The organism is Streptosporangium sp. NPDC002524, assembly GCF_040295985.1.
GTDB lineage: Bacteria > Actinomycetota > Actinomycetes > Streptosporangiales > Streptosporangiaceae > Streptosporangium.
In genome coordinates this window covers 1-56,033 of the sequence record NZ_JBEOWK010000020.1, presented here as the reverse complement: position 1 = coordinate 56,033, position 56,033 = coordinate 1, and the positions used below count along the sequence as shown (strand labels likewise).

Sequence of the window (56,033 nt, the reverse complement as noted above, 5' to 3'; positions counted from 1 at the left end):
CGGAGGAGCGCGGCCTCTACCAGAAGATGCGGGTCTTCGAGCAGGTCGAATACTTCGGCAGGCTCAGCGGCCTGACCACGGCCGGGGCGAAGAAGGCCACCGGCGAGCTGCTCGAACGGCTCTCGCTCACCGAGCGCGCGAACGACGCGGTGGACGCGCTCTCCCTGGGCAACCAGCAGCGCGTGCAGCTCGCGGTGGCGCTGGTGCACGATCCCGAGGCGCTCATCCTGGACGAGCCCTTCTCCGGGCTCGACCCGCTCGCCGTCGACGCGCTGGCCGCGGTGCTCGCCGAGCGGTGCGCCGCGGGCGTGCCGGTGCTCTTCTCCAGCCATCAGCTGGACCTCGTCGAGCGGCTCTGCGACTCGGTCGGCATCATCTCCGCGGGCCGCGTGGTGGCCAGCGGCACGGTCGAGGAGCTGCGCGACCGGGAGGGACGCGGCCTGCTCAGGGTCGTCGTCAGGGACGCCTCCCCCGGCTGGGCCGCCTCCCTGCCGGGAGAGGTCACCGAGAAGGGCGACGAGGTCCTCGTCGCGGGCGTCGACGGCGACGGCCAGGAGATCCTGCAGCTCGCGGTCAAGGCCGGAAGGGTCGAGCACTTCGGCTGGCAGCGCCCCACACTCACCGAGATCTTCAGGGAGGCCGTCGCGTGAACGGGTTGTGGCTGGTCGCGCGACGGGAGATCGTCACGCGCGGCCGTACGAAGGCGTTCGTCATCGGGCTCGTGGTCAGCGCGATCCTGGTCGCGGCCCTGGCGTTCCTGCCCAAGCTCTTCTCCGGGCCCGACTCCTACACCGTGGGACTCACCGGCGCGCAGTCGCAGGCGCTGGGACCGGCGCTGAGCGCCGCGGCGAAGGACGTGAGGCTCACCGTCAGGGAGTTCCCCGACGAGGCCTCCGCGAGCGGCGCGGTCACCGCGGGCGACGTGGACGCCGCCGTGGTGGACGGCCGCAGGGTCCTCGCCGACGGCGAGGTGGGCGGTGAGCTCGGCCTGCTGCTGGAGACCGCGAACCAGAGCGCCCAGACCCAGCGGCAGCTGTCCGAGGCGGGCCTCGACCCGGCCAAGGTGGCCGCCGCCATGCGGGTCGCCCCGCTGGAGCAGGTCTCGGTCGGCGCCGACGCCCGCTACGCGGGCGTGCGGGTGGGCATCGCGTCCCTGCTCGTCATGGTGCTGTTCTTCCTGCTCATCTACTCCTCCATGTACGTCGCCATGGGCGTGGTCGAGGAGAAGGGCAGCCGGATCGTGGAGATCCTGCTCACCTCGGTCCGTCCCTGGCAGCTGCTCGGCGGCAAGATCGCGGGACTGGGCGCGCTCGCGCTGGCCAACATGGTCGTGATCATCGTCGCCGGTCTCGGCGCGGCGGCGGCGACCGGCCTCGCGGCCGACCTGCCCCCGGGGATGACGGGGATCGTGGTGAGCGCCCTGTTCTGGTTCATCCTCGGATACGCCTTCTTCGCCGCGATGGCGGCGGCGCTCGGGTCGCTGGTGTCCAGGCAGGAGGACGCGAACAGCGTCCTGACCCCGATGACGATGCTCATGATGATCACCTATCTGGTCGCCTACTTCGCGGCGGTCCAGCCGAACAGCCCGGTGGCCAGGATCCTGTCGCTGGTGCCGCCGTTCTCCTCGATGGTCATGCCGGTCAGGATGGCCGGGGGCGAGGTGCTCCTGTGGGAGATCGCCGTGGCGGCCGTCCTGATGCTGCTGGCGACGGCGGGCACCCTCATGCTCGGCGCGCGCATCTACAGCCGCGCGGTCCTGCGCACCGGCGCCCGCGTCAAGCTCTCCGAGGCGATGCGCTGACTTCTCGGCGTGGCTCCCCGGGCTTGTACGGCCCGGGGAGCTACGTCTCCTCTCACCGGGCCACCGCTGGAGCGTCCGGACGGATCGCGGGGATCCGGGCCCCGTCCGGCCGATAGGGTTCGGTCATGCGTCTGGTCATAGCGCGGTGCAGCGTGGATTACGTCGGGAAGCTCACCGCCCATCTCCCGATGGCGCCCCGGCTCATCCTCATCAAGGCCGACAGCAGCGTCTCCATCCACGCCGACGACCGGGCCTTCAAGCCGCTCAACTGGATGAACCCGCCGTGCAAGCTCCGCGAGGAGGAGGGCACCTGGACGGTGACCCACGGCAAGACCGGTGAGAAGCTCGTCCTCACCATGGAGGAGATCATCCACGACACCAGCCACGAGCTGGGCGTGGACCCGGGCCTGATCAAGGACGGGGTCGAGGCCCACCTGCAGGAGCTGCTCGCCGAGCACATCACCACCCTGGGCGCGGGCTGGACGCTCGTCCGCCGCGAGTACATGACGGCCATCGGCCCCGTCGACATCCTCTGCCGCGACCACACGGGCGCGTCCGTCGCCGTGGAGCTCAAGCGCCGCGGGAACATCGACGCCGTGGAGCAGCTCACCCGCTACCTGGAACTGATGAACCGCGACCCCCTGCTCGCCCCGGTCGCCGGAATCCTCGCCGCCCAGAGCATCGCCCCCCAGGCCAAGACCCTGGCCGAGGACCGCGGCATCCGCTGCGTCACCCTCGACTACGACGAGCTGCGCGGCATCGAACGCAACGACACCCTCTTCTGACAGCCCGGACCTCGTCGGCCCCGGATACCGCCGGGGCTCACTGGTCCGACGACTGCCGTTACGGCGTGCCGAACTCTCCGTCCAGCACCCCGCCCAGGAACGCCGACCACTCCGCGGGCGTGAAGACCAGGGCGGGGCCGCTCGGGTTCTTGCTGTCGCGGACGGCGATGACACCGGGCAGGTTCCGTGCCACCTCGACGCAGGCACCACCCTGGCCGTTGCTGCGCGCGCTCTTGCGCCACTCGGCGCCCGACAGGTCTACAGGCTGATCGTTGACGGACATCCCCGCGTCCCTTCTCCCCGGCGATCACCGCTCAAGCTCGGCCGCGACTTTCGCCAGGAGCGTCCTTGACGCCTCTACCGGCAGTGCGGCCGCGCGCAAAATGGTCGAGCATCAGCGTATCCCGCTTGACTCCCGAAGTCTTTCACGATCAGGTAATCCGCTCATGGGGCCAATGATTCACTGGCGAGGACAGCAGAAAATGTCATCTCGTTGGTATCCCACTTGAAACCATACGGTTCGCCCGGCGCAGTCGGTATAGATGCCCCAGCGACTGGATATCGCCTCTACGAGGAAGAGACCTCGCCCTCCCTCTGCGAACATGTCCGTGCTGACTTGCGGGACGGATTCGCTGCCCTCGTCCGCGACATCGGCGTGTATGAAGTCATAGCCGTCGACGAGAGCGAGGGTGACTCTGCCGCCGTTGCGGGAATCGGAGTGGATCACGGCATTGGTGACGAGTTCCGAAACAAGCAAGGTCACATTTTCCAGGGCCGGATGACCGGCACCGAGCCTTTGCCTGACATACTCACGCGCTCGGGCCACAGACTTCGGGGAGCCGATCAAGTCGGTGACACCCAGCAGCGTTCCCTTGGTCTCGCGATCCGAGTCGCAGGTGTGACGTCTATCGCCCCCGTACTGCTCTTCTCTCGCATCCGGATTTCGCATGGGGAAACCGTATGACTGCGCGACGCCACACGACTAGATCGACTTTGTGCCACTCTGCGGAGATCGGAAAGCGAACTGACACATCTCGTGTCACTACTCAGTAGTCCAGCTGAACGAAATCTGCTAGATCGCGCATGTCGCCGGTAAGGGTGCGTCTACGGGCAAAAATACCCTTGAGGATGTCTTTCGCGTAGCCCTGGTTGACGATCCACTCTGGAGAGTCCTGTTTGATCCGGCGCAGGACGTCGAATGCCTCAACGTACTGACGTGACCGGCGATGAGCATCCGCCACATCAAGGAGATGACGATTGCGGTTGTTGGAGGTAGGAGCGAGGTCGTTGATGGAGATGGCCTGCGACATGCGCAGGACAAGGTCGGGGCGATCTTCCACCATGGCGTTCTCCGCCCGCTTCATCGCCACGGTGATCGGGCCGAAGGTACGCAGGAAGTCGCCCCCCGGAGAGATGTCACGGCTCATCGCGACGGCGGCCGTACGCGCGAGACGGATCGCGTCCTCCGCCTCCCCAGGCCTGTTGTCCCGTACGGCAGCCGCCGACGAGCGCAGAAGTAACCATCCCCAGGCCGACAGGTCTTGAGGTGTCGCACGTGAGATGCGGGGCTCGACATCGTCCGCCCACTTGATCGCCAGCTGCCGGGCCTGCTCAAGTCGTCCTTGTCGCAGGAGCAGCCAGCACCGTGTACTGACGATCGCCGCCGCTTCCAGCAGGTCGTCCGCGTCGTCGAGACCACGCAGCAAGGCAAGCTCCGCCGCTTCGAACTGCCGGGTTTGAGTGAGGAGCCAGCCCGTGAGGTGAAGCAGGCGGGCACGCACGAACCGTTGTGACCGATCGGCGCCCACGAGCGTGTCGGTGTCCGCCAGCAGCCTGGGAAGGCTCGTGGCCAACTCCGCGTACTTGTCGCTCTTCCACAACGGCATCGAAGCGTCCAACGCTGTACGGACACCCTCCACGGTCGGCGGTTCTTCGGACTGATCGCCAAGACCGTGCAACGCGCGACGGACCGTTCCCCAACGGTCGGCGGTCTCCGCGTCCGCCTGGTCACCGATACCGTCGACGATGATCATGGTGGTGGGCACGCGAAGCGCTGCGGCTATCTTGCGGGCAGTCTCCAACCTCACGTCCGAGCGGGACCCCTGCTCAAGCTTCCGGATAAGGGAGGCGGACACTCCAGAGACCGAGGCGAGCTCCGCTTGGCTCATGCCACGCCGCTTCCGGAGGTTGACGACCCGCTCGCCCATCGTGGCCATGTGACTCATGCTAAGCCGGAACGAATATCCCTGGCAGTGGGTGTACGACCCTGAGCTTGTCCCCCGTACGTCCGGTGGCGGGAGATCCGTCCCGAGGTCGTGCGCCGAGGAATGACGAAACCCCGTGTCCTTCGTTCGGTGGACACGGGGTTCCATCGAACGTTGGTGCCGCGCGGACCCCGTGAACGCGACGCTTGAGGCATGGACACAGCGGTGAGAGTGAGAGGCCTGACCAAGCGCTACGGCGAGGTCCAGGCCGTCGGGGGGATCGATCTCGACATCCACGCGGGCGAGGTGTACGCGATCCTGGGCCCGAACGGGGCCGGGAAGTCCACCACGGTGGAGATCATGGAGGGGCACCGGACCAGGGACGCCGGGGAGGTCAGCGTCCTGGGTGTCGACCCCGGCAGGCCCACCCGCGCGTGGCGTTCGCGGATCGGCATCGTGCTGCAGACGGCCAACGACGTGGCCGAGGCGACCGTACGGGAGACCGTGCGGCACTTCGCGGGTTACTACCCGGGCAGCAAGGACCCGGACGAGGTGATCGAGCAGGTCGGCCTCACGGAGAAGGCGGACCAGCGCATCCGCAAGCTCTCGGGCGGCCAGCGGCGCCGGGTGGACGTCGCGCTGGGGGTGATCGGCGACCCGGAGCTGCTCTTCCTGGACGAGCCGACCACCGGGTTCGACCCGGAGGCCCGCAGGCAGTTCTGGGAGCTGATCGCGGGCCTGGCCCGTGGCGGCACCACGATCGTGCTCACCACCCACTACCTGGACGAGGCCGAGGCGCTGGCCGACCGGGTGGCCGTGGTCGCCGGGGGGCGGATCGTGGCCGAGGGCGAGCCCAAGACCCTGGGCGGCAGGGCCGCCGCCAAGGCCCTGGTGAGCTGGTCCGACGAGGGTGGGCACCACTCCCTGGAGACGGACACGCCGACCAGGACGGTCCTGGAGCTGACCGCCCGCTTCGACGGCGAGGTCCCCGAGCTGGCCGTGACCCGTCCCACCCTGGAGGACGTCTACCTCCGCCTCATCGAGACCCCCGCCTGACCGTCTCCCGTACGAGCTTCAAAAATCCCCCGAGGTGACCAATCAGATGAGCCAGACCCTTGCCCGACCTTCCGCCCCGGCCCTCCGGGCCGGGCAACCTTCCGTGACACGACTGGGGCTGTCACGGACGGTCATCGAGAACAGGATGTTCTTCCGCGAGCGGGAAGCGGTGATCTTCACCTTCGCCCTCCCGATCATCATGCTGGTGCTCTTCGGCTCGATCTTCTCCGGTGAGATGGAGGGGACCGGCCTCACCGTCTCCCAGCTCTACGTGGCAGGGCTGATCGGGACCGCCACGATGACGGGGTTTCAGAACCTCGGCATCAACGTCGCGATGGACCGCGACGACGGCACCCTCAAACGGCTGGCGGGCACCCCGCTGCCCCGTACCTCCTATTTCATCGGCAAGGCCCTCAACACCCTGTCCGTCTCCTTCTTCCAGGTCGTCATCCTGCTGGCCATCGGGGTCACGCTGTTCGGCCTGGAACTGCCGTCGGAGGCGTCCAGGTGGGTGACCTTCACCTGGGTGTTCGTGCTCGGCGTGGTCGGCTCGTCCCTGCTCGGGGTCGCGATCAGCAGCCTGCCCAGGTCGGCCAGGAGCGCCAGCGCGGTGATCGCGATGCCGTTCGTGGTGCTGCAGTTCATCTCCGGGGTGTTCATCCCCATCGGGCAGCTGCCCGCCTGGCTGGTGAACGTCGCCTCGGTCTTCCCGCTCAAGTGGATGTGCCAGGGCTTCCGGTCGGTCTTCCTGGGTGACGCCGGAGTCACACTTGAGGTCGCGAAATCGTACGAACTCGACCGAGTCGCCCTGGTTCTGGGAGCCTGGGCGGTCGGAGGACTGGTGCTGTGCCTGATGACGTTCCGCTGGAAGAGCCGCCGCGACGGATGAGCCCCGCCGACCACGCCGAGCCCCCCGCCCGGGGGGCCGGTGCCCACGCCTGGGAGTCGCTGTGGGGCTGGGAGGTGCTCCTGGTCATCGCGATTCTCCTGCCCAGCTGGACCGCGCTCGGCATGGACATACCCGTACGCGAGAAGGTGATCGTGGCGGGCTGCCTGCTCGCGATCCTGCCGCTCTACGTCCTGCTGGGCCGTCCGGCGATCGTCGCCGAGGACCGGACGCGCAGGGCGGTCTACATCGCCCTGCTGATCACACTGTTCACCGTCCCCGGGCTCATCGCGCCGTACGCGACGTTCGCGCTGTTCGGGCTCTGCCCGCAGTGCTTCATCGTCTTCCCCGCCAGGCGGGCGATGGTCGCCGTGGTCGCGCTCAACCTCCCCCCGATGATCCGCTACCTGTTCCTGGTCGGGGATCCGGACCTGTTCAACTTCGTGATGGTCACCACCATCGTCATCTTCTTCTCCGCCATCTTCGGTGTCTGGATCGAACGGATCACCCAGCAGAGCGAGGAGCGGGCCGCGCTCATCGAGGAGCTGGAGAGCAGCCGGGCCAAGGTGTCCAGGCTCTCGGCCGAACGCGGGGCGCTGGCCGAGCGCGAGCGGCTCGCCGGGGAGATCCACGACACCCTGGCGCAGGGCTTCACCAGCATCATCATGCTGATCCAGGCGGCCGAGGCGCAGCCGGACCCGTCCCGCCACCTGGCACTGGCCATCCAGACGGCGCGGGAGAACCTGACCGAGGCCCGCCTGCTGGTCACCACGCTGAGCCCGGCGCCGCTGGACGGCTCGACCCTGGACGAGGCGCTGCGGCGGCTGACGAACCGGCTCGGCGAGGAGACGGGCCTGGCCGGCGGGTTCGAGGTGCGCGGGGAGTCCCGGCCGCTGAGCGCGCCGGTCGAGGTGGTGCTCGTCCGCGCCGCCCAGGAGGGCCTGGCCAACGTACGCAAGCACGCGGCCGCGACATCGGTCGCGGTCTCGATCGCCTACCGGGACGGCTCCGTGCGGCTGGAGGTACGCGACGACGGGCGCGGTTTCGAACCGCTCGGCGGCGAGGGGTACGGCCTGCGGGGCATGCGCGCCCGCGTGGAACAGGTCGGCGGGACCCTCACGGTGGCGGGACTCCCCGGCGGGGGGACCGCCCTCGATGTGATCGTCCCCACCGACCGGGCCGCCCTCACCACCGACGCCCCCGGCGACCAGACCGGCCGGCCCGACCAAAACCAGACCAGCCAGACCAGCCAGACCGACCGAATCGACCAGACCGACCGAATCGACCGGACCGACCAAAACCAGACCGGCCGAACAAACCAGACCGACCAGAGCAGCCGAACAAGCCAGCCCGGCCAGCCCGCTCAGAGGGTGTGACACATGCTTCGCGTGATGATCGTCGACGATCACCCGGTGGTCCGGGAGGGCCTTCGAGGCATGCTGGAGGCCGACCCCGGGATCACGGTGGTGGGCGAGGCGGCGTCCGGGGACGAGGCCGTGGTGCGCGCGGGCGAGCTCGCGCCGGACGTGATCCTGATGGACCTGCGCATGCCGGACGGGGACGGGGTGAGCGCCACCTCGCGCATCCTCACCGTCCGGCCGGAGAGCCGGGTGGTCGTGCTGACCACCTACGAGACCGACGCCGACATCGTACGGGCGGTCGAGGCCGGCGCGGCGGGCTACCTGCTGAAGGACACCTCCAGGGCCGATCTGATGGCCGCGATCCGCTCGGCGGCGCGCGGGGAGACCGTGCTGTCGCCGTCGGTGGCGACCAGGCTGGTCACCCGGATGCGCGCTCCGGTGGCCGAGACGCTGTCGCCGCGCGAGACGGAGGTGCTCTCCCTGGTGGCGAGGGGGCTGACCAACGCGGAGATCGGCAGGACCCTGTTCATCAGCGAGACCACGGTGAAGACCCACCTGCTGCGCGTCTTCGGCAAGCTCGGCGTCTCCGACCGCACCGCCGCGGTGACCACGGCCCTGGACCGGGGCCTGCTCACCCGCTGAGCAGGGGACCGCTCACCCGCTGAGCACCGGCCCGGGACCCAACGCTCCCGGATCGTCGCGAGCCGCAATCGGGATTTCCCGCTCGCCCGGAATGGGCCTAACCTCATTCGTGCGAACGGAAGGACCTTGACCGACTACTCAGACTTGTCACCTTCTTGCACCTTGAATGTAAGAAATAATACAACGACCCTTCCGCAAAAAGGATCTTGCACCCATAATGGTTGATTCCGGGGGCCAGAACCATGAGGTGGAAGTGATAAAGCGAGTATCTGTCAACCTCGCGCTGACCTGCGGGAGCTTGACATGAACGGACGGTCCTACCGGGGAATGTCGGCGGAGGAGCGACTGGCTGAACGCCGGGAGCGCCTGGTCTCCGCGGCGTACAACCTTTACGCCGACCCCGGGTTCCCGGAAACGACGATCGAGAGGTTGTGCGCCGCGGCACGCATCTCCAATCGCGCCTTCTACGAGTGTTTCTCGGGTCGCGACGAGCTGATGCAGACCGTGTACGACCGGTGCGTGCGCGAGACGCTGGAGGAGATGACGAAAGCCGTCGACCAGGCCCCCGACACCCTGGCCGCCCGGGTCAAGACGGGGGTCACCAGCTACATCAACTTCGTCACCGGTGACAGGCGCCGCGCGCGGATCATGCATCTGGAGGTACGCCGGGCGGGCGACTGCCTCACCACCTCCAGACAGTCGGCCGTGGCGTCCTTCATCAAGATGATCGAGTCGAACGTCGCCGACCTGCCGGAGGCCACGAAGGCCAACCGGCGTCTCCTCTCGCTGGGCATGATCGGAGCGGTCCAGGAACTGCTCATCGAGTGGGTCCTGGCCGACGACCCGCCTCCGGTCGACGACCTGATCGACACCGCCACGCACATCTTCCACAGGTCCTTCGTGACCTGACACCGGTGGGAGACGAGGACGGGCCCGCCAGGCCCGTCCTCCGAACGTGTTCCGGCGCCGCCGTCGCCCCGAACCCCGGCGGCCGTCCGGATCAGGCCACCGCGGCCACGGGAAGCTCGACGGTGAGGACCCGGTTGAGCCGGGTCACCGCCAGCACCCGCATCACCCTCGGCGGCACCCCCCGCAGGATGAGTCGGCGTTCCGCGCCCACGGCGCGGCGATGCGTGCCCACCAGCACCCCGAGACCGGTGGCATCGATCATTTCCAGCCTGGAAAGATCTACGATCAGGTCGCCGCGCCCGGAGTCGACCGCATCGTGCAGCCGCGGGCGTACTCGGGCCACGGTTCCCACGTCGAGACGATTGCCGACGCCGACCACCTGAGCCCGGGGGTTACCAGGGACGCGCATGCCTCCTCCTCACGCCCGGCCGCCGAAGGGCATCGGCCCGGCACAACGGCGGTGCGTCACCACAGCCGTCCGATCACGCACCGCATTCATACGATGTCAAAACGTACAAGAAGGTGCGAACCTCCCTCGGTTCCGAGGCCAACCTTCAGGCGAACATGTGAGTCCCTTGCCCGAATCAAGTGAGAAAACGCGGTTTAAAGCCAACCTTTTTGCTGGGCCGATCGGATCGCGGTGATCCGGTTGGTCGCGCCCAGTTTGGTGATGGCGCTGGACAGGTAGTTGCGGACGGTGCCCTGGGTGAGGGTGAGCGCGGCGGCGATCTCGGCGACCGAGGCCCCCTGGGCGGCCAGCGCCAGGGCCCCGCGCTCGCGCTCGGTGAGGGGGCTCTCCCCCGCCATCATCGCCGAGGCGGCCATCTCCGGGTCGAGATAGCGCCCGCCCGCGTGGACCTTGCGGATCGCCGTCGCCAGCTCGTCGGCGGAGGCGTCCTTGGGGATGAAGCCGCGCACCCCGGCCGCGAGTGCCCGCCTCAGGTGTCCCGGCCTCCCGAAGCTGGTCAGCATCAGCACCGCGTGGCCCGGCAGCGTCTCGGCGACGCTCAGCCCGTCCATCCCCGGCATCTCGATGTCCAGCACGACCACGTCGGGCCGGTGCTCCAGCACGGCCGCCGCCACCAGGTCCCCCCTGGCCACCTCGGCCACCACCTCGACGTCCGGCTCCAGCCCGAGCAGGGTGGCGATCGCCTTCCTGACCAGGTGCTCGTCGTCGGCCAGCAGCACCCGGATCACCGCGCCCCCCTCACCCCGGCCGGACCGCTCGCCCCAGCCGGACCGCTCGCCCCAGCCGGACCGCTCGCCCCAGCCGGACCGCTCGCCCCAGCCGGACGGCACGCCCCCATCGGACCGCTCACCCTGACCGTACGGCACGCCCTCACCGGACCGCTCGTCCCGACTGGACGGCCCGCTCCCCCATGACCGCTCGTCCCGACCGTACGGCACGCCCTCACCGGACCGCTCGCACCGGCCGGACCGCTCGTCCCCACCGGCCGGTCCGGCCCCGCGGCCATCGTCCGGATCATCATTCTCCCCCCAGCGGAACCGTCGCCCGCAGCCTGAACTCCCCGGGGCCGCCGGGACCCGCCGTGACGGTCCCGCCGAGGGCGGCGACCCGCTCCGACAGCCCGATGAGGCCGGTCCCGCCCCGGCCGTCCACCCCGTCCGCTCCGTCCACCCCGTCCGCTCCGTCCATCCCGTCCGCTCCGTCGGCCCCGGTCACCCTGTGCCCCCCGCCCGTCCCGTTCGATCCGCTCGTCCCCTTCACCCCGTCGTTCGTCATCACCAGCACGGCGTACCTCTCCCGGACGGTGAGCGAGATGCGGCACTCGGTGGCGGAGCTGTGCCGCAGCACGTTGGTGGTGCCCTCCCTGACCACCCAGGCCAGCAGGGTGGCCGCCCCCTCGGGGATCTGGTCGCGCGGCGTCTCCAGCGTGCAGCGGATGCCGCCCGCCTCCAGCACCGCGGTCATCGCGCGCAGCTCGGCGGCGAGGTCGACCGTACGGTAGCCGCGCACGACCGCGCGGATCTCCTTGAGCGTCTGCCGCGCCAGGACCCGTACCTCGTCCATCTCCCCGGCCGCCCGCGCGGCGTCCACCCCCGACAGCTTGGCGGCCACCTCGCTCTTGACGGCGATCGCGGAGAGGCTGTGCCCGACCAGGTCGTGCAGGTCGCGGGAGAAACGGAGCCGCTCCTCGGTGACGGCCAGCCTCGCCTGCGCCTCCTTGCCCTCCTCCGCGGCCCTCACCACTCGCCAGAACCAGAGCTGGAGCCGGTTCGCCCACGGCGACACCGCGGCCACCCCGAGGTAGGCGCTGAGGGAGGGAAGGGTGCTCTCCACGTACGGCGGCACGAAGATCTCGGCGAGCCCGGGAGAGGGATCGGTGCCCGGCGGCGCGAGCAGCAGGCTGACGGCGATCGCCACGACGGTGGCGGCGACCGTGGCCGACCTGCCCAGCAGCAGCGCGGCGCCCGACGCCCACGCCGGGCCGAGCAGTCCCCAGGTCCAGGGGTCACCGCCCTGGGTCAGCATGAGGATCACCGCGACCGCGGCCGAGCCGACGATCTCACCCGTCGCGGTGGTCCCGGCCACGGCCGCGTTGAGGATCCTCATGTAGAGGACGGTGAAGACCACCAGGCCCGGCACCCCGACGAGCAGCAGGGGGAGCCCGAGGTGCCCGTTCTCCTCCCCCAGCTCGCCGAGAGGGCCGACCCAGGCCATGACGATGCCCAGGGTCATGGTGAAGACGGTCATCCGGCGGAACCGCTGCAGGGGAGACCGCCGCTTCCCCCGGGGAACCACGGAAAAGACGAGGCGCGCGAGGCGCCTCACCCCTTTTTCACCGATATTTACTGACATTTCGTTATGAACGTTAGCCGTGCCGGGGTTCCCAGCGGAACAGCCACCGGGCCAGCAGCCCGGCCACCACGAGCCAGCCCAGCAGGATCGCGAAGGAGGGCAGCGCGGCCACCCACTGCCCGCCCACGCTCAGCGCCTCCCCGCCCCCGGAGACGTGGTCCCCGCCCAGGAAGGCGGTACGCGCGATCTCCACGACCGGGGTCGCCGGGAGCAGGGCGGAGACCCCGCCCAGCACACCGGGCAGCGCGTCGGCGGGGAAGGCGACCGGGGCGCCGACCAGCACGACCAGGAGCACCGGCAGCACCGTGACCTGGGCGAGCTCGGCGTTCGGCGTGAGACCGGAGAAGGCGGCGGCGAGCAGGCAGAACAGCGCGACCCCCAGGACGGCGACGGTCACGAGCATCGGCACGTTGGCGATCGTGGCCCCTTCGGCGCGCTGGATCCAGACGGCCAGGAGCGCCACCTGGGCGAGATAGAGCGTGAGCGCCCCGAGCGCGCTGCCGCCGAGGATCGCCGGGCCCGACGGCTGGCCCGCGCGCAGCCGCTTGAGCACCAGCTCCTCGCGCCGGGCGGTGAAGGAGTTCACCAGGTTGATGAAGACCGCGAACACCAGGATCAGCCCCGGCAACCCGGTCAGCACGAACAGCCTCCCGGCCACGCCGTCGATCCTCTCGGCGCCCACGGCCTGGGTGTACACCCAGGCCATCAGGAGCGGCAGCAGGAGCACGTTGAACAGGACCGTGGTGTTCCTGCCCACCAGGGTGAGGTCGAGCCTCGCGAGCCTGATCGCGTGCAGCACGTCGGTTCTCATCGTCACTCGCCCCTTCTCGCCGGTCCCGCCGGCCCGCCGCCGGCCCCCCGAACCGCTCCGCCCGCTCTACCCACTCCGGCAGCTCCAGCCGCTCCACCCACTCCGGCAGCTCCAGCCGCTCCGGCAGCTCCGCCCGCTCCGGTCCCCTCCCCGTCCCCGAGCGCCTCCCCGGCCACGCGCATGAAGGCGTCCTCCAGGGTCCCCCGGCGTACGGCCAGCCGTTCCAGGGTCTCGTCCCGCGCGTCGGCCCAGGCCAGGAGTTGCCGTACCGCCGCGTGCGCGCGGGTGCCGGCCTGTGAGCCGGTGAGGGTGTAGGCGACCTCCGTGGCACCGCTGTCGCCGCCGTAGGTCAGCACGGGGGCCACGCCGTCCAGCGAGGGGAGGTCGCCGAAGGCCCAGGAGATGCCGGGGAGGCGGAAGGAGATCCGGTCGCCCGACCCGGCCACCACCTCCTCGACGGTGCCCTGGAGGTGGATCCGGCCCTCGTGCATGATCGCCAGCCTGCTGGCGAGGCGCTCGGCCTCCTCCAGGTAGTGGGTGGTGAGCAGCACCGTGGTGCCGCCCGCCCGCAGGTCCTCGATCACCTTCCAGGTGGCGCGCCGCGCCTCGGGGTCCATGCCGGTGGTCGGCTCGTCCAGGAACAGCACCTCCGGCCGGGAGATCACCGCGAGCGCGAGGTCGAGCCTGCGCCGCTGGCCCCCGGAGAGCTGCCGCACCCTGGTCCTGGCCTTCCTGCCCAGCCCCGCCGCCTCCAGCGCGTCCGTGGTCCGCGAATCCGTACCCCCGCGCCGGCCTCCCGAGGACTTGACCGGGAGTCCGGCCGGGGCTTCCGCGCGGCCCGCGTCCCGGCTCAGCCCCTCCCACAGGCCGACGGTCTCGGCGACCGTGAGGTCACCGAGGAAGCCGCCCTCCTGCAGCATGATCCCCACGCGGGGCCGCAGCTTCCTGCGCTGCCCGACCGGGTCGAGCCCGAGCACGCGGACACTGCCGCCCGTGGGTGCCCGGAAACCCTCCAGGACCTCCACGGTGGTGGTCTTGCCGGCCCCGTTCGTGCCGAGCAGGGCGAACAGCTCGCCCCTCGGCACGGTGAAGGAGACGCCGCGTACCGCCTCGAAGTCCCCGTACGCCTGCCGGAGACCGCCGACCTCGATCACGTCGTCGAGGCCGGCGGTGGCGCCGGGCGGGTCCGTCACCTGTGGTGTTCTCATGGGGACAATCGTCGTCGTCCCGCGTTCGGCCAGGTAGTCGCCGATATCACCGGAAAAATGTGATCTTTGAGGTGATCCGGATGACAAATGTCAACTACGGGCGGGGCGGCAGCGCGGGACGCCTGCGGGACGGCCGGGTGGCGGGGTCGGGCGGGGTCGCCGCCGGGCGCTCGTCCAGCGCGGCGAGCACGAGCCGTACCGCCTCCTCGATCTGCGGGTCCCTGTCCCGCGCCCAGTCGTCGGGGGCGATGTCGACCTCGACGTCCGGGTCGACGCCGTAGTTCTCCACGCCCCAGCCCAGCTCCTCGAACCAGAAGGAGTACTTGGGCACGGTGATGTGCGAGCCGTCGACCAGGCGGTGGGAGTCCTCGATGCCGATGACGCCTCCCCAGGTGCGGGTGCCCACCACGGGCCCGAGCTTGTGGATCTTGAAGGCCGCGGTGACGATGTCGCCGTCGGATCCGGCGTTCTGGTTGGCGATCGCGACCAGCGGGCCGCGCGGCGCGTCCTCGGGGTAGGTGATCGGCGTCATGCCCCGGGGCAGGTCCCAGGCGATGACCCGGCGGATCAGCTTCTCGATGACCAGCTCGGAGGTGTGACCGCCCCGGTTTCCCCGTACGTCCACCACGAGGCCCTCGAAGGTCATCTCCCTGCGCAGGTCGCGGTGGAACTGCGCCCAGCCCTCGGCCACCATGTCCGGGATGTGCAGGTAGCCCAGGCGCCCGCCGCCGAGCTCCCTGACCCGCGCCCGGCATCCGGCCACCCAGTGCTGGTAACGCAGCCGCCGGTCGTCGCGGAGCGGTGTGACGACCACCCGGCGGCCACCGGCCAGGGTCAGCTCCACCGGCTTGTCGGCGGCGCCGACCAGCAGCCGCGCGGGCCCCTCGGGCGGCACCGGGCGGCCGTCGACCGCGAGCAGCGCCTCTCCCGGCTGGACCCCCGCCCCGGGACCGGCCAGCGGCGAGCGGGCGTGCACGTCGGAGGACTCGGCGGGCAGCACCCGGTCCACCCGCCAGCGGCCGTCCTCGCCCCTGGAGAGGTCGGCGCCGAGCAGCCCGATCGGCTCGGAGGCCGGGTAGCCCCAGGGAGCGGCGTCGACGTAGGCGTGCGAGCTGCCCAGCTCCCCCATGACCTCCCAGAGCAGGTCGGCGAAGTCGTCGGCGGTGGCGACCCGGTCCACCAGGGGCCGGTACTCCTCCAGCACGGCCTCCCAGTCGACGTCGGCCATGTCCTCGACCCAGAAGTCGGCGCGCATCCGGCGGCCCAGCTGGGCGTAGGCGTGCCGCCGCAGCGCCCTGGGGTCGGCGGTGATCCGGATCCTGGACAGGTCGACGGTCGTGTCGTCGCCGTTCTTGCCGCCCGGCTTGCCCCCGGCCGGGCGGACCGTGAGCGTGCCCTTGTCGCTGACGACGAGCTGCGTGCCGTCACCGCTCACCCGGTACCAGTCGAGCTTCTCGACCACTTCCTCCCACTTGCGCTTGACCAGGTCGTAGCGGTCCAGCGCCGGGCGGGGCGCCTCGCCGCCCACCTCGTCCCTGTCCTCGCCGAGCTCCCCGGCCAGCGGCTCCCGCAGCCAGACGAACCCGCCCTTGACCGCCCGCAGGTCCGAGTAGCGCCCCTCGGGCACCGGCACCTGCACGACCCTGGCGGCGATGCCCTCCAGGTCCACGGTGACCGCGCCCGTCTCCTTGCCGTCGTCGTCGCCGGAGCCCGGCCCGGAGTCGGCGGCCCGCCCCGCGGAGCTGGGCGCGAACGGGGACGGCGTGGACGCCGACAGCGGCACCAGGTAGGGCCGGTAGCCGAAGGGGAAGGACATGTCGAAGGAGTGCGCGTCGTAGACCGGGTCGAAGCCGCGCCGCGACAGGAACGCCAGATAGTCCCCCGCGAACGCGGGCGAGATGTCCACGAACCGGCCGTCGGTGACGTCGGTCACCACCCGGTCGGCCACCCTGGCCAGCCTGATCCTGCGCAGCTGGGTGCCGTCCGGGTGCGACCAGGCCAGCCAGGCCGAGTCGGGCGACCAGGTGAGGCCGTGGATCTCCCCCTCGGCCCCGGCCAGCTCCACGGCCTCGCCCGAGGCCACGTCGACCAGGAACAGCCGCCCGTTCCTGGCGGTCACCGCGATCGTGTTCGCGTCGGGCGCGACGGCCAGGTCCCCGACCTCGCCCAGCGCGCCCACGGCGATCCTGCGGCCCTCCCCGCCCCCCACCGGGACGATCTCCAGCCCCTGCGTCTCGCCGTCGTCGAAGACCCACACCACGCGGTCGTCGCCGAGGACGCGCGGCCGCCCCGCCGACAGGCCGTCGCTGAGCTGCCGCGCCGGGCCGTCCCGGTGGGTCACCCAGTGCACCGACCCCTGGACCTCCACCGCGCTGGCCCGCCCGGTCGCGTCCACGGCCAGGTCGTGCACCCGCCTGCCCGCGTGGACCTGGTACGGCTGCCGCCCGCGCAGCGGGGAGCCCGGGGTCACGTCGAGTTTGCGGGCCTCGGCGTCGAGACCGTCCAGGAGGTAGAGGTCCCCGGCGTTCTGGTAGACGATCCGGGTCCCGTCGGTGGTGGCGTGCCGGGCGTAGAAGACGTCGTGGTCGGTGTGGCGGCGCAGGCCGGTGCCGTCCGGCTCGCAGGAGTAGAGGTTGCCGACGCCCTCGTGGTCGGAGACGAAGACGAGCCGCCCCCCGACGAGCATCGGGTCGGTGAGGTGGCCGTTCAGGTCCGCCAGGATCCGGGTGAAGTCGTCGTCACCGCGCCGCACCCACAGGCGGCCCGCCGTGCCGCCCCGGTAGCGCTTCCAGACCGCCGGGTCGCGGTGCAGCCCCCCGGTGAGTAGCGCCACCGTGCCTTCCGGGTCCCCCGCGACCGCCAGGTCGTTGACCGGGCCGTACGGCAGCCGCTCGACGCGTCCCTCCCCGACCGCGTAGGCCCACGTCTGCGAGATGAACGGCTGACCGGTCGCGCTGATCGCGAGAACCTCGCCGTCCGGTGTCCAGCCGCGAGTGCGCGTCCGCGCGTCCCCCCAGTAGGTCAGCCGCTCCGCAGAACCGGAGCCGAGATCCGCCAGGTGGATCTCGGGGGCGCCGTCGCGGGCGCTGGTCCAGGCGATCTTGGTGCCGTCGGGCGAGAGGCGGGGGTGGCTCGCGGGGGCCCGGTCCGAGGAGAGGCGCCACGCCCGGCCGCCGTCGGCCGGGGCCGCCCAGACGTCGTCGTCGGCGACGAAGGTCAGCGTCTCGTGGGAGATGTGGGGGAATCGCAGGTAGAAACCAGAAACCATCGACAAATCATATTGTCCACTATCGGGTTAAACAGGAGGGTTTTTCGGCCGATACGCTGAGCCACATGACGCGAGCTGACAGAGACAAGCCGGTGGTGCTCTCGAAGATCTACACGCGCACCGGGGACGACGGCACGACCGCGCTCGGTGACATGAGCCGCACCCGCAAGACCGATCCGCGCCTGGCCGCCTACGCGGACGTCGAGGAGGCGAACGCGGCGATCGGCGTGGCCCTCGCCGCGGGGACCCTGGAGGCGGACGTCACCGCGGTCCTCGGCCGGATCCAGAACGAGCTGTTCGACGTCGGGGCCGACCTGTGCGCCCCGCTCGTGGAGAACCCCGAGTTCCCGCCGCTGCGGGTCGAGCCCTCCTACGTCGAGTGGCTGGAGGCCCGGTGCGACGAGTTCAACGAGCGCCTCGCGCCGCTGCGCAGCTTCATCCTGCCCGGCGGCACCCCGGCCGTGGCCGCGCTCCACGTCGCCAGGACCGTGGTCCGGCGGGCCGAGCGGACCGTCTGGTCGGCGCTGGAGGCCCACGACGACGTCAACCCGCTCACCGCGAGGTATCTCAACCGGCTGAGCGACCTGATGTTCATCCTCTGCCGGGTGGCCTCGGGCGGCGACGAGATCCTCTGGAAGCCCGGCGGCACCCGCTGAGAGACCAAGGAAAGGCCAGGCGCCGAACGCGGTCACTGCCAGTCAGGCGACGTCGAGACAGCCGCTGAGCGGGGCCGACTCCGGTCAGACGATCATCGAAGTAGGCGCCGAGCGCGGCCGGCTCCGGTCGGGCACCGAGACAGGCGCCGAGCCCGGCTGGGGAAAGGTCAGGCGACGTCGAGATAGGCGCTGGGCGGGGCCGACTCCAGCCAGGCGACGAACCCGGTGAGGGCCCGGTACCCCATGGCGAGCTCGAAGGCGTCCTGCCCGTTGCGGCACTCGATCGCCGTCACGCCCTCGATGAACCCGAAGAACTCCCCGGACCCGACCCGGCGACGCCCGGAAACGACAAGGCCGCGCCTCACGATGACGTGGCGCGGCCTTGGGAGCAAGCCTATGAGCGGGATCCAGTTGAGGTGGCCGTCGGCGTAGCGGGCCACACCGACCCGCCAGCCTCGCTCCTTCGACAGGGAGCGCAGGCAACAGAGCACCGATCCCCGGGAGCGGGTCAGTATCAGGACCCGCAGTCCCAGGAGGGCGACGAGCAGCCCCAGCACGATGAGAACATCCACCACCATGTCTGCTCGCCCCCCAAAAGCGCGTACAGCCTAAGAAGCAGAATTTATCCGACTTCTTCCCCGGCCGCGCGCAACCGGGCCCTGGCGCGCTTGGCCTCGGCGGCCGCGTCCGCGTCCTCCTGGTCGGACTCGACCGAGGCCTGAGCCCGCTCCAGCGCGCTCTTCGCGCGGGCGACGTCGACCTCGGAGCCCAGCTCGGCCAGCTCGGCGAGGATCGACACCTCGTCGTCGGCCACCGAGAGGAATCCTCCGTGGACGGCGGCGACGAGGTCGGACTCACCGCCGCCTCGCTTGATCTTCAGCAGACCGCCCTCGACGAGAACGCCGAGCACGGGCGCGTGCTTAGGCATGATACCGATCTCGCCGTCGACGGTCTTGGCAATCACCATGTCGGCCTCACCGGACCAGATCTCACGCTCCGGGGAGACGACGCCTACTCGCAGCTTCGCCACTTTCTCTCCAGTTCCTTATCGAACCAGGCGCCGGTACGGCCGCGTGACCGTACCGGCGCCGAAGGCGACTAGCGGGCGAGTTCCTTGGCCTTGGCCACGGCCTGGTCGATGCCGCCGACCATGAAGAACGCCTGCTCGGGCAGGTGGTCGTAGTCGCCGGCGCACAGGCCCTTGAACGAGGCGATGGTCTCGTCCAGCGGGACGTTCTCACCGGGCTGGCCGGTGAAGGCCTCGGCGGCGTACATCGGGTGCGACAGGAAGCGCTCGATGCGACGGGCCCGGTTGACGGTGACCTTGTCCTCTTCCGAGAGCTCGTCGATACCGAGGATCGCGATGATGTCCTGCAGCTCCTTGTACTTCTGCAGGATCCGCTTGGTCTCCTGGGCCACGCGGTAGTGCTCCTCGCCGACGATCAGCGGGTCGAGGATCCGCGAGGTGGAGTCGAGCGGGTCCACCGCGGGGTAGATGCCCTTCTCCGAGATCGGCCGCGACAGAACGGTCTGCGCGTCGAGGTGCGCGAACGCGTTGTGCGGGGCCGGGTCGGTGATGTCGTCCGCGGGGACGTAGATCGCCTGCATGGAGGTGATCGAGTGACCGCGGGTCGAGGTGATGCGCTCCTGGAGGACACCCATCTCGTCGGCCAGGGTCGGCTGGTAACCCACCGCGGACGGCATACGGCCGAGCAGGGTGGACACCTCGGAACCGGCCTGGGTGAACCGGAAGATGTTGTCGATGAACAGCAGCACGTCCTGCTTCTGGACGTCGCGGAAGTACTCCGCCATGGTGAGCGCGGAGAGCGCGACGCGCAGACGGGTGCCCGGGGGCTCGTCCATCTGGCCGAAGACGAGGGCGGTGTCCTTGAGGACGTTCGCCTCCTCCATCTCCAGCCAGAGGTCGTTGCCCTCACGGGTGCGCTCGCCGACGCCGGCGAACACCGAGGTGCCACCGAAGTTGCGGGCGACCCGGCGGATCATCTCCTGGATCAGGACGGTCTTGCCCACGCCCGCGCCGCCGAACAGGCCGATCTTGCCGCCCTGCACGTACGGGGTGAGCAGGTCGATGACCTTGATGCCGGTGGTCAGCATCTCGGTGCGCGACTCGAGGGTGTCGAAGGCGGGCGACGGGCGGTGGATGCCCCAGCGCTCGTTGATCTGGAGCGAGGAGGTCTCGACGTCCAGCGACTCGCCGAGGGTGCTCCACACGTGGCCCTTGACGACGTCGCCGACGGGGACCGAGATGGCCGCGCCGGTGTCGGTCACCGGGGCGCCACGGGTGAGGCCGTCGGTGGGCTGCATGGAGATCGCGCGGACGAGGTTGTCACCCAGGTGCTGGGCGACCTCCAGGGTGAGGACCTTGGCCTCGCCCTGCAGCTCGACGTCCACCTTGAGGGCGTTGTAGATCTCGGGCATCGCCTCGACGGGGAACTCCACGTCGACGACGGGACCGGTGACCCGCGCGACGCGGCCCACGCCGGTCTCAACAGTCTGTGCAGTCATTTCACTCTTTCCCCGCTGCGGAGTCAGCCAGCGCGTTCGCGCCGCCGACGATCTCGCTGATTTCCTGGGTGATCTCGGCCTGGCGGACCTGGTTCATCTGCTGGGTGAACACGCGGATGAGCTCGTTGGCGTTGTCGGTGGCCGACTTCATGGCCCGGCGGCGCGAGGCTTCCTCGGAGGCCGCCGACTGGAGCAGCGCGGTGAAGATGCGCGACTCCACGTAACGCGGCAGCAGCGAGTCGAGGACCTCGCCCGCGGTGGGCTCGAACTCGAAGTACGGCAGCGGCGTGTCGGACGGGTCCTCGGCGGTCTCCTCGACCTCCAGCGGAAGGATCCGCTTGACCACGACCTCCTGCGTCAGCATCGAGACGAACTCGGTGGAGACGATGTGGATCTCGTCCACCCCGTCCTCGGCCGAGAAGGCCTCGATGAGCGTGCCGGCGATCTTCTTGGCGTCGGAGTAGGCGGGCTTACGGGAGAACCCCGTCCACTGCCCGCCCATCTCACGGTTGCGGAAGGTGTGCCAGGCGACGCCCTTGCGGCCCGTCACGAAGGCCACGGGCTCGACGCCCCTGCCCCTGAGCAGGCTGCCGAGCGCCTCCGCCTCACGCAGGATGTTGGCGTTGAAGCCGCCGCAGAAACCGCTGTCGCTGGTGACGATCAGGACGGCGGCCCTGGCGGGCTGCTCCTTGGCCACCGTCAGCGGGTGGTCGGCGGTGGAGGTGTTGCTGACCACGCCCGTGACCGCGCGAGTGATCTCGCGCTCGTACGGCACGGCGGCCTGCATCCGCTGCTGCGCCTTGACGATGCGGGACGAGGCGATGAGCTCCTGGGCGCGGGTGATCTTCGCCGTGGACTTGACCGACTTGATCCGCCGCCGCAGCAGTCTTAGCTGGGCACCCATCGGCTACTTCTTCTCTGCCGTGCGGACTCGCTTCGTGATCTTCTCCTGGCCGACCTCGCCCTCGCCGAGCGCGGCGACCGGCTCGTCGTTGACCAGGTACTCACCGGAGGAGGTCTCGAAGCTCTTCTTGAACTCGGTGATGGCGTCCTTGAGGGCGGTCACCGCGTCGTCGGGCAGCTGGCGGGTCTCGCGGATGCCGTCGAAGATGCCCTTGTGCTCACGGCCCAGGTAGTCGAGGAACTCCGTCTCGAAGCGGCGGATGTCCTCGACCGGGACGTCGTCGAGCTCGCCGGTCGTGCCGGCCCAGACCGAGACGACCTGCTTCTCGACCGGGAACGGGCTGTACTGGGCCTGCTTGAGCAGCTCGACCAGGCGCTGGCCGCGCTCCAGCTGGGCACGGGAGGCCGCGTCCAGGTCGGAGGCGAAGGAGGCGAACGCCTCCAGGTCACGGAACTGCGACAGCGACAGGCGCAGCGTGCCGGCGACCTGCTTCATCGCCTTGATCTGCGCGGAGCCGCCGACTCGGGAGACGGAGACACCGACGTTGATGGCCGGACGCACACCCGCGTTGAACAGGTCGGTCTCGAGGAAGCACTGGCCGTCGGTGATGGAGATGACGTTGGTGGGGATGAACGCCGAGACGTCGTTGCCCTTCGTCTCGATGATCGGCAGACCGGTCATCGAGCCGGAACCCATGTCCTTGGACAGCTTCGCGCAGCGCTCCAGGAGACGGGAGTGCAAGTAGAAGACGTCGCCGGGGAACGCCTCACGGCCCGGCGGACGGCGCAGCAGCAGGGAGACGGCGCGGTAGGCGTCGGCCTGCTTGGTCAGGTCGTCGAAGACGATGAGGACGTGCTTGCCCTGGTACATCCAGTGCTGGCCGATGGCCGAGCCGGTGTAGGGCGCGAGGTACTTGTAACCGGCCGGGTCGGACGCCGGAGCGGCGACGATGGTGGTGTACTCCATCGCGCCCGCCTCCTCGAGGCGGCCCTTGACCTGGGCGATCGTGGAACCCTTCTGGCCGACCGCGACGTAGACGCAGAGAACCTGCTTCTCGGGGTCGCCGGAGAGCCAGTTCTCCCGCTGGTTGAGGATGGTGTCCACGGCGACGGCGGTCTTGCCCGTGCCACGGTCACCGATGATCAGCTGGCGCTGGCCGCGGCCGATCGGCGTCATGGCGTCGACCGCCTTGAGACCGGTCTGCAGCGGCTCCTTCACCGGCTGGCGCTGGACCACCGAGGGGGCCTGGAGTTCGAGGGCGCGCAGGCTCTCGGACTCGATCGCGCCCTTGCCGTCCAGGGGGACGCCCAGCGGGTCGACCACTCGGCCGAGGAAGCCGTCGCCGACCGGCACGGACAGGACCTCGCCCGTCCGGCGGACCGACTGGCCCTCCTCGATCTTGCTGAAGTCGCCCAGAACAACGACACCGATCTCCCGGACGTCCAGGTTCAGTGCCAGGCCACGCGTGCCGTCCTCGAACTCAAGCAGCTCGTTCGCCATCGCCGAGGGAAGGCCGGAGACATGGGCGATACCGTCGCCGCAGTCGACGACGGTCCCGATCTCCTCGCGCGCGGCACCTTCCGGCTCGTACGCCTGGACGAAGCGCTCAAGTGCGTCCCGGATCTCGTCCGGCCGGATCGTAAGCTCCGCCATCTCTCTTCAGTCTCCCTATTCGCCTAGCCGGCCAACCGGCGGCGGACTTCTTCGATTCGTCCCGCGATGGTGGTGTCGATGAGATCGTCCCCGATGTGGACCGAGAACCCTCCCAGCACCCGCGGATCCACCTCGACGTTCAGATGAACGTCGCGGCCGTACGAGGTGCGCAGCCACGTGGCGAGACGCTGCTTCTGCTCCTCTGAAAGCACGACGGCGCTGCGCACCACCGCGACGAGGCGCTGCCGCTGGGCGGCGACCAGCTTGCCGAACTCCTCGAGCCCACCGTCCAGGCTACGTCCTCTCGGATGCAGCACGAGCTGGGTGATCAGGCGCAGGGTGGTGGGGGCGACCTTCTCGGCCAGGAGGGAGCTCAGCAGCTCCCGCTTGGCCGCCTCGGGGGCCGCCGGCGCCGTCAGGGTCCGGTGCAGCTCCAGGTTCGAGGCGGTGATGCGCCCGAACCGGAACAGCTCGTCCTCGACGTCGTCGAGCCTGCTCTGCGCCTCCGCCTCGGCCGAGGCCGCGACGACGCCGAGGCGCTCCAGGGAGTCGGCCAGGTCGCCCGACCGCGCCCACTTCGCTGACACGGCCGCGGCGACCGTCTCCAGCGCGGCGTCGCTGATCTTGCCCTCCAGCAGCACCCGGACGATCTGCGCCTTCTGGGCCGCGGGCCGTGCCGGGTCGGAGAGGTTGCGACGGAGCCCGTGTTCGTGGTCGAACAGGGCGGCGACCGAGAAAAGCTCGTCGGCCAGCGTGCCGAGGTCCGCGCTTCCCGCGACGGCGTTGAAGCGCTCTTCGACCTCGGCCAGCGAGGCCCTGCTCAGGCCCCTCATCAGCCGCTCACCGACACTCGCGCGTCACGCCTGGTTCGCCGTGTCATCAGCGGACCGCCGCGTTGCTCGACTCGAGCTCCTCGAGGAACCTGTCGACGGTACGGCGCTGGCGCGCCTCGTCCTCCAGGGACTCGCCGACGATGCGGCCGGCGAGCTCGATCGACAGGCGGCCGAGCTCCGTGCGGAGCTGGGCGAACGCCTGCTGGCGGTCGGCCTCGATCTGCAGGTGCGCGGCCTCGACCAGGCGGCGGGCCTCGGCCTGAGCCTCCTCGCGGAGCTCGGCCTTGATCTGCGCGCCCTGCTCACGGGCCTCCTCACGCAGCCGCGAGGCTTCGTGACGGGCTTCGGAGAGCTGGTCCTTGTACTGCTTGAGCAGCGCCTGGGCCTCGGCCTGCGCGTCCTCGGCTCGCTTGATGCCGCCTTCGATCGCATCGGTCCGCTCGACCAGGGTCTTCTGGATACGCGGGGTGAGGATCTTACCGACGACGAAAAGGACGACGAAGAAGGCGAAGCCGCCGACGACAAGCTCGTAGGTGTGCGGGATGAGGGGGTTAGCCCCCTCCTCCGCCGCCAGGAGCGAAGCTGCCTGAATCATTTGTGCAGCCTTCCGTCAGAGGTTTTCCTGCGTCTTACTGACCGAACATGAACGGCGCGACAAGACCGATGAGGGCCAGCGCCTCGGTGAGGACGAAGCCGAGCAGCATGTTCTGGCGGATCAGGCCGTAGGCCTCGGGCTGGCGGGCGATGGCCTGCACACCCTGACCGAAGATGATGCCGACGCCGATGCCGGGGCCGATGGCGGCGAGGCCGTAGCCGATGGAACCGAGGGAGCCGGTGACCTCAGCGAGGATTCCCATTGCCATGGTGTTGTGTTTCCTTTACAGGTCGGCCGGTGAAGGCTCACCGGTCTGGATATTCGAGGGAGGTCTGTGCGTCTAGTGGTCGGCGTGGAGCGAGTTGCCGATGTACATCGCGGCGAGCATCGCGAAGAGGAACGCCTGCAGGAACTGGATGAACATCTCGAAGCCCGTCATCGCGATCGTCATGATCACGCCGATCACGCCGAGCGGGGCGCCCAGCGGGGTGAGCTTCTCGAAGAGGAACCAGAAGCCGACGAGGCTGAAGAAGGCCAGGATGATGTGGCCGGCGAACATGTTGGCGAACAGTCGCACCGCGTGCGTGAAGGGCGCGATGATCATGTTGGACAGGAACTCGATCGGGGCCAGCAGCACGTAGATCGGCTTGGGCAACCCCGGAGGGAACATCATGTTCTTGAAGTAGCCGAGCGCGCCCTGGTGCTTGACACCGAGGTAGATCTTCAGGATGTAGACACTGAGGGCGAGCACGATCGGGAAGGCGATGTGCGAGGCGACCGGGAACTGCACGACCGGGATGACGCCCATCAGGTTCCAGACCCAGACCATGAAGAACATGCTGAGCAACAGGCCCATCCACCGGTCGGCGTCCTTGCCGAGGAACGGCCGGGCGACCTGGTCGCGGACGAACATGTAGCCGATCTCACCGATGTTCTGCACGCCCCTCGGCACCAGCTTCGGGCTGCCGAAGGCCGACCAGCAGAAGCCGATGACGATGATCGTGCTCAGCAGGGCCAGCAGCACCGGCTTCGTGAACCAGGCGACGCCCGAGATGATCGGGGCGGCGTCGAAGAGTTCGAGTCCCGGAGGCGTGAACTCGTCCCCGGGAGCGAGGAGCGTCAGCGTGCTCACGCGGCGTTCCCTTCAGCGTGGTAGTTGATCGAAATTGCTTCGTCAGCGAAGCGACCGCCGCCGAAGGCTAGCGACCGTACTTCCGGTAGACCAGGTAGACGGATAGAGCGACCCCGAGAATTAATCCGATCGGGGTGAAGGCGACCACGCCAGTCCACTTGGACAGCAACCAGCCCGCACCGCCGTACAGGATCATCCCGGAGAGGAGATAGCTGGGGATCGACCAGGCGGCGCTGGCGAAGTCGCGGCCGTCGTCTTCGGGCCGGATTTTCTTTTCGCTCATCGCGGGCATGACGATAGCAGTCGCGGTGAGGACTAGTCATATCGGGCAGGGTCGTGGCCGCCAGCGAGATGATACGCCTCATCGCGGATCGCCCTGACCTGGAATCCGGGCATCGGGGTCGACGTAGAGCATTTTGAGTTTCATGAAGCCGCGCATCTCGCCGACCGTCCAGGCGATCGTGCAGGCGATGGCCGCCCACCCGAAGGCCTTGGGCTCGAACGCGGTGGCGTCCTCGAAGGCCTTGAGCAGAGCCATGATCACGAGAATCTTCACCGCGTAGCTGAGCACCGCGGCGGTCATCATCATCATGGGCGACACGCGGCTCGCGTACGAGACGGCCACGATGCCGAGGGTGAAGAAGGCGGTGACGATCACGGTCCCGATCGCGGCACCGAACGCTCCCTTGGCTCCGGCCAGCAACGCCGCGACGAGGATCACGACCAGCCCCACCAGCACCGTGGGTATCGCAGCCCCCTTCAGAAGGCGCACGTCGTTGGCGAGCATCGGCACTCCAAGTGACTGTTATCAAGCGAGCGATTGCTACCTTGCAGGTCTAGGCAGGTTCACCGTCTGCTAGTGAAAGCTATCACAAGCTCAAGGAAGAGCGCCTTTACCTGCCGTTTCAAGTAAACGATCAAGGGGCTGGCGAAAGCGCCTCAAAGGGGCGTCTCAGGGTTTGAGAAACCCTGCCGGGGAGCGCTGAGTGACAGGTCGGGCCGCACCGGAAGCGCGGCCGTGTCGTCGCCGGTGGTGGCGATCGGACGGTGACCGGGCGCCTCCGAGGGGTACGGATGGGGCCTGACCCGGCCCGGCGGCTGCTCCCCCGGCCGCGCGTGCCGTCCCGGACCCTCCGCGGGACCCGCGGGACCCGCGGGAGCGATGGGAGCCGCGGGGTCGAGCCCCCCGCGCCCCTCGGTTTCCCCGCGTCCCCCGGGCCCGCGCCCCTCGCTCCCGCCGAGGTCGCGGCGGGCGCGCCAGCGGGGCAGCGCCATCATCACCAGCACGCCGATGGCGAGCAGCACGGTCAGCGGGAACAGGACGAGCGGGACGCCCTCGATGGACAGCGCCACGACCGCGAAGGCGAACAGGAAGGTCCACGCGTACATGATCATGACGCTGCGGCGGTGCGAGTGGCCGATGTCCAGCAGGCGGTGGTGCAGGTGCCCCCGGTCGGGCGAGAACGGCGACAGGCCGTTGGACGTGCGCCGGATCACCGCCATGATCAGGTCCAGCAGCGGGAGCACCAGGATCGCGACCGGCACCAGGAGGGGAAGGATCACGGGGAAGCCGTTGATGCTGCCGGAGTCGAGCGGGGTGACCAGGATCATCGTGGAGGCGAGGACCAGGCCGATGAGCATCGCCCCCGTGTCGCCCATGAAGATCTTCGCCGGGTGGAAGTTGTGCGGCAGGAAGCCCAGGCAGATCCCGATGAGCACCGAGGCGATGACCGCCGTCGCGTTGATGCTGGTGTTGCCGAAGTCCTTCGACAGGGCCACCGAGTACGTCCACGTGGCCATCGCGGCGATGCCCACGATCCCCGCGGCCAGCCCGTCGAGCCCGTCGACGAAGTTGACCGCGTTGATCATGACGACCACGATCAGGATCGTGATCAGCGGGCTCAGCGTCGAGTCGAGGGTGGTCTGCCCGCCCAGCGCGGTCGGCAGCGGGAGCCACGGCAGGCTCACCCCGAAGGCGACGAGCACGCCCGCGGCGCCGACCTGCCCGGCGAGCTTGACGAGGGCGTCCATCCCTAGCCAGTCGTCGAGGAAGCCGGTCAGCGTGATCAGGCCGCCCGCGGCGATCAGCGCGATCACGGTCTTCCCCTGGCCCTCGGCCGCCAGCTTGCCCCCGGCGTAGGGCAGCTCGGCGGCGATCAGCAGGCCGGCGACGAGACCGCCGTACATCGCCAGGCCACCGAGCCTGGGTGTGGGCGTGGTGTGCACGTCACGGTCGCGGACCTCGGGCATGGCGCCGATGCGGACGGCGAAGACGCGGATCAGCGGCACCAGCAGATACGTCACCGCGGCCGCGACGAGCGCCATCAGTAGATATTCGCGCACGGAACCAGTTTCGCGGATAGTCCGGCCACCTGTGACCGGAAAACGACACAGAACAGCTCATAGTTCGCTGGGATATATCCGGTGGGCTCCCGTCAGCACCGTGACGCGCTTCCGTATCTCGTCCGTGGCGTCGGGGTCGCGGATGGCCTGCGCCACCATCGAGGCCACCTCCTTCATCTCCTCGGGCCCCATTCCCTGGGTCGTGACACAGGGGGTGCCGGCCCGGATCCCGGACGTCACCGTGGGCGGCTCCGGGTCGTACGGGATCGCGTTGCGGTTCAGCGTGATCCCGGCCGCGTGGCACCGCTGCTCGGCCGTCGCGCCGGAGATCCCGACGTCGCGCAGGTCGATCAGCGCCAGGTGGCTGTCGGTGCCCCCGGAGACGGGCCGCATGCCCTCCGCGGCGAGCGCGTCGGCCAGCACCCGGGCGTTGGCCACCACCCGCCGCGCGTACTCCGCGAATTCCGGCCGCAGCGCCTCGCCGAACGCCACCGCCTTGGCCGCCACCGCGTGCATGAGCGGGCCGCCCTGCACGAACGGGAAGACCGCGCGGTCGATCCTGGGCCCCAGCTCCTTCGTGCACATGATCCCGCCGCCCCTCGGGCCGCGCAGCGCCTTGTGCGTGGTGAAGGTCACCACGTCCGCGTACGGCACCGCGGAGGGCAGCGCCCGCCCGGCCATCAGGCCGACGGTGTGCGCGACGTCGGCGAGCAGCCAGGCCCCCACCTCGTCCGCGATCCCCCGGAACGCGGCGAAGTCGATCTCCCGGGGGTAGGCGGTGGCGCCACAGATGATCATCTTGGGCTGGTGCCGCAGCGCCAGCTCCCTGACCTCGTCGTAGTCGATCAGCTCGGTGTCCCTGCGCACGCCGTACGCCACGACGTCGAACCAGCGTCCCGAGAAGTTGACCTTGGAACCGTGGGTGAGGTGGCCGCCGTGCGACAGCTCCATCGCCAGCATGGTGTCGCCCGGCTGGAGCAGGGCCGCGTAGGCCGCCAGGTTCGCCGAGGCGCCGGAGTGGGGCTGCACGTTGACGTGCTCGGCGCCGAACAGCCGCTTGGCCCGGTCGATCGCGAGCCGCTCGGCCCGGTCGACGACCTCGCACCCGGCGTAGTAACGCCTGCCGGGGTAGCCCTCGGCGTACTTGTTGGTGAGCGTCGAGCCGAGCGCGGCGAGCACGGCGGGCGAGGTGAAGTTCTCGCTCGCGATCAGCTGGACGCCCCCGCGCAGCCGGTCGAGCTCGTCGAGCAGCACGCTCGCGATCTCCGGGTCCTCGCGCTGCAGGAGACCGAAATCCGGCCCGTAGTACGGTTCTGCGCCCATGTCTCACACCCCGAAGACGACGACTCACCCCCACTGTAAGCCCGCTCTCCCCGGTTATCCCACGTCAGGGACGCGCCGGCCCCGGAGCGCGTGTCGCGGGGCGCCCTCCGGTCCCGGCTTCCCGGACGGACGCCGCCGGCCCTGGAGCGCGTGTCGCGAGGGCGACTCCCGGAGCGCGTGTCACGGAGATCGGCCCCGCAGAGCCCGTCACCGAGGTCGGCCCCGCGGAACGTGTCGCGGGGGCCGCCCCCGGAGCGCGTGCCACGGAGATCGGGCCCCGCAGAGCCCGCCACGGAGGCCGCCCCCGGAGCGCGTGCCACGGGCGTCGACCCCGGAGAGCCTGTCGCGGGAGCCGGCCCCGGAGAGTCCGCGCCGAGAGAGCGGCGCCACCCGGGGGTCACCTCACGAGAACGCGTGCGGGGCCCCGGCCTTGACCGGCACCCACCTCGGCGTGTCGGCCGCCTGGTCGCTGATCGACGTCAGGATCGCCTGCCGGTAGAGGCTCAGCCGGGTGCGCCACTCCGTCATGTCCTCGACGTAGCGGCCGGAGACGGGGGCGTCCCAGACGTCCCTGCTCCTGGCGAGCTGGTAGGCCTTGTCGAGGCTGCCGGTCAGCGTGTCGAGCACGGGGAGCACCTGCCTCCACATCATGACCAGCCGCTGGTAGTCGGGGTTGAACTCCCACGACGTGACGGCGTCCGGAGACGGCAGCCCGTTGTTGGCCGAGGCCGGCGGGGTCTCCCCCGGCTGCAGCGGCTGCGGTGCGGGTGGATCCACGAACATCACAGGCTCCTCACCCTCGCTGACACGCTCCCTGCCTCCCGCTCACTTGCCCACTCGCCGGTGCTCACGGCCTCGTGCTCACCCGCCCGCCGCGTCGTGCCCGTCCGCCCGCCGTTTCGTACCTCACCGCCCGGCACCCACCTCTTCACGCTCATGGCGCTCAAAGCACTCAAGGCGCTCACGGCCTCGCGCCCGCGTTTCGGGTGATCACCGCTTCGTGCTCACGGCGCCCACGGCCCCGCGTCCTCGTCGCGGTGATCACCGGCCACCGCCCGGGGGCGGGATCGGCCGTAGCGGGTCTCCCGGGTCCACGTCGCCCGCCGGGCCGTCGGGCCGGATGTCCATGGGTGCCCAGGCCCCCTCGCCCCAGGTCTCCCCGTCGGGCACGCTCACGCCCGGCATCTCCAGCGGTTCGATCTCGCGGGCGTTGTCGGCGAGCGTCTTGAGGGCGTCGAGGTCGAGCGGGCTCGCCTCGGCGGTGACGACGTCGCTGCCGTCGTTCGCCCACCGGGCGGCCGGACCCTCGCCCGGCTGCGCGGCCACCCCGCCGGGCGCCGCCCCCGCCGCCTGCCCGGACGTGCCCCCGGCACCCGGCGCCTCACCGGAGACCGCGTCGCCGATGGACGGCACCGGCCCCCCGGCGGGCCGGGTGGCCGCCTCGCCCGAGGTCGTGCCCGCCGTCTGGATCGCGGGCTCACCCGAGGCCGTCCCGGCGGGCCGGGGCGCGGCGTCACCGGTGGACGGCGAGTCTCCGGCTGGCCGGGGAGCCGCGGGCTCGCCGGAGGTCGTACCGGTGGGCTGGGGGGCGGTGTCGCCGCCGGTGCCCGGCGGCTGGACGGTCTGGTCCGTGGCCGGGCCCGCGGTGTCGAGGAGCGGGTACGCGGGCTTGGCGGAGTCGAGCGGCTCATGCGGCTCGACCCAGCCGGGCTGCCCGGCCGGGCCGGACACACCGTCGATCGTGGGCATCTCCAGGGGCGGGATGTCCTCGATGTTCTTCAGCAGCTCGTCGACCTCGGCCGCCGTGGGCGCGTCGAGCGGGATCTGGAGCACCTTCACCCCGTCGACCTCCACGACCTTCGCCCTGGAGTCGCCGGTCTGGTCGATGTCGTCGGGGTGGTCCTTCCTGGGGGTGTCGAGGGTGCCGTCGCCGGAGGAGCCACCCTCCTGCCTCGGCGAGCGCTCGTCGCCCTTGGAACCGGCGTCGCCCTTGGCGTCGGGATCGTTCGCGGGCGCGTTGCCGGTGGAGTCGCCGCGCGGGGTCGTCTCGTCGCCCTTGGACCCCGTGTCGCCCTTGGTGTCGGGCGCGTTGCCGGTGGAGTCACCGCGTGGCGTCGTGTCGTCGCCCTTGGACCCCGTGTCGCCCTTGGCGTCGGAGTCGTTCACGGGCACGTTGCCGGTCTGATCCTGCCCGCGCGGCGTCGTGTCGTCCGCGTTGACGATCTCCGGCCGGATGTCCTCGGCCCTGGGCGGCTCCGGCGCGGGCGCGGACTCTCCCTGCCCGGGCCCGGGGCTCGGGGTGGTGGCCTCGGGCGTACGCGGGGCGTCGGGCACCTCGCGCGGCGCGGTGTCGACCGGCTGCCCGCCCCCCTGCGGGTTCTCCCCCGGTCCGGGGACCGCGGGCCTCAGGTCCTCGGCCCTCGGCGTCTCCGGCCGCGCGTCGTCGGCCCTCGGGGCTTCCGGCGCGGGCGCGGAGTCCTGCCGGGGCGCCTCCGGAACCTGCGCGCCGTCGTTAGGTGTCCCGGGCGCGGGCGCGCCCTCGTTCGGCGTCCCCGGCACGGGCGCGCCCTGGGCGTTCGGCACCTCCGGGACGCGGTCGGGCGCGGGCGCCTCGGGCCGGCCGTCGTCGGCCCTCGGCGCGTCCGGCAGGGACGAGGAATCCGGGGTGTAGGTCTCCGGCGGGGGCTCGAAATCGCCTCTCGGGGCCTCCGGCGCGGGATCCTGGGCGGGAGGCTCGGGGATCGGCTCCTCGGCCCTCGGCGGCTCCGGGGTGGGATCGGGCCTGGGAGGCTCCGGACGCGGCTCCTCCGCCCTCGGCGGCTCCGGCGCCGGGTCGGGCTTGGGGTCGGGCCTGGGAGGCTCGGGGCGCGGATCCTCGGCCTTCGGAGGCTCCGGCGTGGGATCGGGCTTGGGGTCGGGCTTGGGGACGTCCGTCTGCTTGCCGGTCTCCTTGGGCGTCTCCCGCTCCCCCTCCCGCGGGGAGGTCTCGTCGGCCTTCGACCCCGTTTCCGGCTTGCGGTCGTCGCCTCCGGACGCCTCGGGTTTCGGCGCCTCGGGTTTCGGCGTCTCCTTACGATCGTCGCGGTTGTCGCGGTCGTCACGATCGTCGCGCGGGGAGGTCTCGTCACCCTTCGAACCCGCCTCGGGCTTGCCCTCCTCGGCCTTCGGGGCGTCGGGCTTGGTGTCGGGCTTGGTCTCTGGCTTGGAGGAGTCCGGGGAACCCGGGGAGTCCTTGGGATCGTCGCGCCGCGAGTTCTCGGCCGACTGGTCGCCGACGCGGGGTTTGTCGTCCGACCCGATGGCCGGCTTGAGGTCCTCGGCCTTCGGGCTCTCGGGCTTCGCGCCGTTCTGGGAACCGGTCTCCGGCTTCGTACCGTTCTGGGAGTCGGGCTTCGCCCCCTCGCCCTGGGAGCCCGTCTCGGGCTTCGGGTCACCGGCCTTCGGCTCGGCGGGGGGCGCCGTGACGTTCTGGTTGACCTTCTTCTCCAGCAGCGTCACGCGGGCGGAGACGTCGCGGACCATCACGTCGCACGCGTCGGCGATCTGGACGGGTCTGTGGGTCGACTGCGCGGAGAGGCCGGCCCCGCTCATCATCTGCGCGACCTTGCCCTCGACGCTCCGCATCTGCTCCGCGGCCCGCTGAACCTCGGACAACAGGTCGCGGACCAGCTTGGGGTCCATTCCTTCGAACTTGCCCATGGACGTCTCCCAGGAAGTGTCGGCCCACTTCAAGGTACCGGGGAGACAGCCCGCCGTCACGGTGATAATCAGATGGCATGGATCACGGCATATGCCGTGATCCACCGGTCAGTTGTCGGCCCCCGGGCCCGTGTCCGTCGCGACGTAGCCGATCACGCCGCGCAGCTTCTCCACGCTGATCGCCCCGCGCCGCAGCAGCCTGGGCACCGCGGTGGTCAGGTCGAGGATCGTCGAGGGGATGTCGCTCTCGCACGGCCCCGCGTCGAGGTAGACCGACACCGAGTCGCCGAGCTGCTTCTCCGCGTCGGCGGCGGTGGTGGCGGGCGGGGCACCGGAGCGGTTGGCGCTGGAGACGGCGAGCGGGCCGGTCTCCTTGAGCAGGTCGAGGGCGACCGCGTGCAGCGGCATCCGGACCGCGACGGTGCCCTTGGCGTCGCCGAGGTCCCACGACAGCGACCGGTTCACGCGGCAGATCAGCGTGAGCGGGCCCGGCCAGAAGGCGTCGACGAGATCCTGGCCGTACGGGCCGAGGTTCTCCACCAGGGCGTTGGCGGCGCGTACGGTCCCGACCAGCACCGGCACCGGCATGTCGCGGCCGCGCCCCTTGGCCGCCAGCAGGGCGGTGACCGCGGCGGGCGTGAAGGCGTCGGCGCCGACACCGTAGACGGTGTCGGTCGGGAGCACCACGAGCTCTCCCCGCTGGAGGGCGGACGCGGCCTCGATCAGGCCGGTGGCTCGCTGCTCGGTATCCATACAGTCATAACGTCGGCTCACGGCGTGCATCCTATTCCTGGCCGAATCGAGCGGTGACGAAGCGGTCCCTGCGCGTCAGGTCCTGGCGGCTGCGCACATCGCGCCAGCCGTTCTCCTCGGAGAAGATCAGATAGACCGGGGTGCCCTGCTGGTCGGCGTGTTCCACGGCGACGAACCCGCCGGGGCGCAGCAGCCTCCTGGCGGTCCGCTCGACCGCCCTGACCTCGTCGAGGCCGTCGCTGCCCGATCCGTACAGCGCGCGGTGCGGGTCGTAGTCGCGGACCTCGGGGTCGCGGGGGACCGCGCCCGGCGGGATGTAGGGCGGGTTGGAGATCACCAGGTCGGCCTGGCCGTCCAGCTCGGAGAGGGCGTCGGCCAGGTCCTCCGGGTGCAGGTGGACGCGGCCCTGGCCGTGCTCGATGATGTTGCGCTTGGCCCACGTGTAGGCGCCCGGGTCGACCTCGACCGCGTGCACGGTGGCCAGCGCGACCTCCTGGGCGATCGAGAGCGCGATGGCGGCCGAGCCGGTGCCGAGATCGACGACCACCGGCGAGGCGACGTCCATCTCCCGCAGCCGGTCGATCGCCCAGCCCGCCACGACCTCGGTCTCCGGGCGCGGCACGAAGACGCCGGGCCCGACCTCCAGGGACAGATAGCGGAAGTAGGCCCGCCCGGTGATGTGCTGGAGCGGCTCGCGCGACTCCCTGCGGGCGACGCCCTCCCAGAACAGGGCGTCGAAGTCGGAGTCCTTCACCGTGTGCAGCTCGCTGCGGCGCACGCCGTGCACACACGCGGCGATCTCCTCGGCGTCGGTGCGCGGCGACGGCACACCTGCCTCGGCGAGCCGGGCGGTGGCGAGGGCGATCTCGTCCAGCAGAAAGGTCATGGGCGCGTTCTATGAATGGGCGGCGAGCTTCTCCGCCATCTCGGCGTCGAGCAGGGACTGGATGACGGCCGAGAGGTCTCCGTCGAGCACCTGGTCGAGGTTGTAGGCCTTGAACCCGACGCGGTGATCGGAGATGCGGTTCTCGGGGAAGTTGTAGGTGCGGATGCGCTCGGAGCGGTCGACCGTGCGGATCTGGGACTTGCGCTCGGCCATGGCGGCGGCGTTCGCCTCCTCCTCGGCGATCGCCTGCAGGCGGGCCCGCAGGATGCGCATCGCCGACTCCTTGTTCTGGAGCTGGCTCTTCTCGTTCTGGCAGGAGGCGACGACACCCGTCGGGACGTGCGTGATCCGCACGGCCGAGTCGGTGGTGTTGACGCTCTGGCCGCCGGGACCGCTGGAGCGGTAGACGTCGATGCGCAGGTCGTTCGGGTCGATCTGGACGTCGACGTCCTCGGCCTCCGGGTAGACGAGCACCCCGGCGGCGCTGGTGTGGATGCGCCCCTGCGACTCGGTGACCGGGACCCGCTGGACGCGGTGCACGCCGCCCTCGAACTTGAGCCTCGACCAGACGCCCTCGTCGCCCCTCGCCTTCAGGGCGATCGTGACGTCCTTGTAACCGCCGAGGTCGGAGTGGGTGGCGTCGATCATCTCGGTCTTCCAGCCGATCCGCTCGGCGTACCGCAGGTACATCCGCAGGAGGTCCCCGGCGAACAGGGCGGACTCCTCGCCGCCCTCGCCCGCCTTGATCTCCATGATGATGTCCTTGTCATCGTTGGGATCGCGCGGGACGAGCAGATGCCTGAGCTTCTCCTCAAGCTCGGGGATCCGCGCCTCCAGCTCCTTGGCCTCCTCGGCGAAACCCTCGTCCTCCGAGGCCAGCTCCCGGGCCGTGCCGAGGTCGGACTGGACGCCCTCGAGCTCGCGGTAGGTGGCGACGATCGGGGTCAGCTCGGCGTAGCGCCTGCCGAAGGTGCGGGCCTGCTTCTGGTCGGCGTGCACGGAGGGGTCGGCGAGCTTGAGTTCCAGCTCGGCGTACTCACTGAGCAGCTCGTCGAGATTCACCGTGCGTCCTTCCTTGAAAGCCCTGGCCGTGAAAGCCCTGGTCAGCCTGCCTCATCACCACGAACGCCGACCCGGGCACCCCACGAGTGGGGTTATCCGAGCCGGCGCCGGGATGAGAGCTACTGGCCCGCGGGCTTCTTGCCGAAGCGCTTCTCGAAGCGCGCCACCCGGCCGCCGGTGTCCAGGATCTTCTGCTTGCCCGTGTAGAACGGGTGGCAGGCGGAGCACACGTCGGCGTGGATCACGCCGTTCTTGGCGGTGCTGCGGGTGGTGAAGGAGTTACCACAGGTGCAGGTCACCTGAGTGGCGTTGTACTCCGGGTGAATATCGGGCTTCATATCGCCTTTTCCTCTCCAAAACGCGGTCGCCGGGTCGCCACTGTCTCTCGCCTGTGGGGCTTGCGCGCTGAGCACACCGAGGTGCGCGCGGGCGGGAACCGGAACCGCTACGGTTCGGCTACCAGTGTGCCAGATCCTCCAACCACCCCAGGCCACAAGACATTCCCCGGCCCCGGTGACCTGCGGCTCCGGAACGGACACGGTATGCTCACGGCCCCCTGCGGGCCGCGATATCCGCGACGGGAGCACCCCCGCGAGAAAACCAGGGGCCCCAGGCCGTCACCTTCCCAGGTACGCGAGCACGGCGAGGACCCGGCGGTGGTCGTCGGCGGCGGGCTCCAGCCCGAGTTTGCCGAAGATGCTGGAGATGTGCTTCTCCACGGCGCCCTCGGTGACGAGCATCCGCCCGGCGACCGCGGTGTTGGAGCGTCCCTCCGCCATCAGGGCGAGGACCTCGCTCTCCCTGGCGGTCAGGGACTCCAGGGGGTCGCCCCTGCGCTGGCGGCTCAGGAGCTGCCCGATCACCTCGGGGTCGATCACCGTCCCCCCGGCCGCCACCCGGCGTACGGCGTCGAGGAACTCGGCCACGTCGGCGATCCGCTCCTTGAGCAGGTAGCCGACCGCCGCGGCGCCGCCGCCGATGAGCTCCGTGGCGTACTGCTCCTCGACGTACTGCGACAGGACGAGGATCGGCAGCCCCGGCCGCCGGGCCCTCGCCTCCAGGGCGGCGCGCAGCCCCTCGTCGGTGTGGGTCGGCGGCATCCGCACGTCGACGACGGCGAGGTCGGGATCGTGCTCGTCGACCACCGCGACCAGGCCTGGGCCGTCGCCCGCCACCCCGACGGTCTCGATGCCCCCGTCGGCCAGCAGCCTGGCCAGCCCCTCGCGCAACAGCACCGAGTCCTCGGCGATCACCACCCGCATGGTTCCCACGTTCCCATCGTTCGCGGGGCGACTCTCACCGTTCGCGGGGCGACTCTCACCATTCGCAGGGCAACTCCGCCCTGATCATCGTGGGGCCGCCCAGCGGGCTGTCGACGGTCAGGGTGCCGTCGATGGTCGCGGCCCGGTCGGCGAGCCCGGCGAGGCCGCTGCCCGGCCGGGGCACGGCGGCGCCGACCCCGTTGTCGTAGACTTCGACGATCACCCGCTGGTCCCGGCGGCTCACCCGGATGAACGCCTCGGTCGCCTCGGAGTGCTTGGCCAGGTTGCTCAGGCACTCGGCCACCACGAAGTACGCGATGCTCTCCACCGCGGGCGGGGGCCGGTGGGAGACCTCCACCGACAGGTCCACCCGTACGGGCGCGCGGGCGGCGAGGGACGACAGGGCCGCGCTCAGCCCCCTGTCGGTGAGGATCGCCGGGTAGATGCCCCTGGCGAGGTCGCGCAGCTCGGCGATGGCGGCCTTGGTGCCCCGGTGCGCCTGGGCCAGGAGCTCCCTGGCCTCCTCGGGGTCGGAGTCGAGCTTGGCCTGGGCCCGGCCCAGGTCCATCGCCACCGACAGCAGCCGCTGCTGGGCGCCGTCGTGCAGGTCCCGCTCGATCCGGCGCCGCTCGGCCTCGGCCGCGTCCACCCCCCGGGCCCGGCTGGCCCGCAGGTGGGCGGCGCGGGCGGCGAGCCGGTTCTTCTCGCTCGTCCCCAGCAGGGCGACGCCGAGCATGCCGTGCAGCCAGGCCATGCCCCGGGTCGCGTAGAGGGCGGCGAGGAGGAAGCCGAACCCGACCAGCGCGCACAGCAGCGCCCTCGGCACGCTGTCGATCGGCAGCCCGGCGAGGGGCGTCATCGGCTGCCCGGCCAGCAGCAGGGGCAGCGGCAGGGCCGTGAGGCCCAGCCCGAGGATCCACAGGACCGCCGTGACGGTGAACTCCGCGATCCCGATCGGCAGCAGCAGCAGGAGGTAGAGGAGATCTTTCCAGGTGGCGGGATCGACGAACATGTCCTTCCAGCGCAGGAACAGGTTGTCGCCCTCGGAGGGCCGGTAGGGGCTGGGGATGTCGACGCCGAAGGCGAGCCGCAGGAGCCGGCGCTCCAGCATCGCGGCGCCCCGCCAGGCCAGCATGGTCAGGGCGAGCAGCGGCAGCCCGACCCACACGAGCACCATCACCAGGGCGGCCGGGATCACCGACGCGAGGAACGCGAAGCAGGCGAGGCCGTAGAACACGCTGACCAGCAGGTACGGGACGGCCCGCCAGGTCATCGGGTCGACGAGCATGCCCAGGGGGCCGTTCGGGCCGAGCGGCACGCGCCGCCTGAGCGGCGTCCTGACCACGGTCGTGCCTGCCAGCGTCTCGGCCGTCATGCGCCTCCCCTGTCCCCGATAGCCCGTCGTCGCCGCCCGTGTCCCGGTCGTCCCTGCCGTCCCCGCCGTCCCTGCCGTCCCTCACGCGTCGTACGCCCTCGCGTGCCGCCCTCCTCGCGTGCCGTCCGCGCGCCGCGGGCGTCGCGGGCGCGGACCCGGGGACCGGGCGGGGGAAAGGGCGTCCTGAAGTAGGGATATCCCGAAGTGCGGGGCCGCACAAGGGACTTCGGAAACGCGAACGCCCCGGCCGGAGGGGCCGGGGCGTCCGAGGTGGGGCGAGTGATCAGTCGCGCTCGGAGCTGACCGTCGTCTTCTGCACCTGGAGCAGGAACTCCGCGTTGGACTTGGTCTCCCTCATCTTCTCCAGGAGGAGTTCGAGGGCCTGCTGCATGTCCAGGGCGTGCAGCACGCGGCGGAGCTTCCAGGTGATCTGGAGCTCGTCCTTGCCCATGAGGATCTCCTCCTTACGGGTGCCGGACGCGTCGACGTCCACCGCGGGGAAGATCCGCTTGTCGGCGAGCTGCCGGTTGAGCTTGAGCTCCAGGTTGCCCGTGCCCTTGAACTCCTCGAAGATGACCTCGTCCATCTTGGAGCCGGTCTCGACCAGCGCGGTGGCGAGGATCGTCAGCGAGCCGCCGTTCTCGATGTTGCGGGCGGCGCCGAAGAACCGCTTCGGCGGGTAGAGCGCGGTGGAGTCGACACCACCGGACAGGATGCGGCCGGAGGCCGGGGCCGCCAGGTTGTAGGCGCGGCCCAGACGGGTGATCGAGTCGAGCAGCACGACCACGTCGTGACCGAGCTCCACCAGGCGCTTGGCGCGCTCGATGGCGAGCTCGGCGACCGTGGTGTGGTCCTCGGCCGGGCGGTCGAAGGTCGAGTGGATGACCTCGCCCTTCACCGACCGCTGCATGTCGGTGACCTCTTCCGGACGCTCGTCCACCAGGACGACCATCAGGTGGCACTCGGGGTTGTTGCGGGTGATCGCGTTGGCGATCGACTGGAGCACCATCGTCTTGCCGGCCTTGGGCGGGGAGACGATGAGACCGCGCTGGCCCTTGCCGATCGGGGCCACCATGTCGATGATCCTGGTGGTCAGGATGTTGGGCTCGGTCTCCAGGCGCAGGCGCTCCTGGGGGTACAGCGGGACGAGCTTGTTGAAGTCGGGCCGCTGCCGGGCCTGCTCCGGGTCCATGCCGTTGACCGTGTCGAGGCGGACGAGCGCGTTGAACTTCTCGCGGCGCTCACCGTCGCGGGGCTGGCGGACGGCGCCGGTGACGACGTCGCCCTTGCGCAGGCCGTTGCGGCGGATCTGGGCCAGCGAGACGTAGACGTCGTTGGAACCCGGCAGGTAACCGCTGGTCCTGACGAACGCGTAGTTGTCGAGGATGTCCAGGATCCCGGCGATCGGGATGAGGACGTCGTCGTCGCCCACCACGGGCTCGTTGCTGTCGAAGCGCTCGCGGCCCCGGCGGTTGCGCTCGCGGAACCGGCCCCTGCGCCCGCGACGGTCGTCGTCGTCGCCCACGCCGTGCTGGTCGTTGCGGTCCTGCGGGCCCCGGTTCTGCGGGCCCCGGTCACCGCGGTCGCCGCGCTCGCCCCTGTCGCCGCGGTCTCCGGGACGGTCGCCGCGGTCGTTGAGGCGCTCGCCGCGGTCGTTGGACCGCTCGCCGCGCTCGCCACGGTCGTTGAGCCGGTCACCGCGCTCGCCACGGTCGCCGCGGTCGTTGAGACGCTCGCCGCGGCTCTGGCCGGCGTCGGCGGCGCGCTGGTCGGCGCGGCTGTCGCTCCGGGTGTCGGTCCGGTTCTCCGGGCGGTTGTCGCCGCGCTCGCCGCGCTCACGGCGGTCGTTGCCGCGCTCGCCGTTGCGGCCACGGCGCTCGCCGCGCTCGCGACGGCTCTCGCGCTCGCCGCGGCCCTCGGCCGGGGCGGTGTCGATGGTCTGCTGCTCCGCGACGGGCTCGGGCGCGACGACGGCGGCGGCCACGGGCTCGGGGGCGGGGGGCGCCTGCTCCACGACGGGCTCGGCGGCCACGACGGGGCGGGAACGTTCCCTGCGGGTGCGCGCCGGACGCTGCTCGGCGACCGGCTCGGCCACGACGGCCGGGGCGGCCACGACAGGAGTCTCCTTGACGGCGGCGGGAGCCTGGGCGCTCTCGGTGGAGACGCCCTGCTTCTCCTGGATGGCCGCGATCAGCTGGCTCTTGCGCATCCGCCCGGTCCCGCTGATGCCGAGGCCGGAGGCCATGGCCTGCAGCTCAGGCAGCACCATGGCGGAAAGGCCTGTGCCGGAGCGACGGCGCGGCTTGGCCGCGGGGCGGGTGGGGGTGTCGCCGGACGCCGGCGCCGTGCCGGTGACGTCGGAGAGGAGTTCGGTGGTGTCGCTCACTAATGGGTCCTTCCCAGGGGTCGGGCGTGGCCATGATCAGCCAATCGTCCCGGTGGTGCGATCGACCCGGTGGGACAGACCGGGTCGGGTTGCACGTCGCGATCCTCGGCGGCCCATGGAGAGCCGCCGCCACTGTCGGAGAAGGGCGGATCCAGGCCGTCACCATCGAGAATCGCCGACGGTGGGACTTGGAGGACACCCCCCCGGATTGCTACCGGCAACCAGATGTCGAGGTAGATCGAACGCGCATGTCCCCTAAAACGCCGCTTCTCGTTGCCCCAACCGAAATTCTGGAGCATTCGGAGGCGACGGATTCGGGGAGGCCACTGCGGCGCTCATGTCTCACCAGGTGAGACATGATGCAGCGATGTGTGGCTGACAAGCACGCACCCAACGCGGGGCACCTGGTGCGGCTATCAGCCTAACATCACCAGCGCACACAGCTATTCCCTGAAGGTCGAAGAGTCGTCAGCGTGTCTCAAGAGAAACAACGCGGGCGCCCCTGGTTTCGACTTCCAGTGGCTGGATGTGCCAGTCATTACCCACTTCCGGTGCGATCAAATCCTGCGTATTCCTCGTCGAGAACGCAAGGACCGTGGGACCCGCTCCCGAGACGACCGCGGCCACGCCCGCCCTCCGCAGCCGTCGTACCAGGTCGGCGGTGTGCGGCATCGCGGGCGCGCGGTAGTCCTGGTGGAGGCGGTCCTCCGTGGCGGCGAGCAGCAGTTCGGGCTCGGGCCTGGCGGTCAGCGCCGCGACCAGCAGCGCGGCCCGGCCGGCGTTCGCGGCGGCGTCGGCGTGCGGGACCTCCTTGGGCAGCAGCCCCCGGGCGGTCTCGGTCGACAGCCGGTGCGCGGGAACGAGGACCACGGGCCTGACGGCCTCGTGCGGGAGCAGCCGCACCAGGTGCGGCGCGCCCCCGGCGTCCGTCCAGGCGACGGTGAGCCCGCCCGCCAGGCAGGGCGCCACGTTGTCGGGGTGGCCCTCGATCTCGGTGGCCAGCGCGAGGGCTCCGTCGTCGGTCAGCCCGGGCGACGCCTCCGGCGGGTGGTCCCCGGCGTACGGGGCCGTGGCCAGCGCGCGGGCGGCGAGGATCCCGGCGCAGATCGCCGCCGAGGAGGAGCCGAGGCCGCGGGCGTGCGGGATCCGGTTGAGGCAGCGCAGCCGGATGCCGCGCGGCTGCGGGAACCCCATCCTGTCGAAGGTCGCGCGCATCGTGGCGACGACGAGGTGCCCCTCGCCCGGGTCGAGCTCACCGGCCCCCTCGCCCTCGACGGCGATCTCGACGCCGGGGGAATCGAGGATCTCGGCCTCGATCTCGTCGTGCAGGCCGAGGGCGAGGCCCAGCGTGTCGAATCCGGGGCCGAGGTTGGCCGACGTCGCGGGGACGTGGACGGTCGCCCTCGCCGTGCCGCCGGTCATCGGGGTCCCGAAGAGGCCGTGGGGGCCGCTGAGGTCCACTAGGCGAGTTCGAGGGCGGTGGCCGCGGCGTGCGCGTCGATCGGGATCGTCACCGGGGTGGGCGCGCCCGAGATGGCCCAGTCGGGGTCCTTGAGGCCGTTTCCGGTCACCGTGCACACGACGCGCTGGCCGGGCTCGACCAGGCCCTGCGCGTGGGCCTGCAGGAGGCCCGCCACGCTGGCGGCGGAGGCGAGCTCGACGAACACGCCCTCCTCCTGGGCGAGCAGCTTGTACGCGGCGGCGATCTGGCGGTCGGTGACGGCCTGGATCACCCCGCCGGACTCGTCGCGGGCGGCCTCGGCGAGCTGCCAGGAGGCGGGGTTGCCGATGCGGATCGCGGTGGCGATCGTGTGCGGGTGGGTCACCGGCGCGCCGCCGACGATCGGCGCGGCGCCGCTGGCCTGGAAGCCGAACATGCGCGGCGTCCGCGTCGCGACGCCGTCACCGGCGTACTCGGTGTAGCCCATCCAGTACGCGGAGATGTTGCCCGCGTTGCCGACCGGGATGCAGTGGATGTCGGGGGCGTCCCCGAGCGCGTCGACGATCTCGAAGGCGGCGGTCTTCTGGCCCTGGAGCCGGAACGGGTTCACCGAGTTGACCAGCGCGATCGGGTAGTTCTCCGACAGCTTCCTGGTCATCTCCAGGCAGTCGTCGAAGGACCCCTCGACCTGGAGCAGCCTGGCCCCGTGGACGAGCGCCTGGGCCAGCTTGCCCATCGCGATCTTGCCCCGGGGCACCAGCACGGCGCAGGTCAGGCCCGCGCGGACCGCGTAGGCGGCGGCGGAGGCGCTGGTGTTGCCGGTCGAGGCGCAGATGACGGCCTTCGCCCCGTCCTCGACGGCCTTGCTGATGGCCATGGTCATGCCACGGTCCTTGAAGCTTCCGGTCGGGTTGAGGCCCTCGACCTTCAGGTAGACCTCGCAGCCGGTCAGCGCCGACACCCGGTTCGCCGGGACGAGCGGGGTGCCGCCCTCCAGGAGCGTGACGACGGGCGTCGCCGTGGTCACCGGCAGTCGGTCACGGTACTCCTCGATGAGGCCACGCCACGCCCTGGTCATGATTGCTCCTCACCGCGCGCGGCCGGTCCGTGCGCGTGCTACCTGCGGTATTGGGAAACGAGTCTACGGGTAACCCGCTCGGGTCCGGGATGTGTTGTCCACCAAATGGACAAGCCGGGCGTCCTGTATCCAGGGAACTCTAAGGATCGGCCGGTATGGTCTGCGGGGCTTGACAGAGGTTGACAGACGGGGACCACGACAAGGGGTGTCACATCATGACGGGCGGCACGGCGGCGGACCTGCCACCGATCCGGCACAACGACTACTCGCCCCTGGACCCGCCCCCGCTCGGCGGGTGGGATCCGGAGCTCCCGGTGAGCGTGATCATTCCGGCCCACGGCGGGCAGCACAGGCTCGATCTCACCCTCGCCGCGCTGGCCGCGCAGACCTACCCGGACCACCTCATGGAGGTGATCGTGGTCGACGACGGCAGCGAGCCGCCGCTGCGGCTGCCGGAGATCGCCCCGGGCGGCGCCAGGATCGTGACCACCGGCTCCTCCGGCTGGGGCATCGCCCACGCGGTGAACACCGGCGCCGCCCTCGCCGAGGGGCGGATCATCCAGCGTCTCGACGCCGACATGGTCGTCTGCCGCGAGCACATCGAGGCGCTGGCCCGCTGGCACCACCTGGCCGGATACCTGGTCACGATCGGCGCGAAGAAGTTCGTGGAGGAGCCGCCGCTGACGGCCGCCCGGGTCCACGAGGGCGTGCGCGCGGGCTCGCTGGAGTCCCTCTTCGACTTGTCGGCCGCCCTGCCCAGCTCCACCGAGCAGACGATCTCCCGCACCGACGGCCTGCGGGCGAGCCGCAACCCCTACCACGTGTGCACGGGGCCGACGGTGTCGATGCGGCGCGAGATCTTCCAGGCCGTGGGCGGGGTGGACCCCGGGGTGCTGCGGGGCGAGGACACCGAGTTCGCCTACCGGCTCGCCGCGCACGGCGTGGTCTTCGTCCCCGACATGGACGCCCAGGCCGTCCATCTGGGGCTTCCCGCCCAGCGCCGCGACCCGCAGCGGGCGGTGCGCGTCGTCGCCCCCTACCTGGCCCACCGGGTGCCGCTCCGCCGTGACCTGCGCAAGGACCGGGGACGCCACTGGCTGGTGCCGTACGTGGAGGTGGTGCTCCGCGTGGACGGGCCGGAGGAGCGGGTGCGCGAGGCGGTGGGCGCCGCGCTCGACGGGTCGCTCGGCGACGTGATCGTCACCCTGGTCGCCCCCTGGTCGAAGCTGTCCGGGGACCGCAGGCCGGTGCTGGACGACCCCCTGTTCGACCTGCGGCTGCTGCGCGAGCACTTCGCCCACGACGAGCGGGTGCGGTTCGCCGACGAGGTCTCCGCCACCCCCGCCCCGATCCCGTTCCGCTACACGGGCCCGGTCTCGGTCCCGCTGGGACGCGACACGCTGGAGCGGATGATCCGGGTGATGCAGGAGAACCGCCTGGGAATGGTCGTCGCCGATCTCGGCGGCGACGGCGAGGCGACCCTGGAGCGGACCGAGGCGCTGGGCCGGGCGAGACTGCTCGGCGCGGACGACGTCGCCGCGTCGATCGGGGCCACCCACGGCGTACGGCGCGGCGACCGGCCGGAGTTCTGGCCGGCCGCTCCCAAGTCCCCCGCCCCCGCCCGGGTCCCGGCCGCGCCCAAGAGCCCGGCCCCGGCCCCCGCCCCGGCTCAGGCCCAGGGGCGGGTCACCGAACAGGAGCAGCGGCGCCGCGACTCCCTCCTCGGCAGGCTCCGCACCGCGCTCAAGAACTGAGCCGGGGGGTCGTCAGGCGGGGGCGCCCGCGCTCTCCCGGCTCTCCGGCAGGGGCGTGACACGCCGCCGTACGGCCAGCCCGAAGGCGACGACGAGCAGGCCGAGCGTGCCCGACACCACGAACGGCGCGGCCGGGCGCCAGGCGTCGTAGAGGAAGCCGCCCAGGGCGGAGACGGTGAGGATGCCGACGGCTCCGCACAAGGTCTGCACCCCGTAGGCGGAGCCGCGGACCGCGGCGGGTGCCTGCTGGGCCAGGAGGGGCCCGGCGGTGGTGATCCCGGCGATCTCCCCCAGGCCGATGAACACGGCCACCAGCATCATGCCGGAGCCGAGGGGGTCGTCGACCAGCAACGTCGACAGGTAGGACAGCGCCGCGACGGCCTGGGCGAGGATGACCACGTCCTGGCGCCGCATGCGGTCGCCCAGCCAGCCGAACAGCGGGGCGGCGACCACCGCCACGGTCTGCGCGACCCCGACCACGGCCCCGGCGCGGGCCAGGGCCTCCGCGCCGGACATGCCGCGCTCGCCCGTGGCGTAATCGACGACCCACAGGGACAGGAAGCCCACGACCACCGCGAGGTCCGCGCGGGCGACGAACGCCGCCGCGTACGACAGCGCCACGCCGGGGTCGCGGGCGAGCACGACGCCCTCCCTGACCAGGCGGGACAGCGGGACGCGCCCGGCGGCCCCCTCGGGAGGCCCGGAGACGGCGGCCTTCGACAGGGTGAACCACATCAGCGCGGCGACCGCGAGGACGGCCGCCGCGATGATCAGGAACGAGACGCGGGCGGCGGAGACCGGCGCCATCCCCGAGTCCTCGAAGACCTTGGGCAGGCGGACCAGGCCGAGCACGGCGAGCATCGCGCCCAGCCCGCTGAACAGGCCGATCATCCCGTACGACTTGCCTCGGGAGCCGTCGCGGACGTAGTCGATCGCCACCGTGGACAGCATCGCGCTGAGCGCGGCCACGCCGAGGGCGAAGATCACGCGCAGCGCGACGAGCACGGTGGTGTTCGCGGCGAACGGGAAGAGGGCGACGCCCAGCGCGCACAGCGCGAACCCGGCCACCACGACGGGCCTGCGGCCGTGCCGGTCGGCGAGCGCGCCGTACCAGGCCAGGCTCGCGATCATCGCGATCTCGGCGGCCACGCCCAGCAGGCCGACGGTCTTTCCCTGGTCGGCGCCGTCCACGCCGAGGACGCCGCCCAGGATGTACGGCTGCGCGGCGGGCAGGAAAGAGATGATCGTGGTCGAGGCGAACGCCATGGACAGGCAGGCCCACATGTTGCCGCGGCCGATGCCGTCGGCGAGCCGGAGGCCGAGCACACGGCTCGAGGGGGAGGCGGCCATGTCGCGATCCTGCCAGTCCGGTAAAGGCTTCTCCAATGTTTTGACTCGCTATGATCTACACAATTCTGGAAATGTCATTATGCGGGAGCGGCACGTGACCGACCAGATACCCAAGGGTGTCCAAACACACATTCCTAACGTCGCGCGCATGTACGACTACTACTTGGACGGCAAGGACAATTTCCCCGCCGACCGGGAGGCGGCGGAGAAGGTCCTGGAGATCATCCCCGAGATCCGGCACAGCGCTCGTTCCAACCGCGCCTTCCTGGGCCGCACGGTCGGCCTCCTCGCCGAGTCGGGGATCGACCAGTTCCTCGACATCGGCGCCGGGCTGCCCACCCAGAACAACGTGCACCAGGTCGCCCCCGGGGCGCGGGTCGTCTACGTCGACAACGACCCGACCGTCCTGGTCCACGGCAGGGCCATCCTCGGCAAGAACGAGAACGTGACCATCGTCGAGGGGGACGTCCGCCGGCCCGGGGAGATCCTGGAGCACCCGGACGTGCGCGCGACGATCGACTTCGCCCGGCCCGTCGGGATCCTCCTGCTGGCCATCATGCATTTCGTCCCCGACGCGGACGATCCCCTCGGCATCGTCGCCGCCCTGCGCGAGGCCATGGCGCCCGGCAGCCACCTCGTCCTGTCCCACGTCGCGATCGACGCCCGCCCGGAGGCCGCGGACGGGGTGGTCAAGGTCTACGACCGGGCCTCCTCGCCCTTCGTCGCCCGTACGAGCAAGGAGATCGTCCGCCTGTTCGACGGCTTCGACGTGCTCGAACCCGGCATCGTCAACCTGCCGGAATGGCGTCCGACGCCCGGCACCGCCGTGCCCTACAGGGGCATCGGCTCCTACTTCCTGGGGGGCGTGGGCGTCGTCAGCGACGGCGGATGATGGCCCGTTTCACGGAGGACAGCAGCCCGTACTGGACGACCTTCCTCGCCGCGGCCAGCTCCTTGCGCAGGGTGCCGACCTCGCGCCGCAGCTCGACCGTGCTCCTGCGCCAGCGGCCCGCCTCGTCGCGCCACCTGGCCACCTGTTCGCGGAGTCGTTCCGCCTCCTTGACGAGACGGGCCGCCTCCGCCTCCGCCTCGGCTCTGGCCCGGTAGGCGCCGCGACGGCCGGTGAGGGCACCGGCCTCGGGCACGAACCCGTAGGTCTCGCCGTCCACCCAGATCACGCCGAAGGTGTCGTTCACGGCGTCGTCGAGGTCCTCCCCCTCCGCCAGCACGATCGCGGCGCGCGCGAACGCGGCGGCACGTTCCAGGCGGGCCCTGACGACCGCCCTCCCCGAGCCCGTGCCACCCGCGCCCGCCCCGGCGATCCGCCCGGTCTCACCCTCCCCCTCGGCCAGCAGCACCGAGACCAGGCCGTACCCCTCGTCCCTGGCCAGGTCGAGCAGGCGGGCCAGGGTGTCCTCGCCGGGCACCCATCCGGCGGGCAGCCGCAGGCGGTACGGGACCGCCCAGGCGGGGCCCGAAGGCGCGGCGGGGCCGCCGGGCCGGTCGGCGGGGAGGGCCGGGACGACGGCGGGGACCTCTCCGGCGAAGCGGACCCTGGGCTCGTGGGCGTAGTGGCCGCGGATCAGCACCAGGTCCAGGTCGGGGTCCTTCAGGGGAGCGCGCCCCTCGGCCCCGACGCGATCCCACGGCCCCGCGAGGGTGACCGCGACGTCGGGCAGGGTGCCCGCGAGCACGGCGTCGACGGTGGCGCGCACCCCGTCGTAGGTGTAGCCCCCTCCCGCGGGCTCGACGACCACCTCCACGTACGGCACCTTCCACTGCCTGGCCGGGTGGGAGCGGAGCCAGCGGTAGGACGGGATCCGGTCGGCCACGAAGGCGTGGCTGACCCGGTCGATCGGGGCCTTGTCGCGCATGCGCATGGTCGGGCCCAGGTGGAAGGCGCGCGACAGCGGCTCGGGCACGAAGACGGCGCCCGCCTGGGCGAGCCGGTAGCCCATCTCGGTGTCCTGGCCGAGGATCAGGTCGGTGTCCATCGGCCCCGCGACGGCGAGCAGCGCCGCGTTGACCGAGGTCGCGCCGCCGACGTGCAGGCTGAACGCGCGGTGCGGGTTGGCGGTGAGGCCGTCGGTGCGCTCGACGAGGTCGACCAGCCAGGCGTGCGGCTCGGCGGGCTCGAAGAGCTTGGCCAGGTCGTCGGCGGCGGCGACCACCTCGGGGGCCGGCAGCGCGGCCGGGGTGAAGCGCAGGTAGCCGGTCACCACGAGATACGGGGCGGCGTGGTGCCAGCGCATGTGCGCCTCGACCGACCTGCGGTCCAGGACCACGTCGGAGTCGAGCCAGTGGATCACGTCGCCGGTGGCGGCCGCCAGCCCGGCGTTGCGGGCGTGGGCTCGGCCGGGGACGGGACAGACGATCAGGCGGGTGTTCGCCGGGCGCAGCGCGGGCAGCCGCAGCGGCGGGTCGCTGCCGTTGTCGACCACGACGACCTCGGTCAGCGCGGCGGGGTAGGTCTGCGTGGCCAGCCCGGCGAGCGTCAGGTCGAGTTTCTCCTGGTCGCCGTACGCGGGAACGACGACGCTGACCCGGAGCGAGGGGGTCCAGGAGCCCAGGGCGGGCGGCGTGAGGCTCCGGTAGTCGTTACCGGCGATCCGTGCTGTCATGAGGCTTCCAGGATCGGGTTCGGGCGGGGACCGTGCCACCGGTTCGGCGCGACGCGCGGGGAACGGGCCGTGAGGACCAGGCGAACGAAGAGCCCGGGAAGCCCGTGGAGCCCGTTGAATCCGGGGACGCGCGCCCCCGGCGCCGGCCGTGGGAGGCTCACCGGGGTGGTGGGAGGGGGCGGGGGGAGGGCGGTCGGCTGCGCGGGCACGAGCGAAGGATAGCGAGGCGGGAAGATCCCTTCTCGCCACACTTCCCACTTGACATCGAGGATCACCGCCAAAGGCTCACAGCTGTCACACAGGTCACAGGAACCTTCGAGTTTCCTATTTATCGCCATATTCGCACTTGAGGAGCAGATAACCTCATTTATCACCCACAAGGACAGGTAAAGACCGAGCGGCACGGAAGGTAAGCGCGGATGCCCACGCCCCGAAAACTGACGCTTCTGGCGGCGATACTCGGCCCGGTGTTCCTGATCGCGCTGGCGCTGCTCGCGAGCACCGGGATCGTCTCGGTCACGGCGGCCATCGTGCTCGGCGCGATCGCGACGGTCCTCGCCGTCCAGGTGCTGGCGGTCGCGACCGTACGCAGGGTCGACGGCAAGGCCCAGCGGATCGACGCCCGGGTCAAGCGCTACGAGGCGGAGCTGGCCACGGTCAAGACGGCCGCCCAGCGGCTGGACCGGCGGCTCGACGAGATCGTCGAGCTGCTCAAGGAGCACGAGCACAAGCGGGACGAGGACCTGCAGGCGATCCTGGTCTCCCTGGGAGAGGACCGGCTGGCCTCCGTACCCCGGCGCCAGGAGATCGAGGAGATCGTCCACGACCTGCTGCCGCGCCTGGCCGCGGTGGAGGCCGGGACCGGACGGGCCACGGAGGAGAAGACGGAGGGGAAGGCGTGACCGGGACTGACCTCGCCACCTCCGCCGCCGCCCCGCCCGGCCGCCCACGCGCCGACCGGGCTGATCGAACCGGCCGGACGGATCGGAGCGACCGGACGGATCAAGGCGCCCGGAGCGATCAAGACGACGGGACCGACCAGGCCGCTCGAAGCGACCGGACCGATCGGGACAGCCGGACCGACAGGACCGGCCGGGCCGCGCGAAACAGCCGGGCCGCCGTCCCGCGCGCCAGGGTCAGGCACAACGACTACGGGTCGCTGCTCCCGCCCGACCTGGGCGGATGGGAGCCCCGGCTCAGGGTGAGCGTGGTGATCCCGGCGCACGACTGCCAGGAGGCCCTGGACCGCACGCTCGCCGGGCTGGCCGCGCAGACCTACCCCGCGCACCTCATGGAGGTGGTCGTCGCCGACGACGGCAGTGACCCGCCGCTGCGCGTCCCCGAGATCACCCCGGCCAACACCCGGCTCGTCCGGGTGCCCGAGGGCCGCTGGGGACGGGGCTGGGCCCGCCAGACCGGCGCCGTCGCGGCGGCGGGCGACGTCCTGCACTGGGTCGACTCCGACATGATCCTCGACAGGGAGCACGTCGAGGCGCACATGCGCTGGCACCACCTCGCCCCCTACGCCGTCGTGATGGGCGACGTCCGCTTCACCCCCTCCGCCCACGACGGGGCCGGCCCCTCGGCCAGGGAGGTCTTCTCCGCGGTGGAGGCCGGGGACGCGGAGAAGCTGTTCGACGAGTCCGCGCCGCACGAGTGGCGGGCCGGGGTGCTGGAGGAGACCCGGTGGCTGCGGGACGCGGGCGCCGGGGCCTACCGGCTCCACTCGGGCGCCACCACCTCGGTCCCCGTGGCGCTGCTGCGCTCGGTCGGCGGGGTGAACACCACGCTGAACATGGGTGAGGACACCGACCTCGGCTTCCGTCTCGCGCAGGCGGGCGCGGTCTTCGTCCCCGACCCGCAGGCCCGCGCCTGGCACCTCGGGCCGTCCACGGTCATGATCCGGGAGAAGGAGGTGCACCGGCACAACTGGTCGGTGCTGCCCGACCTCATCCCCGACCTGCGCTGGCTGCGCACCCACCCGCGCAGGGCCTGGCTGGTGCCGTACGTGCACGTCGTCGTCGACGCCCGCGGCGCCTCCTACGAGGACGTGCGGGCGAGCGTTGACTCCGCGCTCGCGGGCACCCTCGTGGACGTCGCCGTCACCGTGGTCGGGCCCTGGACGGAGCTGCCCGCCGGGCGCCGCCCCTCCCTCGACGAGCCGCTGCTCGACCTGCGCCTGGTGCGCAACCTGTACGTCCACGAACCGCGCGTGTCCTTCACCGAGGAGGCGCCCGCGGGCTCCGCGCCCGCGCCGTTCAGGCTCACCATCCCCGCCGGATGGGCACTCGGCGCCGACAGCCTGGCCGAGCTGGTCAAACTCGCCGAACGTGAGGAGTACGGGCTGCTGAGCACGGCGCTCGACGAGGGGGCCTCGGGGGTGAGGGCGGCCAGGTTCGAGCGCACCGCGGCCTTCGCCAGGGCCGCGCTGGTGAGCGAGGGACCCGGCGGCAGCGATGAGGGCGGGCTCGACGACGCCGTCCACGAGATGTTCGGCTCGCTCTGGGTGGGCGCCGCCGAGGTCGGCGTGACGACCGCCGACGAGGCGGAGCCCGTCGCCGGGGACACCGCGAAGTGGCGGGCCGACTCCGCGCGCTGGAAGCGCGAGGCGGAGACTCTGAAGGGCGAGGTCGAGAGCCTCCGCGCCGAGACGGAACGGCTGCGGGCCGAGGCCGGGCGCCTGGCGGGCGAGCGGCGGCGCGGCCCGCTGGGAAGGATCACCTCTGTGGCCAGGCGTCGGGGGAAGACCGGCTGATGTCCTTTCTGACCGAACTGGTACGCGCCGCCCTGGAGCGGAGCGGCAAGAAACGCGTCCTCGTCTACTGCGCGGGCTTCGAGACGCTCGGCGAGCTGGAGCCGTACGGGGCGATGGACCTCGACGGCGACCTCGACGGCGTCCCGCGCGCCGAGGAGGGCGCCGCGGAGATCCTGGTGCTCGCCCGCACGGCGACCGACCTCCGCAGGGCCGCGAGCCTGCAGTCGCTGCTGCCCATGGCCCCCCGGGTGGTGGTCGCCGTACGGGAGACGCCGTACTGGTACACCGCGCCGGTGCTCTCCCCCACGCCCGCCCACCGCTGGCGCGCTCTCGTGGAGCTCCGCGTCCACCAGCCGAAACAGCACGCCTGGGTGGTCGAGGCGAGCTTCTCCAAGCCGGTGCCGGCCGGGCGGACGCTCGCCGCGACCGCGAGGGCGTTCGGCGGGCACCGGATGGACGCCGTCGCCGGGCCCGTCGGCGGCCTGGCGGGGCCGGGAGCGGCCCACTGGCGCCCCGGAGACCCGAACGCGGCCCCGGCACCCCTGACGGGCCCCGTACCCGACAGGTTCGGCGCCCGGGGCGCCGACCTGGTCGTGCGCACGGTCGGCGAGGAGCCGCCGTCCTGGAACGGCGCGGAGACCACCCGCGAGGCCGTCGGCGAGGCTGTCGGCGAGACCACGGTGGACCGCCCGGTCGCCGGGCTGATGACCTGGGAGAGGCTCGGCCGTCCCGGTGGCGGCAGGATCCTGGGGAACGGCCTGGGCGACCTGTCCGAGCCCCGGACCATCCCCCCGGTCGACGAGCGCTCGGTCAATCCCATGAACTTCGTCACCGTGCCGTCCCTCGGCACGGCCGACCTGTCCGTCGAGTCGGGCCGCTGGGCGATCACCTGCGAGGGCAGGACGCTCACCTCCTTCGACGCCTCCGGCCGCGTCACGGACGTGGACGTCAGCCGGATCAGGCAGGTCAGGGGGGTACGGGTGGACTGGCAGCGCAGCCACACCGGCCCGGCGGCCGCGCTGCGGGTCGTCACGGGGCTGGCGGCGGCCGGGGTGCCCCTGGTCTCCGAGACCGTGCCGCGCTGGGCGGGCGCCCTCGGCCCCGAGCTGACCAGGCTGATCACCTCGGTCGGCGTGCCCGCGCTCAAGGACGACCTGGAACGCGAGGAGCACAGCATCCGGCTGCGCCGCGAGGCGCTGCGCGTCCACGGGGTGCGTGCCCGCTGGGAGCAGCTGGGCGCCCCCGCCGCGCCCGTGCCGACGGTCTCGGTGCTGCTCGTCACCCGCCGCCCGGACATGGTGGGCTTCGCGCTGGAACAGCTGTCCAGGCAGCGCGGCGCCGAGTTCGAGGTGATCCTCACGCTGCACGGCGTCCCCGCGACGCATCCCGGCGTGACCGGGGCCCTGGCCTCCTTCGAGCGGCCGGTCACCGTGGTCGAGGCCGACGGCGGGACCGTTTTCGGGACCGTGCTGAACCAGGCCGCGGCGAGGGCGTCGGGGGCGTTCCTGCTGAAGATGGACGACGACGACTGGTACGGGCCCGACTTCGTCTCCGACCTGGTGCTGGCGCACTCCTACTCGGGCGCCCAGGTCGTGGGCATGGTCCCCGAGTTCGTCTATCTCGCCTCGATCGGGGTGACCGTCCACCGCGAGCAGATCACCGAGCAGATCACCAACTTCATCGCCGGGGGAACCATCTTCTCCGAACGTTCCGCCTTTCAGGCCGTGGGCGGCTTCCGCCCGATGCCCGGCACGATCGACGCCCAGTTCCAGCACGCCGTGCAGGCCGCGGGCGGGCAGATCTACCGCACCCAGGGCCTTGGCTACATCCTGCGGCGCGGCAACGCCGCCAACCACACCTGGCGCGAGCCGATCGGCACGTTCCTGCGGCGCAACAAGCGCCAGTGGCGCGGTTTCCGGCCCAGCGCGCTCATGGAACTCCCCCAGGAGGCACCGTGAGCACGCCGCGGATCCCCCCGGACGCGCCGTTCACGCCGCCGTCCTCTCACGACGCTCCTGACGCACCGCACGCGCCGCGGACCTCTCCTGACGCGCCGTACACGCCGCCGTTCTCTCCTGACGCACCGCACGCGCCGCGCATCCCGGGCAACGACTACGGGGTGCTGGCCGTGCCCGCGCCCGGCACGTGGGAGCCGCGCCTGACGGTGAGCGTCGTGATCCCCGCCAGGGGAGGCCAGGACAAACTCGACCTCACGCTGGCCGCGCTCGCCGCCCAGACCTACCCCTCCCACCTCCTCGAAGTGATCGTCGTGGACGACGGCAGCTCGCCTCCGCTCCGGCTCCCCGCGATCGCCCCGGAACACACCCGGATCGTCGGCGACCCCTCCGGCCGCCGGGGCATCGCCCACGCGCTGGAGGCCGGTACGGCCGTCGCGGGCGGCGAGGTGATCCACCGGATGGACGCCGACATCGTCTCCTACCGGGAGCACGTCGAGGCGCACATGCGCTGGCACCATCTGGCCGGTTACCTGGTGGTGATGGGGACGCTGCGCTTCACCGCGATGGCCGGCATCCCGCCCACCCCCGCGGAGGTCCAGATCGCCGTCGCCAAGGACAGGGCGGGCCTGCTCTTCGAGGAGGACCCCGAGCACGGGCACGACTGGATCGGCGAGCTCGTCGCCGCCCACCGCGACTTCCGCGACGCGCCCAGCTCCCTGCTGCACCGCGTCCACGTGGGCGCGACGGTCTCGCTGCCCGCCGCCCTGCTGAGGGAGACGGGAGGGATGGACACCTCCCTGGCCCTCGGCGAGGACACCGAGCTGGGCTACCGGCTCACCCAGGCGGGCGCGGTGTTCGTCCCCGACGCCGGGGCGCTGAGCTGGCACCTGGGCACGACGACGGCCATGCGCAGGCCCGCCGACGTCAGGCGGCACAACGACCCGTTCATCGCCGACCGGATCCCGTACCGGCGCCACCTGCGCACCGACGCGGGCCGGCAGTGGCTGGTCCCCTACGTCGAGGTCGTGGTGGACGCCGCGGGCGCCTCCTTCGAGGACGTCAGGGCGAGCGCCGACGGGGCGCTGGCCAGCACCCTGCCCGACGTGAGCGTCACCCTGACCGGGCCGTGGGCGTCGCTGACCGGCGAGCGCCCGGCACCGCTGGACGACCCGCTGCTCGACCTGCGGCTGCTGCGCGGCCAGTACGCCCACGACGGCCGCGTCTCCTTCGCCGAGCGGGTCCCCGCCACCTCGGCGCCCGCGCCGTTCCGCCTGGTCTGCCCGGCCGGGTGGGTGCCGGGGGCGGACTCGCTGGCCAAGCTGATCGAGCAGGCGGAGAAGGACGACGAGGGCCTGCTGCTCGTGGCGCTGGACGAGGACGAGTCGGGAGTCCTGGCCGCCCGCCTGGAGCGGACCTCCGCCGTGGCGAGGGCCACGCGCGTGATCCGCGAGGGCGAGCGGCTCGACGACGTCATCGCCGACCTGCACGGGGCGACCTGGCTGGACGCGGAGTCGTGGAAGTTCCGGCCCGCGGCCCGCGCGTACCCCTACTGGGCCGTGAACCGCAACCGGGAGGCCGCGCGCTGGAAGGCCGCGGCCGAGTCGCACGCGGGGGAGGCCGAGCGGGCCCAGCGGCAGGTGGCGGCCCTCAAGGCCGAGCTGAAGGAGCTGCGGGCCGCCGCCGCCAAGGGCAGCCGCGACACCGTGAGGTGGAAGGAGAAGGCCGAACAGCGCCGCCTGGAGGCCGTCGCCCTGCGCCAGGCCCAGCAGCGCTCCCTGCTCGGCCGCGCCACCCGCCGTCTCCGCCGCCTCCGCAGGCTCACCGAGGGCCCCTGACGTCCCGCCGCCGCGTCCCGCCGCCGCGTCCCGCCGCCGCGTCCCGCCGCCGCGTCCCGCCGCCGCGTCCCGCCGCCGAGGACGCTCCGGATAACCGGGCG

At 71.3% G+C, this 56,033-nt stretch carries 50 protein-coding genes (1 of these 50 running past the window's edge); 15 read left to right on the top strand and 35 right to left on the bottom strand.

Annotation, left to right across the window (positions count from 1 at the left end; translation table 11 throughout):
* The 3 genes from ABT053_RS30330 to nucS form a co-directional block, all read left to right on the top strand.
* On the top strand, positions 1-650 hold the 3' portion of the coding sequence (locus tag ABT053_RS30330) for an ABC transporter ATP-binding protein (RefSeq protein ID WP_350973532.1). It extends 229 nt beyond the left edge of the window; 650 of the gene's 879 nt are visible here — the last part of the coding sequence; the start codon falls outside the window, past its left edge; its stop codon occupies positions 648-650.
* Positions 647-1,801 carry an ABC transporter permease gene (locus tag ABT053_RS30325; protein ID WP_350973529.1) on the top strand — a complete coding sequence of 385 codons (1,155 nt, stop codon included), beginning with the start codon at positions 647-649 and terminating at the stop codon, positions 1,799-1,801. Before ABT053_RS30330 ends, ABT053_RS30325 begins: the two co-directional genes overlap by 4 nt.
* A 125-nt stretch (positions 1,802-1,926) precedes the next feature.
* The gene (gene nucS, locus ABT053_RS30320) at positions 1,927-2,586 is read left to right on the top strand and encodes an endonuclease NucS (RefSeq protein ID WP_329091017.1); all 660 of its coding nucleotides are present in this window, start codon (positions 1,927-1,929) and stop codon (positions 2,584-2,586) included.
* Positions 2,587-2,644: 58 nt separating this feature from the next.
* On the opposite strand, the gene ABT053_RS30315 is transcribed toward nucS, so the two are convergent.
* The 3 genes from ABT053_RS30315 to ABT053_RS30305 form a co-directional block, all read right to left on the bottom strand.
* The gene (locus ABT053_RS30315) at positions 2,645-2,869 is read right to left on the bottom strand and encodes a DUF397 domain-containing protein (RefSeq protein ID WP_350973527.1); all 225 of its coding nucleotides are present in this window, start codon (positions 2,867-2,869) and stop codon (positions 2,645-2,647) included.
* Between the two features lie 177 nt (positions 2,870-3,046).
* The gene (locus ABT053_RS30310) at positions 3,047-3,535 is read right to left on the bottom strand and encodes an ATP-binding protein (RefSeq protein ID WP_350973526.1); all 489 of its coding nucleotides are present in this window, start codon (positions 3,533-3,535) and stop codon (positions 3,047-3,049) included.
* 97 nt (positions 3,536-3,632) lie between these two features.
* Complete coding sequence (locus ABT053_RS30305; protein ID WP_350973524.1) at positions 3,633-4,802, bottom strand: helix-turn-helix domain-containing protein; 1,170 nt, start codon at positions 4,800-4,802, stop codon at positions 3,633-3,635.
* A gap of 201 nt (positions 4,803-5,003) precedes the next feature.
* On the opposite strand from ABT053_RS30305, the gene ABT053_RS30300 reads away from it, so the two are divergent.
* The 5 genes from ABT053_RS30300 to ABT053_RS30280 all read left to right on the top strand — a co-directional run bounded on the left by ABT053_RS30300 (position 5,004) and on the right by ABT053_RS30280 (position 9,644).
* Positions 5,004-5,846: an ABC transporter ATP-binding protein gene (locus tag ABT053_RS30300; protein WP_350973523.1), complete on the top strand. Its 843-nt coding sequence runs from the start codon at positions 5,004-5,006 to the stop codon at positions 5,844-5,846.
* A 103-nt stretch (positions 5,847-5,949) separates the two neighbouring features.
* Positions 5,950-6,735 carry an ABC transporter permease gene (locus tag ABT053_RS30295; RefSeq protein ID WP_350973521.1) on the top strand — a complete coding sequence of 262 codons (786 nt, stop codon included), beginning with the start codon at positions 5,950-5,952 and terminating at the stop codon, positions 6,733-6,735.
* Positions 6,693-8,108 carry a histidine kinase gene (locus ABT053_RS30290; protein ID WP_350973519.1) on the top strand — a complete coding sequence of 472 codons (1,416 nt, stop codon included), beginning with the start codon at positions 6,693-6,695 and terminating at the stop codon, positions 8,106-8,108. Before ABT053_RS30295 ends, ABT053_RS30290 begins: the two co-directional genes overlap by 43 nt.
* A gap of 3 nt (positions 8,109-8,111) precedes the next feature.
* On the top strand, positions 8,112-8,735 hold the full coding sequence (locus ABT053_RS30285; protein ID WP_350973518.1) for a response regulator: 624 nt from the start codon (positions 8,112-8,114) through the stop codon (positions 8,733-8,735).
* A gap of 303 nt (positions 8,736-9,038) precedes the next feature.
* Positions 9,039-9,644, top strand: a complete 606-nt coding sequence (locus ABT053_RS30280; protein ID WP_350973516.1) for a TetR/AcrR family transcriptional regulator — start codon at positions 9,039-9,041, stop codon at positions 9,642-9,644.
* A gap of 91 nt (positions 9,645-9,735) precedes the next feature.
* On the opposite strand, the gene ABT053_RS30275 is transcribed toward ABT053_RS30280, so the two are convergent.
* The 6 genes from ABT053_RS30275 to ABT053_RS30250 form a co-directional block, all read right to left on the bottom strand.
* On the bottom strand, positions 9,736-10,053 hold the full coding sequence (locus ABT053_RS30275; RefSeq protein ID WP_350973514.1) for an STAS domain-containing protein: 318 nt from the start codon (positions 10,051-10,053) through the stop codon (positions 9,736-9,738).
* A 194-nt stretch (positions 10,054-10,247) separates the two neighbouring features.
* Positions 10,248-10,841: a response regulator gene (locus ABT053_RS30270; RefSeq protein WP_350973687.1), complete on the bottom strand. Its 594-nt coding sequence runs from the start codon at positions 10,839-10,841 to the stop codon at positions 10,248-10,250.
* A gap of 289 nt (positions 10,842-11,130) precedes the next feature.
* Positions 11,131-12,360, bottom strand: a complete 1,230-nt coding sequence (locus tag ABT053_RS30265; RefSeq protein WP_350973512.1) for a sensor histidine kinase — start codon at positions 12,358-12,360, stop codon at positions 11,131-11,133.
* A gap of 118 nt (positions 12,361-12,478) precedes the next feature.
* On the bottom strand, positions 12,479-13,276 hold the full coding sequence (locus tag ABT053_RS30260) for an ABC transporter permease (RefSeq protein ID WP_350973685.1): 798 nt from the start codon (positions 13,274-13,276) through the stop codon (positions 12,479-12,481).
* A 2-nt stretch (positions 13,277-13,278) separates the two neighbouring features.
* Positions 13,279-14,484 (bottom strand): ABC transporter ATP-binding protein, encoded by a 1,206-nt coding sequence (locus tag ABT053_RS30255; protein ID WP_350973510.1) that lies wholly within the window; start codon positions 14,482-14,484, stop codon positions 13,279-13,281.
* Between the two features lie 94 nt (positions 14,485-14,578).
* Positions 14,579-17,752, bottom strand: coding sequence for a S41 family peptidase (locus tag ABT053_RS30250; protein ID WP_350973508.1), 3,174 nt, complete (start codon positions 17,750-17,752; stop codon positions 14,579-14,581).
* A 65-nt stretch (positions 17,753-17,817) separates the two neighbouring features.
* Here ABT053_RS30250 and ABT053_RS30245 point away from each other — a divergent pair, with 65 nt between their 5' ends.
* Complete coding sequence (locus ABT053_RS30245) at positions 17,818-18,408, top strand: cob(I)yrinic acid a,c-diamide adenosyltransferase (RefSeq protein ID WP_350973507.1); 591 nt, start codon at positions 17,818-17,820, stop codon at positions 18,406-18,408.
* Between the two features lie 167 nt (positions 18,409-18,575).
* Here the strand turns inward: ABT053_RS30245 and ABT053_RS30240 are convergent, their stop codons facing one another.
* The 24 genes from ABT053_RS30240 to thrC form a co-directional block, all read right to left on the bottom strand.
* Positions 18,576-18,986 carry a DUF2550 domain-containing protein gene (locus ABT053_RS30240; RefSeq protein ID WP_344744681.1) on the bottom strand — a complete coding sequence of 137 codons (411 nt, stop codon included), beginning with the start codon at positions 18,984-18,986 and terminating at the stop codon, positions 18,576-18,578.
* A gap of 44 nt (positions 18,987-19,030) precedes the next feature.
* Positions 19,031-19,438 (bottom strand): F0F1 ATP synthase subunit epsilon, encoded by a 408-nt coding sequence (locus ABT053_RS30235; RefSeq protein WP_350973504.1) that lies wholly within the window; start codon positions 19,436-19,438, stop codon positions 19,031-19,033.
* A gap of 68 nt (positions 19,439-19,506) precedes the next feature.
* Positions 19,507-20,934, bottom strand: a complete 1,428-nt coding sequence (gene atpD / locus ABT053_RS30230) for a F0F1 ATP synthase subunit beta (RefSeq protein WP_350973502.1) — start codon at positions 20,932-20,934, stop codon at positions 19,507-19,509.
* Position 20,935: 1 nt separating this feature from the next.
* The gene (locus ABT053_RS30225; RefSeq protein WP_350973500.1) at positions 20,936-21,838 is read right to left on the bottom strand and encodes a F0F1 ATP synthase subunit gamma; all 903 of its coding nucleotides are present in this window, start codon (positions 21,836-21,838) and stop codon (positions 20,936-20,938) included.
* Between the two features lie 3 nt (positions 21,839-21,841).
* Positions 21,842-23,491 (bottom strand): F0F1 ATP synthase subunit alpha, encoded by a 1,650-nt coding sequence (atpA, locus tag ABT053_RS30220; RefSeq protein ID WP_350973499.1) that lies wholly within the window; start codon positions 23,489-23,491, stop codon positions 21,842-21,844.
* Positions 23,492-23,514: 23 nt separating this feature from the next.
* Positions 23,515-24,324, bottom strand: a complete 810-nt coding sequence (locus ABT053_RS30215) for a F0F1 ATP synthase subunit delta (protein ID WP_350973497.1) — start codon at positions 24,322-24,324, stop codon at positions 23,515-23,517.
* 46 nt (positions 24,325-24,370) lie between these two features.
* Entirely contained in the window at positions 24,371-24,919 is a 549-nt protein-coding gene (locus tag ABT053_RS30210; RefSeq protein WP_350973495.1) for a F0F1 ATP synthase subunit B, read from the bottom strand.
* A 34-nt stretch (positions 24,920-24,953) separates the two neighbouring features.
* Positions 24,954-25,181: an ATP synthase F0 subunit C gene (gene atpE / locus ABT053_RS30205; protein WP_030906562.1), complete on the bottom strand. Its 228-nt coding sequence runs from the start codon at positions 25,179-25,181 to the stop codon at positions 24,954-24,956.
* A 78-nt stretch (positions 25,182-25,259) separates the two neighbouring features.
* Positions 25,260-26,051, bottom strand: coding sequence for a F0F1 ATP synthase subunit A (gene atpB, locus ABT053_RS30200; RefSeq protein ID WP_350973494.1), 792 nt, complete (start codon positions 26,049-26,051; stop codon positions 25,260-25,262).
* A 67-nt stretch (positions 26,052-26,118) separates the two neighbouring features.
* On the bottom strand, positions 26,119-26,334 hold the full coding sequence (locus ABT053_RS30195; RefSeq protein WP_350973492.1) for an AtpZ/AtpI family protein: 216 nt from the start codon (positions 26,332-26,334) through the stop codon (positions 26,119-26,121).
* Between the two features lie 78 nt (positions 26,335-26,412).
* On the bottom strand, positions 26,413-26,838 hold the full coding sequence (locus ABT053_RS30190) for a Cg1360 family ATP-synthase-associated protein (RefSeq protein WP_350973490.1): 426 nt from the start codon (positions 26,836-26,838) through the stop codon (positions 26,413-26,415).
* A 152-nt stretch (positions 26,839-26,990) separates the two neighbouring features.
* The gene (locus tag ABT053_RS30185) at positions 26,991-28,394 is read right to left on the bottom strand and encodes a glycosyltransferase family 4 protein (protein WP_350973488.1); all 1,404 of its coding nucleotides are present in this window, start codon (positions 28,392-28,394) and stop codon (positions 26,991-26,993) included.
* Between the two features lie 57 nt (positions 28,395-28,451).
* Positions 28,452-29,717: a serine hydroxymethyltransferase gene (glyA, locus tag ABT053_RS30180; RefSeq protein ID WP_350973487.1), complete on the bottom strand. Its 1,266-nt coding sequence runs from the start codon at positions 29,715-29,717 to the stop codon at positions 28,452-28,454.
* Positions 29,718-30,119: 402 nt separating this feature from the next.
* The gene (locus ABT053_RS30175; protein WP_344744667.1) at positions 30,120-30,500 is read right to left on the bottom strand and encodes a hypothetical protein; all 381 of its coding nucleotides are present in this window, start codon (positions 30,498-30,500) and stop codon (positions 30,120-30,122) included.
* A 258-nt stretch (positions 30,501-30,758) separates the two neighbouring features.
* Positions 30,759-33,416: a hypothetical protein gene (locus ABT053_RS30170; protein WP_350973486.1), complete on the bottom strand. Its 2,658-nt coding sequence runs from the start codon at positions 33,414-33,416 to the stop codon at positions 30,759-30,761.
* 108 nt (positions 33,417-33,524) lie between these two features.
* Positions 33,525-34,190: an L-threonylcarbamoyladenylate synthase gene (locus tag ABT053_RS30165; protein ID WP_350973484.1), complete on the bottom strand. Its 666-nt coding sequence runs from the start codon at positions 34,188-34,190 to the stop codon at positions 33,525-33,527.
* Between the two features lie 10 nt (positions 34,191-34,200).
* Positions 34,201-35,055 carry a peptide chain release factor N(5)-glutamine methyltransferase gene (gene prmC / locus ABT053_RS30160; RefSeq protein WP_350973482.1) on the bottom strand — a complete coding sequence of 285 codons (855 nt, stop codon included), beginning with the start codon at positions 35,053-35,055 and terminating at the stop codon, positions 34,201-34,203.
* Positions 35,056-35,064: 9 nt separating this feature from the next.
* Positions 35,065-36,117, bottom strand: a complete 1,053-nt coding sequence (prfA, locus tag ABT053_RS30155) for a peptide chain release factor 1 (RefSeq protein WP_350973481.1) — start codon at positions 36,115-36,117, stop codon at positions 35,065-35,067.
* Positions 36,118-36,236: 119 nt separating this feature from the next.
* Entirely contained in the window at positions 36,237-36,455 is a 219-nt protein-coding gene (rpmE, locus tag ABT053_RS30150; RefSeq protein ID WP_344744661.1) for a 50S ribosomal protein L31, read from the bottom strand.
* 279 nt (positions 36,456-36,734) lie between these two features.
* Positions 36,735-37,379 (bottom strand): response regulator transcription factor, encoded by a 645-nt coding sequence (locus ABT053_RS30145; protein ID WP_350973683.1) that lies wholly within the window; start codon positions 37,377-37,379, stop codon positions 36,735-36,737.
* 55 nt (positions 37,380-37,434) lie between these two features.
* Positions 37,435-38,754 (bottom strand): sensor histidine kinase, encoded by a 1,320-nt coding sequence (locus ABT053_RS30140; protein WP_350973479.1) that lies wholly within the window; start codon positions 38,752-38,754, stop codon positions 37,435-37,437.
* Positions 38,755-39,037: 283 nt separating this feature from the next.
* Positions 39,038-41,140, bottom strand: a complete 2,103-nt coding sequence (gene rho / locus ABT053_RS30135) for a transcription termination factor Rho (protein WP_350973477.1) — start codon at positions 41,138-41,140, stop codon at positions 39,038-39,040.
* Between the two features lie 468 nt (positions 41,141-41,608).
* Complete coding sequence (gene thrB / locus ABT053_RS30130) at positions 41,609-42,562, bottom strand: homoserine kinase (protein WP_350973476.1); 954 nt, start codon at positions 42,560-42,562, stop codon at positions 41,609-41,611.
* Positions 42,563-42,600: 38 nt separating this feature from the next.
* Positions 42,601-43,659: a threonine synthase gene (gene thrC / locus ABT053_RS30125; protein ID WP_350973475.1), complete on the bottom strand. Its 1,059-nt coding sequence runs from the start codon at positions 43,657-43,659 to the stop codon at positions 42,601-42,603.
* Positions 43,660-43,874: 215 nt separating this feature from the next.
* On the opposite strand from thrC, the gene ABT053_RS30120 reads away from it, so the two are divergent.
* Positions 43,875-45,413, top strand: a complete 1,539-nt coding sequence (locus ABT053_RS30120) for a glycosyltransferase family 2 protein (RefSeq protein WP_350973473.1) — start codon at positions 43,875-43,877, stop codon at positions 45,411-45,413.
* A 12-nt stretch (positions 45,414-45,425) separates the two neighbouring features.
* Here the strand turns inward: ABT053_RS30120 and ABT053_RS30115 are convergent, their stop codons facing one another.
* On the bottom strand, positions 45,426-46,763 hold the full coding sequence (locus ABT053_RS30115; protein ID WP_350973471.1) for an MFS transporter: 1,338 nt from the start codon (positions 46,761-46,763) through the stop codon (positions 45,426-45,428).
* Between the two features lie 79 nt (positions 46,764-46,842).
* Between ABT053_RS30115 and ABT053_RS30110 the strand changes: the two genes are divergently transcribed.
* Positions 46,843-47,655: an SAM-dependent methyltransferase gene (locus tag ABT053_RS30110; RefSeq protein ID WP_350973470.1), complete on the top strand. Its 813-nt coding sequence runs from the start codon at positions 46,843-46,845 to the stop codon at positions 47,653-47,655.
* Here ABT053_RS30110 and ABT053_RS30105 read toward each other — a convergent pair.
* Positions 47,639-49,384: a glycosyltransferase gene (locus ABT053_RS30105; protein ID WP_350973468.1), complete on the bottom strand. Its 1,746-nt coding sequence runs from the start codon at positions 49,382-49,384 to the stop codon at positions 47,639-47,641. The genes ABT053_RS30110 and ABT053_RS30105 overlap by 17 nt on opposite strands.
* A gap of 419 nt (positions 49,385-49,803) precedes the next feature.
* On the opposite strand from ABT053_RS30105, the gene ABT053_RS30100 reads away from it, so the two are divergent.
* From ABT053_RS30100 to ABT053_RS30085, 4 genes are read left to right on the top strand one after another with little or no spacing between them, the layout of a single operon-like run.
* Entirely contained in the window at positions 49,804-50,286 is a 483-nt protein-coding gene (locus ABT053_RS30100; RefSeq protein WP_350973466.1) for a hypothetical protein, read from the top strand.
* Positions 50,283-52,139: a glycosyltransferase gene (locus ABT053_RS30095; protein WP_350973465.1), complete on the top strand. Its 1,857-nt coding sequence runs from the start codon at positions 50,283-50,285 to the stop codon at positions 52,137-52,139. The genes ABT053_RS30100 and ABT053_RS30095 overlap by 4 nt, the downstream gene beginning before the upstream one ends.
* The gene (locus ABT053_RS30090) at positions 52,139-54,097 is read left to right on the top strand and encodes a glycosyltransferase family 2 protein (RefSeq protein ID WP_350973464.1); all 1,959 of its coding nucleotides are present in this window, start codon (positions 52,139-52,141) and stop codon (positions 54,095-54,097) included. The genes ABT053_RS30095 and ABT053_RS30090 overlap by 1 nt, the downstream gene beginning before the upstream one ends.
* Positions 54,094-55,932 (top strand): glycosyltransferase family 2 protein, encoded by a 1,839-nt coding sequence (locus ABT053_RS30085; protein ID WP_350973463.1) that lies wholly within the window; start codon positions 54,094-54,096, stop codon positions 55,930-55,932. The genes ABT053_RS30090 and ABT053_RS30085 overlap by 4 nt, the downstream gene beginning before the upstream one ends.
* Positions 55,933-56,033 lie beyond the last annotated feature (101 nt).

What these genes read in the sequence shown, in the direction of transcription:
- ABT053_RS30090 (WP_350973464.1), top strand. Translation starts at nt 52,139, where the DNA reads ATGTCCTTTCTGACCGAACTGGTACGCGCCGCCCTGGAGCGGAGCGGC.
- ABT053_RS30285 (WP_350973518.1), top strand. Translation starts at nt 8,112, where the DNA reads ATGCTTCGCGTGATGATCGTCGACGATCACCCGGTGGTCCGGGAGGGC.
- ABT053_RS30110 (WP_350973470.1), top strand. Translation starts at nt 46,843, where the DNA reads ATGCGGGAGCGGCACGTGACCGACCAGATACCCAAGGGTGTCCAAACA.
- atpD (WP_350973502.1), bottom strand. Translation starts at nt 20,934, where the DNA reads ATGACTGCACAGACTGTTGAGACCGGCGTGGGCCGCGTCGCGCGGGTC.
- ABT053_RS30305 (WP_350973524.1), bottom strand. Translation starts at nt 4,802, where the DNA reads ATGGCCACGATGGGCGAGCGGGTCGTCAACCTCCGGAAGCGGCGTGGC.
- ABT053_RS30145 (WP_350973683.1), bottom strand. Translation starts at nt 37,379, where the DNA reads ATGCGGGTGGTGATCGCCGAGGACTCGGTGCTGTTGCGCGAGGGGCTG.
- glyA (WP_350973487.1), bottom strand. Translation starts at nt 29,717, where the DNA reads ATGGGCGCAGAACCGTACTACGGGCCGGATTTCGGTCTCCTGCAGCGC.
- ABT053_RS30120 (WP_350973473.1), top strand. Translation starts at nt 43,875, where the DNA reads ATGACGGGCGGCACGGCGGCGGACCTGCCACCGATCCGGCACAACGAC.
- prmC (WP_350973482.1), bottom strand. Translation starts at nt 35,055, where the DNA reads ATGACCTTTCTGCTGGACGAGATCGCCCTCGCCACCGCCCGGCTCGCC.
- rpmE (WP_344744661.1), bottom strand. Translation starts at nt 36,455, where the DNA reads ATGAAGCCCGATATTCACCCGGAGTACAACGCCACTCAGGTGACCTGC.
- ABT053_RS30195 (WP_350973492.1), bottom strand. Translation starts at nt 26,334, where the DNA reads ATGAGCGAAAAGAAAATCCGGCCCGAAGACGACGGCCGCGACTTCGCC.
- ABT053_RS30225 (WP_350973500.1), bottom strand. Translation starts at nt 21,838, where the DNA reads ATGGGTGCCCAGCTAAGACTGCTGCGGCGGCGGATCAAGTCGGTCAAG.
- ABT053_RS30265 (WP_350973512.1), bottom strand. Translation starts at nt 12,360, where the DNA reads ATGACCGTCTTCACCATGACCCTGGGCATCGTCATGGCCTGGGTCGGC.
- ABT053_RS30240 (WP_344744681.1), bottom strand. Translation starts at nt 18,986, where the DNA reads ATGGTGGTGGATGTTCTCATCGTGCTGGGGCTGCTCGTCGCCCTCCTG.
- ABT053_RS30275 (WP_350973514.1), bottom strand. Translation starts at nt 10,053, where the DNA reads ATGCGCGTCCCTGGTAACCCCCGGGCTCAGGTGGTCGGCGTCGGCAAT.
- atpE (WP_030906562.1), bottom strand. Translation starts at nt 25,181, where the DNA reads ATGGGAATCCTCGCTGAGGTCACCGGCTCCCTCGGTTCCATCGGCTAC.
- nucS (WP_329091017.1), top strand. Translation starts at nt 1,927, where the DNA reads ATGCGTCTGGTCATAGCGCGGTGCAGCGTGGATTACGTCGGGAAGCTC.
- ABT053_RS30215 (WP_350973497.1), bottom strand. Translation starts at nt 24,324, where the DNA reads ATGAGGGGCCTGAGCAGGGCCTCGCTGGCCGAGGTCGAAGAGCGCTTC.
- ABT053_RS30140 (WP_350973479.1), bottom strand. Translation starts at nt 38,754, where the DNA reads ATGACGGCCGAGACGCTGGCAGGCACGACCGTGGTCAGGACGCCGCTC.
- ABT053_RS30300 (WP_350973523.1), top strand. Translation starts at nt 5,004, where the DNA reads ATGGACACAGCGGTGAGAGTGAGAGGCCTGACCAAGCGCTACGGCGAG.
- ABT053_RS30115 (WP_350973471.1), bottom strand. Translation starts at nt 46,763, where the DNA reads ATGGCCGCCTCCCCCTCGAGCCGTGTGCTCGGCCTCCGGCTCGCCGAC.
- ABT053_RS30250 (WP_350973508.1), bottom strand. Translation starts at nt 17,752, where the DNA reads ATGGTTTCTGGTTTCTACCTGCGATTCCCCCACATCTCCCACGAGACG.
- ABT053_RS30190 (WP_350973490.1), bottom strand. Translation starts at nt 26,838, where the DNA reads ATGCTCGCCAACGACGTGCGCCTTCTGAAGGGGGCTGCGATACCCACG.
- ABT053_RS30310 (WP_350973526.1), bottom strand. Translation starts at nt 3,535, where the DNA reads ATGCGAAATCCGGATGCGAGAGAAGAGCAGTACGGGGGCGATAGACGT.
- ABT053_RS30175 (WP_344744667.1), bottom strand. Translation starts at nt 30,500, where the DNA reads ATGTTCGTGGATCCACCCGCACCGCAGCCGCTGCAGCCGGGGGAGACC.
- ABT053_RS30105 (WP_350973468.1), bottom strand. Translation starts at nt 49,384, where the DNA reads ATGACAGCACGGATCGCCGGTAACGACTACCGGAGCCTCACGCCGCCC.
- ABT053_RS30170 (WP_350973486.1), bottom strand. Translation starts at nt 33,416, where the DNA reads ATGGGCAAGTTCGAAGGAATGGACCCCAAGCTGGTCCGCGACCTGTTG.
- ABT053_RS30260 (WP_350973685.1), bottom strand. Translation starts at nt 13,276, where the DNA reads ATGAGAACCGACGTGCTGCACGCGATCAGGCTCGCGAGGCTCGACCTC.
- ABT053_RS30210 (WP_350973495.1), bottom strand. Translation starts at nt 24,919, where the DNA reads ATGATTCAGGCAGCTTCGCTCCTGGCGGCGGAGGAGGGGGCTAACCCC.
- atpA (WP_350973499.1), bottom strand. Translation starts at nt 23,491, where the DNA reads ATGGCGGAGCTTACGATCCGGCCGGACGAGATCCGGGACGCACTTGAG.
- thrC (WP_350973475.1), bottom strand. Translation starts at nt 43,659, where the DNA reads ATGACCAGGGCGTGGCGTGGCCTCATCGAGGAGTACCGTGACCGACTG.
- thrB (WP_350973476.1), bottom strand. Translation starts at nt 42,562, where the DNA reads ATGACCGGCGGCACGGCGAGGGCGACCGTCCACGTCCCCGCGACGTCG.
- ABT053_RS30100 (WP_350973466.1), top strand. Translation starts at nt 49,804, where the DNA reads ATGCCCACGCCCCGAAAACTGACGCTTCTGGCGGCGATACTCGGCCCG.
- ABT053_RS30245 (WP_350973507.1), top strand. Translation starts at nt 17,818, where the DNA reads ATGACGCGAGCTGACAGAGACAAGCCGGTGGTGCTCTCGAAGATCTAC.
- ABT053_RS30255 (WP_350973510.1), bottom strand. Translation starts at nt 14,484, where the DNA reads ATGAGAACACCACAGGTGACGGACCCGCCCGGCGCCACCGCCGGCCTC.
- ABT053_RS30315 (WP_350973527.1), bottom strand. Translation starts at nt 2,869, where the DNA reads ATGTCCGTCAACGATCAGCCTGTAGACCTGTCGGGCGCCGAGTGGCGC.
- ABT053_RS30280 (WP_350973516.1), top strand. Translation starts at nt 9,039, where the DNA reads ATGAACGGACGGTCCTACCGGGGAATGTCGGCGGAGGAGCGACTGGCT.